Origin of the sequence: Pseudorhizobium marinum (assembly GCF_000705355.1) — a bacterium.
Classification (GTDB): Bacteria; Pseudomonadota; Alphaproteobacteria; order Rhizobiales; family Rhizobiaceae; genus Neorhizobium; species Neorhizobium pelagicum.
The window spans coordinates 1-56,399 of the sequence record NZ_JMQK01000009.1; the positions used below are offsets into that span (position 1 = coordinate 1).

General features: G+C 64.3%; 54 protein-coding genes and 1 tRNA gene (1 of these 55 running past the window's edge). 21 read left to right on the forward strand and 34 right to left on the reverse strand.

All coding sequences use genetic code 11. The features are described from left to right. Positions 1–346: hypothetical protein (locus EO99_RS25680; RefSeq protein ID WP_156034759.1), on the reverse strand; the 346-nt coding region annotated here is incomplete at its 3' end. 133 nt (positions 347–479) lie between these two features. Further along, positions 480–1,565 (reverse strand): DUF475 domain-containing protein, encoded by a 1,086-nt coding sequence (locus tag EO99_RS0112350; RefSeq protein WP_029618950.1) that lies wholly within the window; start codon positions 1,563–1,565, stop codon positions 480–482. Between the two features lie 417 nt (positions 1,566–1,982). Between EO99_RS0112350 and rbfA the strand changes: the two genes are divergently transcribed. The 6 genes from rbfA to EO99_RS0112380 all read left to right on the forward strand — a co-directional run bounded on the left by rbfA (position 1,983) and on the right by EO99_RS0112380 (position 8,431). Further along, positions 1,983–2,393 carry a 30S ribosome-binding factor RbfA gene (rbfA, locus tag EO99_RS0112355; RefSeq protein WP_029618951.1) on the forward strand — a complete coding sequence of 137 codons (411 nt, stop codon included), beginning with the start codon at positions 1,983–1,985 and terminating at the stop codon, positions 2,391–2,393. A gap of 9 nt (positions 2,394–2,402) precedes the next feature. Next, positions 2,403–3,332: a tRNA pseudouridine(55) synthase TruB gene (truB, locus tag EO99_RS0112360; RefSeq protein ID WP_029618952.1), complete on the forward strand. Its 930-nt coding sequence runs from the start codon at positions 2,403–2,405 to the stop codon at positions 3,330–3,332. A 167-nt stretch (positions 3,333–3,499) separates the two neighbouring features. Further along, positions 3,500–3,769, forward strand: a complete 270-nt coding sequence (rpsO, locus tag EO99_RS0112365; RefSeq protein WP_029618953.1) for a 30S ribosomal protein S15 — start codon at positions 3,500–3,502, stop codon at positions 3,767–3,769. A gap of 297 nt (positions 3,770–4,066) precedes the next feature. Then, positions 4,067–6,199, forward strand: coding sequence for a polyribonucleotide nucleotidyltransferase (gene pnp, locus EO99_RS0112370; protein ID WP_029618954.1), 2,133 nt, complete (start codon positions 4,067–4,069; stop codon positions 6,197–6,199). A gap of 78 nt (positions 6,200–6,277) precedes the next feature. After that, positions 6,278–7,285, forward strand: a complete 1,008-nt coding sequence (locus EO99_RS0112375; RefSeq protein ID WP_029618955.1) for a class I SAM-dependent methyltransferase — start codon at positions 6,278–6,280, stop codon at positions 7,283–7,285. A gap of 87 nt (positions 7,286–7,372) precedes the next feature. Then, on the forward strand, positions 7,373–8,431 hold the full coding sequence (locus tag EO99_RS0112380) for an endonuclease/exonuclease/phosphatase family protein (protein WP_029618956.1): 1,059 nt from the start codon (positions 7,373–7,375) through the stop codon (positions 8,429–8,431). A 9-nt stretch (positions 8,432–8,440) separates the two neighbouring features. Here EO99_RS0112380 and fabI read toward each other — a convergent pair whose 3' ends face one another. The 3 genes from fabI to fabA are packed head-to-tail and all read right to left on the reverse strand — an operon-like array spanning position 8,441 to position 11,037. Continuing rightward, on the reverse strand, positions 8,441–9,247 hold the full coding sequence (fabI, locus tag EO99_RS0112385) for an enoyl-ACP reductase FabI (RefSeq protein ID WP_029618957.1): 807 nt from the start codon (positions 9,245–9,247) through the stop codon (positions 8,441–8,443). Between the two features lie 6 nt (positions 9,248–9,253). Then, complete coding sequence (fabB, locus tag EO99_RS0112390; protein WP_029618958.1) at positions 9,254–10,477, reverse strand: beta-ketoacyl-ACP synthase I; 1,224 nt, start codon at positions 10,475–10,477, stop codon at positions 9,254–9,256. A 44-nt stretch (positions 10,478–10,521) separates the two neighbouring features. Next, positions 10,522–11,037: a 3-hydroxyacyl-[acyl-carrier-protein] dehydratase FabA gene (gene fabA, locus EO99_RS0112395; RefSeq protein WP_029618959.1), complete on the reverse strand. Its 516-nt coding sequence runs from the start codon at positions 11,035–11,037 to the stop codon at positions 10,522–10,524. Between the two features lie 281 nt (positions 11,038–11,318). Here fabA and irrA point away from each other — a divergent pair, with 281 nt between their 5' ends. After that, the gene (irrA, locus tag EO99_RS0112400; protein ID WP_029618960.1) at positions 11,319–11,735 is read left to right on the forward strand and encodes an iron response transcriptional regulator IrrA; all 417 of its coding nucleotides are present in this window, start codon (positions 11,319–11,321) and stop codon (positions 11,733–11,735) included. A gap of 8 nt (positions 11,736–11,743) precedes the next feature. Here irrA and EO99_RS0112405 read toward each other — a convergent pair whose 3' ends face one another. Continuing rightward, positions 11,744–12,388: a trimeric intracellular cation channel family protein gene (locus EO99_RS0112405; protein ID WP_029618961.1), complete on the reverse strand. Its 645-nt coding sequence runs from the start codon at positions 12,386–12,388 to the stop codon at positions 11,744–11,746. Positions 12,389–12,505: 117 nt separating this feature from the next. On the opposite strand from EO99_RS0112405, the gene EO99_RS0112410 reads away from it, so the two are divergent. Further along, positions 12,506–12,979, forward strand: coding sequence for a hypothetical protein (locus tag EO99_RS0112410; RefSeq protein ID WP_029618962.1), 474 nt, complete (start codon positions 12,506–12,508; stop codon positions 12,977–12,979). Positions 12,980–12,981: 2 nt separating this feature from the next. Here EO99_RS0112410 and EO99_RS0112415 read toward each other — a convergent pair whose 3' ends face one another. The 5 genes from EO99_RS0112415 to EO99_RS0112435 form a co-directional block, all read right to left on the reverse strand. Next, complete coding sequence (locus tag EO99_RS0112415; RefSeq protein ID WP_029618963.1) at positions 12,982–13,773, reverse strand: YdcF family protein; 792 nt, start codon at positions 13,771–13,773, stop codon at positions 12,982–12,984. Positions 13,774–13,806: 33 nt separating this feature from the next. After that, positions 13,807–14,526, reverse strand: a complete 720-nt coding sequence (locus tag EO99_RS0112420) for a YoaK family protein (protein ID WP_029618964.1) — start codon at positions 14,524–14,526, stop codon at positions 13,807–13,809. A 118-nt stretch (positions 14,527–14,644) separates the two neighbouring features. Further along, complete coding sequence (locus EO99_RS0112425) at positions 14,645–15,856, reverse strand: TIGR03862 family flavoprotein (protein ID WP_029618965.1); 1,212 nt, start codon at positions 15,854–15,856, stop codon at positions 14,645–14,647. A gap of 60 nt (positions 15,857–15,916) precedes the next feature. Next, positions 15,917–16,099, reverse strand: coding sequence for a hypothetical protein (locus EO99_RS0112430; protein WP_029618966.1), 183 nt, complete (start codon positions 16,097–16,099; stop codon positions 15,917–15,919). 58 nt (positions 16,100–16,157) lie between these two features. Further along, the gene (locus EO99_RS0112435) at positions 16,158–17,888 is read right to left on the reverse strand and encodes a catalase (RefSeq protein WP_328286600.1); all 1,731 of its coding nucleotides are present in this window, start codon (positions 17,886–17,888) and stop codon (positions 16,158–16,160) included. A 202-nt stretch (positions 17,889–18,090) separates the two neighbouring features. Here EO99_RS0112435 and EO99_RS0112440 point away from each other — a divergent pair, with 202 nt between their 5' ends. Beyond that, positions 18,091–19,020, forward strand: a complete 930-nt coding sequence (locus EO99_RS0112440) for a glutaminase (RefSeq protein WP_029618968.1) — start codon at positions 18,091–18,093, stop codon at positions 19,018–19,020. 69 nt (positions 19,021–19,089) lie between these two features. On the opposite strand, the gene EO99_RS0112445 is transcribed toward EO99_RS0112440, so the two are convergent. From EO99_RS0112445 to EO99_RS0112460, 4 genes are all read right to left on the reverse strand, one after another. After that, a complete protein-coding gene (locus EO99_RS0112445) occupies positions 19,090–20,607 on the reverse strand; it encodes a tripartite tricarboxylate transporter permease (protein ID WP_029618969.1) in 1,518 nt (505 codons plus the stop codon). A 24-nt stretch (positions 20,608–20,631) separates the two neighbouring features. After that, positions 20,632–21,126 (reverse strand): tripartite tricarboxylate transporter TctB family protein, encoded by a 495-nt coding sequence (locus EO99_RS0112450; RefSeq protein WP_029618970.1) that lies wholly within the window; start codon positions 21,124–21,126, stop codon positions 20,632–20,634. Then, complete coding sequence (locus tag EO99_RS0112455; RefSeq protein ID WP_029618971.1) at positions 21,123–22,067, reverse strand: Bug family tripartite tricarboxylate transporter substrate binding protein; 945 nt, start codon at positions 22,065–22,067, stop codon at positions 21,123–21,125. The genes EO99_RS0112450 and EO99_RS0112455 overlap by 4 nt, the downstream gene beginning before the upstream one ends. A 209-nt stretch (positions 22,068–22,276) precedes the next feature. Next, on the reverse strand, positions 22,277–23,350 hold the full coding sequence (locus EO99_RS0112460; RefSeq protein WP_029618972.1) for an ABC transporter substrate-binding protein: 1,074 nt from the start codon (positions 23,348–23,350) through the stop codon (positions 22,277–22,279). Positions 23,351–23,478: 128 nt separating this feature from the next. On the opposite strand from EO99_RS0112460, the gene EO99_RS0112465 reads away from it, so the two are divergent. The 3 genes from EO99_RS0112465 (at position 23,479) to EO99_RS0112475 (ending at position 26,131) form a co-directional block, all read left to right on the forward strand. After that, entirely contained in the window at positions 23,479–23,988 is a 510-nt protein-coding gene (locus EO99_RS0112465; protein WP_029618973.1) for a DUF1993 domain-containing protein, read from the forward strand. A gap of 65 nt (positions 23,989–24,053) precedes the next feature. Next, positions 24,054–24,731 (forward strand): response regulator, encoded by a 678-nt coding sequence (locus EO99_RS0112470; protein ID WP_029618974.1) that lies wholly within the window; start codon positions 24,054–24,056, stop codon positions 24,729–24,731. After that, positions 24,728–26,131 carry a sensor histidine kinase gene (locus tag EO99_RS0112475; protein WP_029618975.1) on the forward strand — a complete coding sequence of 468 codons (1,404 nt, stop codon included), beginning with the start codon at positions 24,728–24,730 and terminating at the stop codon, positions 26,129–26,131. Before EO99_RS0112470 ends, EO99_RS0112475 begins: the two co-directional genes overlap by 4 nt. Here EO99_RS0112475 and nagA read toward each other — a convergent pair whose 3' ends face one another. From nagA to EO99_RS0112495, 4 genes are read right to left on the reverse strand one after another with little or no spacing between them, the layout of a single operon-like run. Further along, the gene (gene nagA, locus EO99_RS0112480) at positions 26,132–27,289 is read right to left on the reverse strand and encodes an N-acetylglucosamine-6-phosphate deacetylase (RefSeq protein WP_029618976.1); all 1,158 of its coding nucleotides are present in this window, start codon (positions 27,287–27,289) and stop codon (positions 26,132–26,134) included. It abuts the gene before it with no gap. Beyond that, positions 27,286–28,308: an SIS domain-containing protein gene (locus tag EO99_RS0112485; RefSeq protein ID WP_029618977.1), complete on the reverse strand. Its 1,023-nt coding sequence runs from the start codon at positions 28,306–28,308 to the stop codon at positions 27,286–27,288. Before EO99_RS0112485 ends, nagA begins: the two co-directional genes overlap by 4 nt. A gap of 3 nt (positions 28,309–28,311) precedes the next feature. Next, complete coding sequence (locus EO99_RS0112490) at positions 28,312–29,073, reverse strand: GntR family transcriptional regulator (protein ID WP_029618978.1); 762 nt, start codon at positions 29,071–29,073, stop codon at positions 28,312–28,314. Further along, the gene (locus EO99_RS0112495; protein WP_029618979.1) at positions 29,070–29,957 is read right to left on the reverse strand and encodes an N-acetylglucosamine kinase; all 888 of its coding nucleotides are present in this window, start codon (positions 29,955–29,957) and stop codon (positions 29,070–29,072) included. The genes EO99_RS0112490 and EO99_RS0112495 overlap by 4 nt, the downstream gene beginning before the upstream one ends. Before the next feature lie 206 nt (positions 29,958–30,163). On the opposite strand from EO99_RS0112495, the gene EO99_RS0112500 reads away from it, so the two are divergent. From EO99_RS0112500 to EO99_RS0112525, 6 genes are all read left to right on the forward strand, one after another. Further along, a complete protein-coding gene (locus EO99_RS0112500; RefSeq protein WP_029618980.1) occupies positions 30,164–31,078 on the forward strand; it encodes an N-acetylmuramic acid 6-phosphate etherase in 915 nt (304 codons plus the stop codon). Positions 31,079–31,103: 25 nt separating this feature from the next. Next, on the forward strand, positions 31,104–32,360 hold the full coding sequence (locus tag EO99_RS0112505; RefSeq protein WP_029618981.1) for an ABC transporter substrate-binding protein: 1,257 nt from the start codon (positions 31,104–31,106) through the stop codon (positions 32,358–32,360). Positions 32,361–32,529: 169 nt separating this feature from the next. After that, on the forward strand, positions 32,530–33,480 hold the full coding sequence (locus tag EO99_RS0112510) for a carbohydrate ABC transporter permease (RefSeq protein ID WP_037111770.1): 951 nt from the start codon (positions 32,530–32,532) through the stop codon (positions 33,478–33,480). A 12-nt stretch (positions 33,481–33,492) separates the two neighbouring features. Continuing rightward, a complete protein-coding gene (locus EO99_RS0112515) occupies positions 33,493–34,332 on the forward strand; it encodes a carbohydrate ABC transporter permease (RefSeq protein ID WP_029618983.1) in 840 nt (279 codons plus the stop codon). Further along, on the forward strand, positions 34,329–35,393 hold the full coding sequence (locus EO99_RS0112520; RefSeq protein WP_029618984.1) for a Gfo/Idh/MocA family protein: 1,065 nt from the start codon (positions 34,329–34,331) through the stop codon (positions 35,391–35,393). The genes EO99_RS0112515 and EO99_RS0112520 overlap by 4 nt, the downstream gene beginning before the upstream one ends. A 28-nt stretch (positions 35,394–35,421) precedes the next feature. Further along, entirely contained in the window at positions 35,422–36,429 is a 1,008-nt protein-coding gene (locus EO99_RS0112525; protein ID WP_029618985.1) for an ABC transporter ATP-binding protein, read from the forward strand. 9 nt (positions 36,430–36,438) lie between these two features. Here EO99_RS0112525 and EO99_RS0112530 read toward each other — a convergent pair whose 3' ends face one another. The 5 genes from EO99_RS0112530 to EO99_RS0112545 form a co-directional block, all read right to left on the reverse strand. Beyond that, positions 36,439–37,698, reverse strand: a complete 1,260-nt coding sequence (locus EO99_RS0112530) for an alpha/beta hydrolase (protein WP_029618986.1) — start codon at positions 37,696–37,698, stop codon at positions 36,439–36,441. A gap of 81 nt (positions 37,699–37,779) precedes the next feature. Then, the gene (locus tag EO99_RS26635; RefSeq protein ID WP_077067065.1) at positions 37,780–38,175 is read right to left on the reverse strand and encodes a PIN-like domain-containing protein; all 396 of its coding nucleotides are present in this window, start codon (positions 38,173–38,175) and stop codon (positions 37,780–37,782) included. Further along, positions 38,172–38,861: a MerR family transcriptional regulator gene (locus tag EO99_RS0112535; RefSeq protein ID WP_029618987.1), complete on the reverse strand. Its 690-nt coding sequence runs from the start codon at positions 38,859–38,861 to the stop codon at positions 38,172–38,174. Before EO99_RS0112535 ends, EO99_RS26635 begins: the two co-directional genes overlap by 4 nt. Before the next feature lie 166 nt (positions 38,862–39,027). Then, positions 39,028–39,103, reverse strand: a tRNA-Ala gene (locus EO99_RS0112540). 150 nt (positions 39,104–39,253) lie between these two features. Then, on the reverse strand, positions 39,254–39,643 hold the full coding sequence (locus EO99_RS0112545) for a TIGR02300 family protein (protein WP_029618988.1): 390 nt from the start codon (positions 39,641–39,643) through the stop codon (positions 39,254–39,256). Positions 39,644–39,862: 219 nt separating this feature from the next. Here EO99_RS0112545 and aroA point away from each other — a divergent pair, with 219 nt between their 5' ends. From aroA to rpsA, 3 genes are all read left to right on the forward strand, one after another. Then, complete coding sequence (gene aroA / locus EO99_RS0112550) at positions 39,863–41,230, forward strand: 3-phosphoshikimate 1-carboxyvinyltransferase (protein ID WP_029618989.1); 1,368 nt, start codon at positions 39,863–39,865, stop codon at positions 41,228–41,230. Further along, on the forward strand, positions 41,230–41,865 hold the full coding sequence (cmk, locus tag EO99_RS0112555; protein ID WP_029618990.1) for a (d)CMP kinase: 636 nt from the start codon (positions 41,230–41,232) through the stop codon (positions 41,863–41,865). Before aroA ends, cmk begins: the two co-directional genes overlap by 1 nt. A gap of 151 nt (positions 41,866–42,016) precedes the next feature. Continuing rightward, positions 42,017–43,720: a 30S ribosomal protein S1 gene (gene rpsA, locus EO99_RS0112560; RefSeq protein ID WP_029618991.1), complete on the forward strand. Its 1,704-nt coding sequence runs from the start codon at positions 42,017–42,019 to the stop codon at positions 43,718–43,720. A gap of 71 nt (positions 43,721–43,791) precedes the next feature. Here rpsA and EO99_RS26280 read toward each other — a convergent pair whose 3' ends face one another. The 10 genes from EO99_RS26280 to nusA all read right to left on the reverse strand — a co-directional run. Further along, positions 43,792–45,456, reverse strand: a complete 1,665-nt coding sequence (locus tag EO99_RS26280; RefSeq protein WP_156034761.1) for a hypothetical protein — start codon at positions 45,454–45,456, stop codon at positions 43,792–43,794. A 220-nt stretch (positions 45,457–45,676) separates the two neighbouring features. Then, entirely contained in the window at positions 45,677–46,708 is a 1,032-nt protein-coding gene (locus EO99_RS0112570) for a hypothetical protein (RefSeq protein WP_051679825.1), read from the reverse strand. Between the two features lie 99 nt (positions 46,709–46,807). Continuing rightward, on the reverse strand, positions 46,808–47,434 hold the full coding sequence (locus EO99_RS0112575; protein ID WP_029618994.1) for a ribonuclease D: 627 nt from the start codon (positions 47,432–47,434) through the stop codon (positions 46,808–46,810). Between the two features lie 512 nt (positions 47,435–47,946). Continuing rightward, positions 47,947–48,882, reverse strand: a complete 936-nt coding sequence (locus EO99_RS0112585; protein ID WP_029618995.1) for a TonB family protein — start codon at positions 48,880–48,882, stop codon at positions 47,947–47,949. Further along, entirely contained in the window at positions 48,879–49,361 is a 483-nt protein-coding gene (gene exbD / locus EO99_RS0112590; protein ID WP_029618996.1) for a TonB system transport protein ExbD, read from the reverse strand. Before exbD ends, EO99_RS0112585 begins: the two co-directional genes overlap by 4 nt. A gap of 3 nt (positions 49,362–49,364) precedes the next feature. After that, positions 49,365–50,477 carry a tonB-system energizer ExbB gene (gene exbB / locus EO99_RS0112595; RefSeq protein WP_081852044.1) on the reverse strand — a complete coding sequence of 371 codons (1,113 nt, stop codon included), beginning with the start codon at positions 50,475–50,477 and terminating at the stop codon, positions 49,365–49,367. Between the two features lie 247 nt (positions 50,478–50,724). Beyond that, a complete protein-coding gene (gene kduD, locus EO99_RS0112600; protein WP_029618998.1) occupies positions 50,725–51,486 on the reverse strand; it encodes a 2-dehydro-3-deoxy-D-gluconate 5-dehydrogenase KduD in 762 nt (253 codons plus the stop codon). Between the two features lie 84 nt (positions 51,487–51,570). Then, positions 51,571–54,396: a translation initiation factor IF-2 gene (infB, locus tag EO99_RS0112605; RefSeq protein WP_029618999.1), complete on the reverse strand. Its 2,826-nt coding sequence runs from the start codon at positions 54,394–54,396 to the stop codon at positions 51,571–51,573. Positions 54,397–54,496: 100 nt separating this feature from the next. Beyond that, positions 54,497–55,180 carry an RNA-binding protein gene (locus EO99_RS0112610; protein WP_029619000.1) on the reverse strand — a complete coding sequence of 228 codons (684 nt, stop codon included), beginning with the start codon at positions 55,178–55,180 and terminating at the stop codon, positions 54,497–54,499. Beyond that, positions 55,177–56,399, reverse strand: the 3' portion of a protein-coding gene (nusA, locus tag EO99_RS0112615) for a transcription termination factor NusA (protein ID WP_029619001.1). It continues 385 nt past the right edge of the window; only the last 1,223 of its 1,608 coding nucleotides appear in the window; the start codon falls outside the window, past its right edge; it ends in the stop codon at positions 55,177–55,179. The genes EO99_RS0112610 and nusA overlap by 4 nt, the downstream gene beginning before the upstream one ends.

Genomic DNA, 56,399 nt, shown 5'->3' on the forward strand with positions numbered 1-56,399 from the left:
GTGCATGGGAGAGAGCGTTGACATACCAGGCTTGCGAATTGGTCGGCATCGCGCCTGCGATCTCCTGGCTGATCTGCTCGCAACTGCGCGCCAAGGCCGATTGCTGTTCGGCCCCGCCGGCACGGGCAATGGTGAGGAGAGCGAAGCTGCAGTCGCCGAGCACCAGTTTCCGGGAATAGCTGGAAGGCGCATACTGCATTCCGCCCGAAACGATGTGGTCGTAGAACCCGGCCTCGGCGCGTTGCGGCTGAAACAGCACCCGGATTTCCTGGAGCAGAAGCGATACGCTGGCGAGCGCTGCGAGCAGGCAGGCAAACGACATAGACAACAGTTTCAGTCGACGCATCCAGCCTCCGTGACCGGCTTCGCTTCTCAAGACCTGTCTCAGATCAGCAAAGCTTTTGAAGATTGTTTGTCAAGTCTGGACAGTAAGAAGGGGCCCGCGGACCCCTTCTTATTGTCAACTATTCGTATAGCCGTCAGATCTGGCCGCGGGCAAGATCAGTTTCCCTTTGTCGCTCCTGCTTGTTGTAGCGAAGCGAGGACCACAGCGAGATGCCGATCAGGGTGGCGCCCCCAAGACCGGTGATGACTTCCGGAATGTGGTAGAGCGTCTGCACGTACATGATCACCGACAGGATCAGGATGGCGTAGAAGGCGCCATGCTCTAGGTAGCGATAGTGCGTCAGCGTCTCCTTCTCCACCAGCATGATGGTCATCGACCGAACGTACATGGCGCCGATTCCGAGACCGATGGCGATCACGAACAGGTTCTGCGTCAGGGCGAAGGCGCCGATGACGCCGTCGAAGGAGAAGCTTGCGTCCAGCACCTCCAGGTAGATGAAGGCGCCGAGGCCCCCGCGGGCCACTTCCGTCATGGTTTTCTGGGACGCGTCCAGCAGGCCGCCGACAAGCTCTACGGCAAGGAAGGTCAGAAGGCCGTAGATCGCCGACATCACGAACGTGTCTGCGTCTTCGCCCTCAAGCATGCTGGAGAAGAGCAGGACCAGAAGCAGGACAAAGGCGATCTCGATACCCTTGATGGTCGAGTATCGCGACATGTGCTTCTCGATGATGGAGATCCAGTGGATGTCCTTCTCGTGATTGAAGAAATAGGTGAGGCCGACCATCATCAGGAAGGTGCCGCCGAAGGCGGCGATGGGCAGATGCGCATCATTCATGATCCGGGCATATTCTTCCGGCCGGCTTGCTGCGAGCACGATGGCATCGACGGGGCCAATCCCCGCGGCAACGACAACGATCAGCAGCGGGAACACGATCCGCATGCCGAAGACGGCAATCAGGATGCCCCAGGTCAGGAAGCGATGCTGCCAGACGGGGGTCATGTCCTTCAGCTTGTTGGCGTTGACGATCGCGTTGTCGAAGGACAGCGAGATTTCCAGGACGGCCAGCACAGCGCAGATGAAGAAGATCGTCAGCATGCCGCCGATGGTGCCGGTGGACTGCCATCCGAGAGCGGCCCCGAGCAGGAGGCCGACGACGGTCACGATGAACGACCATTTGAAGTAGCCATAGATCGAGGTGTGGGACTGTGGCTGGCTCATGCCCGTGCCTCCCGGGAGAAAGACTGATACGAGATGGATCCAGCAATGCCATTGTCGGCTTTGCTGCAGACCAGAGAATTGAAAATCATGAGTTAAAGTCCGCCGGCTTATTGCAGGCGGTACCGACATCGCGAGAGCGCCGTAAAACTCTCGCCAGAGGGGCCCGGCACCATGTTCTGATCCACGCGATTTGCGGCACGGAGAAGATGCTCTACTTGTCCATTTCCCGACCGTCGTCAAGATGGCAGGAGAAACAGGAGCAGCCAGGCATGTCTTTTGCGCCGCGGAATGACATTTGGATGACAGACCGTCCTTGACCTTTGCCCCGGCACGAGTCATTGACGCCTTTACTTGACACGAGCGTCGTGCCGCCCCTTGGGCATGGCACCGCGAAAATCGCTCCAGAAGAGAATTACAATGACCAAAGCCACCTCCTCGGCGCCATCCCAGCGCATGCTTCGCGTTGGCGAGCAGGTAAGAGCCGCCATCACGCAGGTGCTGCAGCGCGGCGAGGTTCGCGACGACCTGCTGGAAAAGACGGTCATCTCCGTCTCCGAAGTGCGCATGTCCCCGGACCTGAAGATCGCCACCGCCTATGTCACGCCGCTGGGCATGCCGGATCACAAAGCCGTGATCGCAGCCTTGAACAAGAATGCCAAGTTCATCCGCGGTCGGCTTTCCGGCCAGCTGCGCCAGATGAAGTACATGCCGGAGGTTCGCTTCCGCGACGACACCAGCTTCGACAACTACCAGAAGATCGACCAGTTGCTGCGGTCACCCGAGGTCCGACGCGATCTCGACGGGACGGCCTCCGAAGACGAAGAATAAGAAGACAAGATGTCCAAACCGCGCAAACCCAAGGGCCGCCCCGTCTCGGGATGGCTGATCCTCGACAAGCCCGAAGACTTCGGCTCGACGGAAGCCGTCTCCAAGATCAAGTGGCTGTTCAATGCCCAGAAGTGCGGTCATGCCGGGACGCTCGACCCGCTGGCCTCCGGCATGCTGCCGATCGCGCTTGGCGATGCCACCAAGACCGTTCCCTACGTGATGGATGGCCGCAAGGTCTATGAATTCGCCGTCAGCTGGGGCGAGGAACGCTCGACGGATGATCTCGAGGGGGAAGCGACGCTCACCTCCGACAAGCGCCCGACGGAAGCGGAAATCAGCGCGCTCCTGCCCAATTACACCGGCACGATCAATCAGGTGCCGCCGCAGTTTTCGGCGATCAAGATTGCCGGCGAGCGCGCCTATGATCTGGCCCGCGATGGCGAGACGGTCGATATCCCCTCCCGCGAGGTCGAGATCCATCGCATCACCCTGCTGAAGGCGGAGACGGACCGCGCCCTGTTCGAGGTCGAATGCGGCAAGGGCACCTATGTCCGTTCGCTGGCGCGCGACTTCGGCCGCGACCTCGGCTGCTACGGCCATGTGTCCGAGCTACGCCGGACCTTCGTCGCGCCCTTTTCGGAAGAGCGCATGGTGCCGCTCGCCGATCTCGTGGCGCTCGAGGAGATCGAGGACCGCGACGAACGCCTGGCTGCCCTCGACGCCTATCTGATCGACACCGCGGAAGCGCTCTCCAGCCTGCCGCATCTTCCCATCACCGACGATCAGGCCCATCGGCTGCGCATGGGCAATCCGATCATCGTGCGCGGACGCGACGCGCCTCTCGAAGAGGCGGATGCCTATGCGACGGCGCGCGGACGGCTGATTGCGATCGGCGAGATCGGCCAGGGCGAATTCCGCCCCAAACGCGTCTTCGGCTGAACTGCCGCTGGCCCCTTCCATTCCGGGGGTTAATGGAGTATAGGCAGCGCCAGCATGGCATGCCCGGGCCGTAAACCCTTGGCATTTCTCTTTGCTTCCACGGCCATGGCTGGACGACATCCCGGCCCTTGGCGACCCAATGATCCTCATTAAGAAAGGACCTTCCGATGTCGATTACTGCTGAGCGCAAGACCGCGCTGATCAAGGAATACGGAACTGTCGAAGGCGACACCGGTTCGCCGGAAGTCCAGGTTGCGATCCTCACCGAGCGCATCAACAACCTGACCGAACACTTCAAGGGCCACAAGAAGGACAACCACTCCCGCCGTGGCCTGCTCGCGATGGTTTCCAGCCGTCGCTCGCTTCTTGACTACCTGAAGAAGAAGGACGAAGGCCGTTACACCAAGCTGATTGGTAGCCTCGGTATTCGCCGCTAACAATTTCTGGCGGGCGCCTCCTCAAAAGGCGCCCGCTTTTCTTAATCTTCGGGAGACCGAAGGGTGGCCCCAGAGGCCGCGACTGGCGAGAACCGGATGGGCCGGCTTCGCCAAATCAACCGCTGACCTGCCATGGGGCAGGATTGCCGGATGCTTTCGCCAGGCCATGCCTGGCGCCTATGAATGGACGCTCCGAGCCTCCATCTGCAGAAAGCCTCCCGTTGTCTTGCCCGTGTCGCGTCAACACCGCGCGCCGTGCCGTCTCTGTGGCATCGGCAGCGCTTTAGAGGACAAGATATGTTCAATTCGCATTCCGTTGAAATCGAGTGGGCAGGCCGCCCGCTCAAGCTGGAAACCGGCAAGATCGCCCGTCAGGCTGACGGCGCCGTTCTCGCCACCTATGGCGAAACCGTCGTTCTGGCCACCGTTGTGTCGGCCAAGTCCGCCAAGCCGGGCCAGGACTTCTTCCCGCTGACCGTCAACTACCAGGAAAAGACCTATGCCGCCGGCAAGATTCCGGGCGGCTACTTCAAGCGCGAAGGCCGTCCGTCGGAAAAGGAAACGCTGGTTTCCCGCCTGATCGACCGTCCGATCCGCCCGCTCTTCCCCGACGGCTACAAGAATGAGACGCAGGTTGTCGTGACCGTCGTCCAGCATGACCTCGAGAACGATCCGGACGTCCTGGCGATGGTGGCCGCTTCGGCTGCGCTGACCCTGTCGGGCGTTCCCTTCATGGGCCCGATCGGCGGCGCGCGCGTTGGCTACATCAACGGCGAATACGTCCTCAACCCGCATCTCGACGAGATGGATGAATCGACCCTCGACCTGGTCGTTGCCGGCACCGGCGACGCGGTCCTGATGGTTGAATCGGAAGCCAAGGAACTGAACGAAGACGTCATGCTCGGCGCCGTCATGTTCGGCCACCGCGGTTTCCAGCCGGTCATCGACGCGATCATCAAGCTCGCCGAAGTGGCTGCCAAGGAGCCGCGCGAATTCGAGCCGGAAGATCATTCCGCTCTCGAAGCCGAAATGCTGCAGCATTTCGAAGCCGAACTGCGCACTGCCTACAAGAACACGCAGAAGGCCGAGCGCTATGCAGCCGTCGACGCCGTCAAGGCGAAGGTGAAGGCGCATTTCTTCCCGGAAGGCGAAGAGCCGAAGTATCCGAGCGAAGTCATCGGCGCCGTCTTCAAGCACCTGCAGGCGAAGATCGTCCGCTGGAACATTCTTGACACCAAGAGCCGCATCGATGGTCGTGACCTCGAAACGGTTCGCGCCATCGTCTCGGAAGTCGGCATCCTGCCGCGCACCCACGGTTCGGCCCTCTTCACCCGCGGCGAGACGCAGGCGATCGTCGTCGCGACGCTCGGCACCGGCGAAGATGAGCAGTATGTCGACTCGCTCACGGGCATGTATAAGGAACGCTTCCTTCTGCATTACAACTTCCCTCCCTATTCGGTTGGTGAAACCGGCCGCATGGGCTCCCCGGGCCGCCGCGAAATCGGTCACGGCAAGCTCGCATGGCGCGCCATCCGTCCGATGCTGCCGACGCCGGAGCAGTTCCCCTACACGCTGCGTGTCGTCTCCGAGATCACCGAGTCGAACGGCTCGTCCTCGATGGCAACCGTCTGCGGCACCTCGCTTGCACTGATGGACGCCGGCGTTCCGCTGGCCAAGCCGGTTGCCGGCATTGCCATGGGCCTCATCCTGGAAGGCGAGCGCTTTGCGGTTCTCTCCGACATCCTCGGCGACGAAGACCACCTCGGCGACATGGACTTCAAGGTTGCCGGCACCGCTGACGGCATCACCTCGCTGCAGATGGACATCAAGATCGCCGGGATCACCGAAGAGATCATGAAGGTCGCACTCGGCCAGGCACAGGGCGGCCGCAAGTACATCCTCGATGAAATGGCCAACGCCATCACCGAGAGCCGCGGCCAGCTGGGCGAATTCGCTCCGCGGATCGAAGTCATGCAGATCCCGGTCGACAAGATCCGTGAAGTCATCGGTTCCGGCGGCAAGGTCATCCGCGAGATCGTCGAGAAGACCGGTGCCAAGATCAACATCGACGACGAGGGCACGATCAAGATCGCATCGTCCTCCGCCAAGGAGATCGAAGCGGCCCGCAAGTGGATCCACTCGATCGTTGCCGAGCCGGAAGTCGGCGCCATCTACGAAGGCACCGTCGTGAAGACGGCCGACTTCGGCGCCTTCGTCAACTTCTTCGGTGCCCGTGACGGTCTGGTGCACATCTCGCAGCTGGCGGCCGATCGGGTTGCCAAGACCCAGGACGTCGTCAAGGAAGGCGACAAGGTCTGGGTCAAGCTGATGGGCTTCGACGAGCGTGGCAAGGTTCGCCTGTCCATGAAGGTCGTCGACCAGGCCACTGGCCAGGAAATCAAGAAGGCTGAAGGCGAAGCTGCCGAATAAGGCGCCTCGTATCCGATCCTGGAGGCGCGGGAGAATTTCCGCGCCTTTTCTGTATCTATCCATGGAAAGCCAGCCGCGATGAGCCGTGACGCACTGAAGACCCTGTTCCATCCCTTCGCCACCGGCGCCGTACCGGTGCCGGCCGAGGGCGACCGCGTGTTGTTCCTCGGCGCCGAGGGCGGCCATCCGCTGCCCGAGGGCTTCTCCGGAACCATCTCCGCCGTCCAGCCCTTCCGGCCGCTGTTCAGGACCCTTGGCGACGGCGCGGTGCCGCTCGCCGAAGGCGAGGGCTACGACATGGCGCTGGTGCTGTGCGGCAAGCATCGCGGCGAGAACGAGGCACGCGTTGCCGAGGCTCTGCAGCGCGTCACCGAAGGCGGCATGATCGTCATCGCCGGCGGCAAGGAAGACGGCATCCAGACACTGCGCACGACGCTTCTGAAGCTGGAGATCGATCTCGACTACACGCCGAAGTATCACGGCGTCGCGATCTGGTTTGCGCGGCCCAAGCATGTAGAAGCGACGATTACTGCGTTGACGAAGCCGACGGTCCAGATCGAAGGCCGCTTCGAGGCGGCGCCGGGCATGTTCTCGCACGACCGGATCGATCCGGGCTCGGAGCTTCTGGTGAGCCGTCTGCCGACCGACTTCGACGGCAATGCTGCCGATTTCGGCGCCGGCTGGGGTTACCTGTCGGTGGCCCTGGCCAAGGTCTCGCCGCGCGTGAACCGCATCGATCTCTTCGAGGCCGATTACCGGGCGCTGGAGTTTGCCAAGACGAACATGGCCCGCAACTGCCCCGAGCTGCAGGCCCGCTTCTTCTGGCAGGACCTCAGCAGCGAGCCGCCCAAGGAAAAATACGACCTGGTGATCATGAACCCACCGTTTCACGAGGCGCAGGCGGCCGATCCCGAGCTGGGCAAGGCGATGATCCGGGCAGCTGCCGGCGCCTTGCGGAGCGGCGGCCGGTTGATGCTCGTCGCCAACCGCGGCCTGCCCTACGAGCCGGTCATGGCCGAGGTGTTCAAGGAGAGCGGCGAGCTGTGCCGCAACGCCCGCTTCAAGATCCTCCAGGCACGCAAATAGACCCGGTGGAAGCTGTCACACGCGTGTAGAGGTTCTCTGCCAGCATTCTCCCGCAGAAGTGGAAGAGGGTGACTGGAGGATAAACCCATGCGGTTGAAGCAGCTTCGCATTGCAACGTTCAATCTCTACAATCTCAACCAGCCGGGCCTGCCCATCTATACGGGCAAAGGCTGGACCGAAGATCAGTACGACCTGAAGATCGACTGGACGCAGCGGGCGATCCGGCAGCTGCGAGCGGATGTCTTCGGCTTCCAGGAGCTCTGGCACGCGCAGGCGTTGTCGGACGCCGTCGAGGCGTCGGGACTTTCTGATGAGTATGATCTTGTCGTACCGCCGGACGCCGATGGCGGGCGGATTGTCTGCGCGGCGCTCGTCAGAAAGGGGCTGATGTCGGGCTCACCCGACTGGATCGTGCAGTTCCCCGAGGATTTCGTGCTGCAGAGCTCCGGCGATGATGCGCAGACGCCCGCCATCAGCGTCAGCATCGACAGTTTCTCCCGGCCGGTGCTGCATCTGACGATCCGGCCGCGTGACGAACACAGGGATGTCCACGTCTATGTCTGCCATTTCAAGTCGAAGGCGCCGACGCAGGTCGGTCGCGAAGACTGGTTCAAGGACAATCCGGTCTACAGCAAGCACGCCACGGCGTTGGGTTCGGCAATTTCCACCATCCGGCGGACGGCCGAAGCGGCCGCACTGCGCTTCATGCTGACGGAGCAGATGAAGGGGACGAGAACCGGCGTGATCGTGTTGGGAGACGTCAACGATGGGCAGCTCAGCAATACGGCCAATATCCTGACCGGCCAGCCGCGCTTCCTGGTGGGCGATTCGCTCGGCGGCGGCGATGTCGCCCTCTACACGGCGCAGACGCTCCAGGAGTATCGCAGCACGCGCGACATCTACTACACGCACATCTATCAGGATGCGATGGAGTCTCTCGACCACATCTTCGTCAGCGAGGAATTTTACGACAACAGCCGGCGACGGATCTGGATGTTCGACGGACTGACGATCAACAACGACCATCTGCACTACGACGACCACAAGGAAAGCGGCACGAACGATCACGGGATCGTCTGTGCCACCTTCAAGTACAAGCCAATCAAGGCCGAGGCCGAGGCGATCGTCGAAAACGCACCCAACTGACCGCCGTCGTTACTCGACGTCGGCCTTGCGAAGGCGCTCGAGGGTCGGCAGCGACGTGATGTTGTAGCCGGCGTCCACATAGTGGATTTCGCCGGTGACGCCGCGTGACAGGTCGGAGAGCAGGTAGAGCGCCGATCCGCCGATGTCCTCGATCGTCGCCGTGCGACGCAGCGGTGCGTTCTTCTGGTTCCAGGAGTAGATGGCGCGGGCATCGGCAATGCCGGCACCGGCAAGCGTGCGGACCGGGCCTGCGGAGATGGCGTTGACGCGGATGTCCTGTGGTCCGTAATCGGCCGCCAGGTAGCGCACGGAGGATTCCAGTGCGGCCTTGGCAACGCCCATCACGTTGTAGTTCGGGATCACCCGCGTGGAGCCGCCGTAGGTCAGCGTCAGCATCGCCCCGCCATCGCTCATCAGTCCGGCAGCGCGCCTGGCGATCTCGGTGAACGAGAAGCACGAGATGACCATCGTTCGCGAGAAATTCTCCCGCGTGGTGTCGGCGTAGAGACCCTTCAGTTCGTTCTTGTCGGAAAAGCCGATGGCATGGACGATGAAGTCGAGCTTGCCCCAGCGCTCCCCGATGGCCTCGAATGCGGCGTCGACGGTTGCCAGATCTTCCACGTCGCAGGGCAGCAGGAAATCCGACTGAAGCTCTGCGGCGAGCGGCTTGACCCGCTTGCCCAGGGCCTCGCCCTGATAGGTGAACGCCAGTTCGGCTCCCTGCGCGGCGAGTGCCTTGGAGATCCCCCAGGCGATGGAGTGATTGTTGGCGACCCCCATGATCAGGCCGCGCTTCCCCTGCATGATACCCGTCATCAGATCTTATCCGTTCATGCGCTGGAAGACGAGCGTGGCATTGGTGCCACCGAACCCGAAGGAATTGGACAGAACGGTATCGATCTTCGCATCGTCGATGCGCTTGCGCACGATCGGCACGCCTTCGAATTCCGGATCCAGCGTCTCGATGTGCGCGCTTTCGCCGATGAACTTTTCCTGCATCATCAGGAGGCCGTAGATCGATTCCTGTACCCCGGCGGCGCCAAGCGAATGCCCCGTCAGCGACTTCGTCGACTGGATGTGCGGGATCTTGTCGCCGAACACTTCGCGGATGGCGCCGATCTCCTTGCTGTCGCCGACCGGCGTCGAGGTGCCGTGGGTGTTAATGTAGTCGACATCGCCCTTCACCGTGGCAAGGGCCTGCCGCATGCAGCGGATGGCGCCTTCGCCGGAGGGAGCCACCATGTCGTAGCCGTCGGAAGTCGCGCCATAGCCGACGATCTCGGCGTAGATCTTGGCGCCGCGGGCCTTTGCGTGTTCCAGTTCCTCAAGCACCAGCACGCCGGCGCCGCCGGCGATAACGAAACCGTCGCGCGAGACGTCATAGGCGCGCGATGCAGTCGCGGGCGTGTCGTTGTACTTCGAGGACATGGCGCCCATGGCGTCGAACAGGTTCGACATCGTCCAGTCGAGATCCTCGTGGCCGCCGGCAAACATCACGTCCTGCTTGCCCCACTGGATCATCTCGGCGGCATTGCCGATGCAATGCGCGGAGGTCGAGCAGGCCGAGGAAATCGAGTAGTTGACGCCGTGGATCTTGAACCAGGTGGCCAGCGTCGCCGAGGCGGTCGAGGACATGGCCTTGGGCACCGCAAACGGGCCGATGCGCTTCGGGCTGCCGTTCTTGATGGTGATGTCGGCGGCTTCGATCAGGGTGCGGGTCGAGGGGCCGCCCGAGCCCATGATGATGCCGGTGCGCTCGTTCTCGCTGTAGTCCTTCTCCTCCAAGCCCGAATCCGCCAGCGCCTGCTTCATGGCGACGTGGTTCCAGGCTCCGCCTTGGCTCAGGAAGCGCATGGCGCGGCGATCGACGAGATCCGTCGGGTCGAGGTCGGGCTTGCCCCAGACCTGGCAGCGGAATCCGTGCTCGGCGAAATCAGGAGCAAAGGAGATGCCGGACTTTGCCTGGCGAAGAGATTCGGTGACTTCGGAGGCGTCGTTACCAATGGAGGACACGATGCCAAGACCCGTGACTACAACCCGTCTCATCTTATGGACCTTTTCTGCTTGCTAGAACCATGGCGCAGGGACGCTCAGGCGTCTTTGTCTTTTGACAGACCGACGCGCAGGTCGGATGCTTGATAGATGGTTTCGCCGTCCGCCTTCAGCCAGCCGTCCGCAGTGCCGAGCACAAGGCGGCCGCGCATGACGCGCTTGAAGTCGATGCCGTATTCCAGCAGCTTGGTCTCGGGGCGAACCATGCCCTTGAACTTCACCTCGCCGGTGGAGAGCGCCATGCCGCGGCCCGGCTCGCCGAGCCAGCCGAGGAAGAAGCCGGTCAGCTGCCACATGCCGTCGAGGCCCAGGCAGCCGGGCATGATCGGATTGCCCTGGAAGTGGCAGGGGAAATACCAGTCGTCGGGACGAACGTCGTATTCGGCACGGATATAACCCTTGTCGAAGGCGCCACCGGTCTCGGAGATATCGGTGATGCGGTGGACCATCAGCATCGGCGGCAGCGGAAGCTGCGCATTGCCTTGACCGAACAGCTCGCCGCGTCCGCAGGCAAGGATCTCTTCGTAGCTGAAGCTCGACTGTCTTTCTGTCATGTAAATCAGGTCCCCCTCATGCCGATGTGCGACCTTTATTGCAAAATCGGCAGAAATTGAAGCACAACGATCATTTCTCGGCCCAGGTTCTCGCGTGGATGCGAGGGCGGAAGGCCGCAATCTTTCGTTCGCATATAGGAAGCCTGCAGGCCAAACCAGAGGCCCCGCGTCAATTATCCATTTTTTGCTGCCCTTGCAGGCTATTGAAAGCTGCGGCCGCAAAAGTTATATCCGCAAGTCAAGATAGCGTATTGCGGACAGACGTGGGGCATAACGGCAAGATGGCAGACGCCATGATCAGCATTGAGACGAGATTGCGCGACTGCGGCTTGCGGCCGACCCGCCAGCGCGTGGCGCTTGCCGATCTCCTCTTCGCCAAGGGCGACCGCCATCTGACTGTGGAGGAGCTGCACGACGAGGCCATCGATGCCGATGTTCCCGTATCGCTTGCCACCGTCTACAACACGCTGCACCAGTTCACCGAGGCCGGTCTGATCCGCGTTCTCGCCGTGGAGGGCGCGCGCACCTATTTCGACACCAATGTGTCCGACCATCACCACTTCTTCGTCGAGGGCCGCAACGAGGTGCTCGACATCCCGATCAACAACATCGAGATCGGCAATCTGCCGGAAGCGCCGCAGGGCATGGAAATTGCGCATGTGGACGTCGTGATCCGGCTGCGCGAAAAGAAGGCCTGAAGCGGCCTTCACCGTTTCTTCAAGGCATCGTCGGGATCCCGACCGGGCCGCGGCCGGTAGCGCGGGATCGTCCATCCGTAATGGATCGCACCGCCGCGCAGGGCAAGCGCCACCGCAAAGCCTGCTGCCGAACTGACATGCGCCGGAAAGCCGAGCGCATCGGCGGCCGTGAAGGCCCCGGCCCCGGCCAGTGCCGCCGAGATGTAGATCTCTGGCCGCAGCAGGACGGAAGGCTCTTCGGCAAGCAGATCGCGCAGCACCCCGCCGCAGGTGGCGGTCAGCGTTCCCGTGACCATGGCGATTGTCGGCGATCCGGTGGCGGCAAGCCCCAGCGCCGCACCCATCACGCAGTAGGCGGCAAGTCCTATCGCATCGAGCCAGATCAGCAGCCGGTATCGCCATTCGATCAGATGCGCGGTGAAGAACACCACCACGCCGGTCGCGACGCAGGCGACGATGTAATTCGGCTCGACGACCCAGAACACAGGCACCTGGCCGAGCAACAGGTCCCGCAGCGTCCCGCCACCGACACCGGTGATGGCGGCGAGAAACAGGAAACCGATCAGGTCCAGCTGCTTGCGCGACGCGGCAAGGGCGCCGGTTGCCGCAAACACGACGACGCCTGCGTAGTTGAGGACAGTCAGCACTTCCACCTCCGAACGGCTCAGGCCACCAGCGTCGCACAAGTGCGGGGTGCTAGCCTGCAGATAAGAATTTGCCTTCTTACGCGTGCTGTCGACTGAGGCGAAGAGGGTCAAGGAGCTGCCGCCATGAAAAAATACCTGATGATCGCCGCCCAAATCCTGATTCTGGCCCTGCTGCCTGCCGCCGCATCGGCCCAGCAGGAACTGCTGAACGATCCGGAGATCTACGAGAAGGATCATTTCCGCAAACAATGCGCGACCGCCCAGTTCGGCAGTGGCTTCCTCACCCGCCTCGACATCAACAATGACGGCATCGTCGACGCCTTGACCAACCATGGCGAGCTCACCTGCAACGGCGTGCGCGGCAAGGACTGCAACGAAGACGGCTGCCCCTATAATTTCTATCTGCGGGCCAAGGAGGGCGGCTACTTCATGATCGCCACCGCCCGCATCTACGGCTACGACTTCATCAAGCGCTTCGGCAACATGGTCTTCGTGTTGAAGATGCACCCGCGCTTCTGCGAGCGGACCGACGAGAAGCCCTGCGAGACGACGGTGCGCGTGCGCGGCGGCCGTTTCGTCACCATCTCCTCGAAATAGCGTTACTCGGCCGGGAAGACGGCGTCGATCCGGCCGGTGAGATAATAGGCGACGAGGCCGATCCATTCGCGCACCGCCGTCGAGGTGATCTGTGCGTTGGACGTCGGCTGGCTGAAGTCGACACCGAGGCTGAGGATGCCGCTCGTCCGGTAATCGACCGGCCACGGGGTGACCGGGATGCCGGCCTTGCGGAACAGCGCCATCGAACGCGGCATGTGAAAGGCGGAGGTGACGAGAACGCAGTCGGTGAGGCCTTCGCGCGCCAGCACATCCTTCGTCTGGAGCGAGTTCTCATAAGTCGTGCGCGAGGTGTTCTCCTTCACCAGGCGCTCCGGCGAGACCCCGAAGGCGGTGAACAGCCGTTCCGATGCCGCCGCCTCGCCTTCGTAGTCGCCGGTCATAGAGCCATCGCCGCCGGAGACGACGATGCGAGCATCCGGATGCCGGATCGCCAGGCGCAGCGTTTCCAGAAACCGCTCGCCCGCCTGGTTGAGCTCGATGCCGCCGCGGCTCGTCGTCACCTCGTTCTCCAGCGCGCCGCCGAGCACGATGATGCAGGAGATCCGGGCCGGCTCCTCGGCAGGCCTGGCGAACCGCGCTTCGAGCACCTGCAGGGCCACGCCGCCCGCCGTCGTGTAGAGGACGACGAAGAGCAGAGCCGCCGCGAGACCGGACAGAGTCGCGCCGATTCGGCGCCAGCCGGCGAAGGCGACGAGCGCTCCGAGGGCAGAGAGCAGGAAGGCGAGCGAGAGCGGCTGCACCGCCAGCCAGAAGATCTTTGAAAGAAGGAACATGCCGCAACCTGTCGCAACAATCGGCGGCGCCTGTCAACGTCGCCGGGGCGCGCCGGTATCGATCCGCTGCTGGAAATGCAGATGCAGGGGACGCGGCAGGAAGACCGTGGCAATCGCGACGGCGACGATCGACAGCGCCACCACCCAGAGCGCATCCTTGCCGAGCGCATTGGTGAGGAAGGCGCCGGTTACGGCCCCGCAGGCCATGCCGGTCCAGGGCACCGTCTGGATCACCCAGCCGGTCGGATTGCGGTCGCCCATGAACCACCGGCCGATGCCGCGGCCGAAGCGGGACAGGGCGCCGGTGATATAGGTGAGGCCGATCGGCAGACCCTCGATGTGCTCGACGGTGGCGTTGATCATCCCCATGGCCAGAATGATGAGGTAGAACTGCACGCGGGGATAGCCCTCATCCGGCACCAGCGCTGCCAGGGCGATGGTCAGGGCGACACCGGTCAGAACCACGAATGTCCTGCGGCTGGACAGCGTATAGGCCAGGATGATGCCCAGCGCATTGCCGATGACGAAGACCCAGAGCGCGAGAAACAGGATCAGCGCGTGGCCGTAGTCGCCTTCCGCAAAGAAAAGCGCCGCCCGCGTCGTGTTGCCGGTCATGAACGACACGAAGTCGCCGGAGAGCAGCAATCCCACCGCGTCCGTCATGCCGGCCACGAAGGAAATGGCCGCGACCAGGACAAGCCCCGTCACGGTGCGCCTCGTGCGGACGAGGTGTCGTCGTCTGGCAAGGGTCATGCGTCGTCGGTCCCCCGGTGCGGCAAAACAGACTTCGATTTGCCGCCCGAGCTACTCTAGACAGGGATCATGCCGGTTTGAAAGCCATTCCAAGGTATGACGTCTTGTCGCGGCGCAATCAGGCCTCGGAAAGCCAGTCTGTCATGCCCTTGCCCGCAGCCCGTCCGGTCGCAAGGCAGGCGGTGAGCAGATAGCCGCCGGTCGGCGCCTCCCAGTCGATCATCTCGCCGGCGACGAACAGGCCGGGCATGCGCGCCAGCATGAACCGCGCGTCGATCTCCGGCCACGCAATGCCGCCCGCGGACGAGATCGCCTCCGCAATCGGCCGCGGCCGCAGGAGCGGGATCGGCAGGGACTTGATCGCCTTCGCCAGCGTCTCCGGCGTCGCGCGCGGGGATTCCGGCAGCAGTTCCCGCAGCAGTGCCGCCTTCACGCCCTCAAGCCCGCCCCCCTTGCGGAGCCGGTTGGAGAAGCTGGTCTTGCCGCCCTGGCGGGTGAGGTCCAGCACAAGCCGCTCCTCGCTGCGGCCGGGCGTGAGGTCCACCGAAAGCACGGCCTGCCCGTCGTTGTCGATCTGGTCCCGCAGCGCCGCCGAATGGGCATAGACGAGGCTTCCCTCGATCCCATGCCGCGAGATGACGAACTCACCCTGCAAGGTGCCGGCCGGCGAATGGGTGACGACCGATTTCAGCGGCGCGCCCGCAAAGCGCTCGCGAAAGCTGTCGCTCCAGGCGACGTCGAAGCCGCAGTTGGAGGGCTTGAACGGGTTGATCTGGATGCCCTTGTCGTGGAGCCACGGCACCCAGGCGGCGTCGGAGCCGAGCCGCGGCCAGCTGGCGCCGCCCAGCGCCAGCAGCGTCGCATCCGGACGGATGATGATCCGACCCTCCGGCGTCTCGAGGGCAAGGCCGTCAGCCTCGAAGCCCATCCAGCGGTGGCGTTTCAGGAGCCGGACTCCCATGGCCTCGAGCCGGGCAAGCCAGGCGCGCAACAACGGCGAAGCCTTCATGGCGGTCGGAAAGACGCGGCCGGAGGAGCCCACGAAGGTCTCGGTCCCGAGCTCGGAGGCCCATGCGCGGATGTCGTCCGGCGTGAAGGCATCAAGCGCCGTTCCCAGCCGTTCCGACGACGCGAAGAAACGGGTGCGGAAGGCCTCGAAAACTTCGGAATGGGTGATGTTGAGACCGGACTTGCCGGCAAGCAGGAACTTGCGGCCGAGCGTCGGCATCGCCTCGTATACCGTCACGGCGCAGCCGGCGGCGCCAAGCACCTCGGCTGCCATCAGCCCGGCAGGCCCGCCGCCAATGATTGCAACATTCTTCCCGCGCATGCACTTGCCTCTCGTCGCGCGCGTCCTATCACGCGCGGCGGTGCGATGGCAGATGGTTTGTCAACCGGCGCCGCCAACGGGCGTCAGGACCTTTCCCGTGCCGCTGCAATCCGGGCAATCCGTTCCGTCGATCTCGCCCGTCCCGCCGCAGCGGCGACAGATGTTTTCCCCGGCATTGGGGGTGCCGGGCGGGACGGCATCGGTATTCTCGCGGTTCCCCGCCGGAAAGCGTTCCTCAGCCATGGGGTCCTCCTTCTAAAAGAGAAAGGCCGGCCTCCAGGGGAGGCCGGCCCGTGGGATGTCACTCGGCCGCCTGGCTCTGCGCCGCGTTTTCACGGGGCAGCTTGCCCATCAGGACTTCCTCGGCACTCGCCTTGTGGTTCTTGACCGAACTCGTCCACTGGCCCCAGACGGAAGGATCGATCGTGTCGCCATTGCTGCCGAGGCTCTGCAGGCGGCGCCGGTCTTCTTCCGTCAGCACTTGCTTAGGCAACGGACCGAGCTTCGTTACGTCGGCAGCGGAAATGCCGAGCTTCTCGCCGACACGCTTGCCGTAGTCGTCGTGCACCAGGAAGAAGTGCCAGACCATCCGTTCCTGCACGTCCCGCTCGCACTGGCCGAGCAGATCGCCCATGTTGAAGATCAGGTCGTCGCGTTCCCAGTCCATCATCGTGCAGAAGCGGCCGCGCGCCTGGACATAGTCGTTGCGGCGCTCGATGACGCTGCGGGTCAGCTGCCCCTGGATCTCCGGCGGATTGTTCGGCTGCTCGACCGGGCTCTCCTTGAGGCCGTCGTGGATCGACGGCTCGTAGTTCACATGCGGGTTCTGCCCCGGCGCGAGATCGCGCTGGTAGCTCATCTGGCCGCCCGACAGATTGGTCGAGACCTTGGCGCTCTTCGGCTGGTTGACCGGCAGCTGCAGGTAGTTGGTGCCGACGCGGTAGCGCTGCGTGTCGGAATAGGAGAACGTCCGGCCGACCAGCATCTTGTCGTCGGAGAAGTCGAGGCCGTCGACCAGGACGCCCGTGCCCATGGCGATCTGCTCGTTCTCGTTGAAGAAATCCTCCACGTTGCGGTTCAGCGTCATGGTCCCGACGTGGCGCAGCGGGAAGTCCTTCTCCGGCCAGATCTTCGTGTCGTCGAGCGGATCCCACTCGAGCTCCGGATGATCGTGATCCTCCATGATCTGCACGAACATGTCCCACTGCGGATATTCGCCGCGCTCGATGGAGGTGAAGAGGTCCTTGGAGGCCGAGCCGAAGTCCTGGCCCTGCACCTTGGAGGCTTCCTCGGCCGTCAGGCTGGCGAGCCCGGCGCGCGGGTGGAAGTGATACTTCACCAGGAAGGTGTCGCCCTTCTCGTTGACCATCTTGTAGGTGTTGACGCCGAAGCCTTCCATGTGCCGGTAGCTGGCGGGAATGCCGCGTGGCGAAAACAGATGCGTCAGCATGTGCATGGATTCGGGCGTCTGGCTCATGAAGTCGAAGATGCGGTTCGGCTCCTGGCGGAAGGTGACCGGATCCGGCTTCAGCGAGTGGATGACGTCGGGGAACTTGATGGCGTCACGGATGAAGAAGACCGCGAGATTGTTGCCGACGAGATCCCAGTTGCCGTCCTCGGTATAGAACTTCACGGCGAAGCCGCGCGGGTCCCGGGCGGTTTCCGACGAATCACGGCCGCCGATGACGGTCGAGAAGCGGATCGCGAGCGGTGTCTTCTTGCCCGCCTGCTGGAAGACCTTGGCGCGGGTGTAGGTGGATGCCGGCTCGTCGCCGATCTTGCCGGTCACCTCCAGCTCGCCGTAACAGACGAAGCCGCGGGCGTGCACGACGCGCTCGGGAATGCGCTCGCGGTCGAAATGGGTGATCTTCTCCAGGAACTGGTAGTTCTCCAGCGTCGCCGGTCCGCGTGGCCCGACGGTGCGCTGCGACTGGTTGTTGCTGACCGGATGGCCCTGGCGGTTGGTCAGGACGCGGTCATCGGTGCCGGAGGGCATGCCGGTGCCGCCCTGAGACATGTTCTTCTTGTCCATCGTGTTCGCTCCTAGATTTTGGATTGGCCGTGGGACGAGCGCGCCGCGCGCACCCTCTCGTGAGAGAAACCAGTGGGACCGCGAACAGTTCCAGGGACTGCGCCCTTTGACAATTGCGGGGGCGCTTCGTAGTTGTGCTGAGGGAAATGATGGGATGCGGGACCTGGCACGGTCTGCCGCGCCGGTTGCCGAGGGAGCTGGAATGGCGGATCTGCAGGGCATCGTCGACGAGATTTACGAAGTGCTCGTCCCCCGGCTGGGCGAGGGCAGGGTTGCCGACTACATCCCGCAGCTGGCGCACGTCGATCCGAGAAAGCTCGGCCTCGCGGTCGTCGATGTCGACGGGTCCGTGTACAAGGCGGGGGATTGCGACGAGGCCTTCTCCATCCAGAGCGTGTCCAAGGTGTTCACGCTGACGCTGGCGCTCGGAAAACATGGCGAAAACGTCTGGAGACGCGTCGGTCGCGAGCCGTCGGGCTCCTCCTTCAACTCCATCGTCCAGCTGGAGAACGAGGAGGGCAAGCCGCGCAACCCCTTCATCAACGCCGGTGCCATCGCCATCAGCGACCTCGTGCTGGCTGGCCATACGCCCCGCGAAGCGATCGGCGAGATCGTCCGCTTCGTTCAGTATCTCGCCAATGACGAACAGATCGCGATCGATCCGGCCGTCGCCAAATCCGAGCTCGCCACCGGCTACCGCAACATCGCGCTCGCCAATTTCATGCGCAGCTTCGGCAGGCTCGATCATCCGGTGGACCATGTGGTCGGCGTCTATTTCCACCACTGTGCGCTGGCGATGACCTGCACGCAGCTGGCCCATGCCGGTCTCTTCCTCGCTGCGGCCGGTCGCAACCCGCTGACCGGCCACACGGTGGTATCGCGCGAGCGGGCGCGGCGCATCAACGCGCTGATGCTGACCTGCGGCCACTACGACGGCTCGGGGGATTTCGCCTATCGCGTCGGTCTGCCGGGCAAGAGCGGTGTCGGCGGCGGCATCCTGGCGGTGGCGCCCGGCAAGGCCTCCGTGGCCGTCTGGTCCCCGGGTCTCAACCACAATGGCAATTCGCTGCTCGGCTCGCTGGCGCTGGAGATGCTGGCGCATCGCACCGGCTGGTCCGTGTTCGGGCCCTGACATTTCCGACCAATAAAAAAAGGGAGCGCAGCCGAAGCCGCGCCCCCTTTCCGTCCTGGGAGGACTATCTCAGTCTTCGTTCGCTGCCATCTGTGACAGGACCTCGCCACGGCCGCGGGCGCGCAGGATCAGCGGCACGATGAAGGCAAGCGCCGCAACGACGAAGAGCACGACGGCGATCGGCGATGTGAAGAGATAGGTGACGTCACCCTGGCTGATGGCCAGCGCGCGACGAAGCTGCTGTTCGGCGAGCGGCCCGAGGATCAGCCCGACGACGACCGGGGCGATCGGATAGCCGAACACCCGCATGACATAGCCGAGCAGGCCGAAGGCCAGCAGCATGCCAAGCTCGAAGACCGACGGATTGGCGCCGATGGTGCCGAGCGTCGCGAACACCAGAATGCCGGAATAGAGCCAGGGCTTCGGGATCGTCAGGAGCTTCACCCAGAGGCCGATCAGCGGCAGGTTCAGGATCAGCAGCATGCCGTTGGCGATCAGAAGCGAGGCGATCAGGCCCCAGACCAGCTGCGGGTTGGTGGCAAACAGCAAGGGTCCCGGCTGCAGGCCGTACTGCTGGAAGCCGGCCAGCATGATTGCTGCCGTCGCCGTCGTCGGCAGGCCGAGCGTCAGGAGCGGAACGAGTGTACCCGCGGCCGACGCGTTGTTGGCTGCTTCCGGGCCGGCGACGCCTTCGATGGCGCCATGGCCGAATTCTTCCGGGTGTTTGGTCAGCCGTTGCTCCGTCGCATAGGAGAGGAAGGTGCCGATTTCGGCGCCGCCGGCCGGCATGGCGCCGATCGGGAACCCGATGAAGGTGCCGCGCAGCCAGGGCTTCCAGGAACGGGCCCAGTCCTCACGGTTCATCCACACCGACCCCTTGACCGCCTGGACGATCTCCGGACCGCGAAAGCCCTGCGCCGCGATGAACAGCGTTTCGCCGATCGCGAACATGGCAACGGCCATGGTCGTCACCTCGATGCCGTCGAGCAGGTCGGGAATCCCGAAGGAAAGCCGCGCCTGACCGGTCAGCTGGTCGATGCCGACGACGGAAAAGGCAAGGCCGACGAACAGGGCCGTCAGCCCCCGCAGCGTCGAATCCCCGAATGCCGAGGAGACCGTCACGAAGGCCAGCAACATCAGCGCGAAATATTCGCGCGGGCCGAACTGGATGGCGAACTGCACCACATAGGGGGCGAGGAAGGCCAGCAGCAGGGTGGCGATGAGGCCTGCCACGAAGGAGCCGATGGCCGATGTCGCCAGCGCCGGCCCGCCGCGGCCGGCGCGGGCCATCTTGTTGCCCTCCAGTGCGGTCACGATCGAGGCGCTTTCGCCCGGCGTGTTGAGCAGGATCGAGGTCGTCGAGCCGCCGTACATGCCGCCGTAGTAGATGCCGGCGAACATGATCAGCGAGCCGGTCGGGTCGAGGCGATAGGTGACCGGCAGAAGCAGGGCCACCGTCAGCGCCGGGCCGATGCCGGGCAGAACGCCAACGGCTGTACCGAGCGTCACCCCGATCAGCGCATAGACCAGGTTCATCGGCTGCGATGCAGAGACCAGTCCCTGGAGAAGGAATTCAAACGTGCTCATAGCGGACTTTCGTGGCGTCGACGATCATAGGAACAGGCGTTCCAGGGGTCCCGCCGGAAGGGAAAGCTGGAGAAGTCCGGCAAAGATCAGCCAGATGGCGAGACAGAAGGCGATGCCCACGGGCACCGTGAGCCAGAGCTTGCGGCGCCCGAAGCCTGCCGCAACGAGGGCAAAGAGGATGCCGGTGGCAATGGAGAAGCCGGCGGTCTTCAGGAGCAGCATCTGCGCTGCAAGTCCGGCGACGACCCAGACCACAGGCCCGAATTCCTGGCGGTCGCGCTTGGGAAAATCGCCGCGGAAGCCTTCGATCGCCGTCCAGATGGCGAGGCCGATCAGGCCGAAGGCGATCCACTCGGGAACCGTTGCCGGCCCGACCTGCGAATAGCCCGCCGTGCCTTTGACGCGCGCGACGTCGAAGAAGATGACGGCTGCAATCACCGCAAGGACCGCGGCAATGGCAAACGCCGCCCAATCAGGGCGACGCTTTTCGGTGGATGTTTCAGGATGGTCCAAGCTCATTTGACCAGCCCGATGTCCTTCAGGATCGTTTCCGTCGCGCTGATGTCCTTGGCGAGCTGCTCCTCGAAGGCGTCGCCTGCGAGATAGGTATCGGCCCAGCCCTTGGTCTTCAGCGTTTCCTGCCAGGTTGCGGACGTTGCAAGCTTCTCGACGTCGGCAAGAACGGCGGCCTTCTGCTCGTCCGTGAGGCCGGGAGGGGCAGCAACCATGCGCCAGTTCTGCAGCACCACGTCGTAGCCGGATTCCTTCAGCGTCGGCGCGTCGACGCCTTCGATGCGCTCGTCGCTGGAGATCGCCAGCAGGCGAAGCGCGCCAGACTCGACCTGCGACTGGAATTCGCCATAGCTGGAAATGCCGGCCGTGACCTGGCTGCCGAGGATGGCCGCAAGGGCTTCGCCGCCGCCGGAATAGGCGATGTAGTTGATCTTCGTCGGATCGACACCGGCAGCCTTGGCCAGCAGGCCGACAGCGATATGGTCGGTGCCGCCGGCAGAGCCGCCAGCCCACGATACGGCGCCCGGATCAGCCTTCAGCGCTTCGACGAGCTGGTCGATGGACTGGATCTCGGACGATGCCGGAACGACGATCGCCTCGTATTCGCCGGTGAGGCGGGCGATCGGCGTTACGTCCGCCAGGGTGACAGGCGCCTGGTTCGTCAGGATCGCGCCGACCATGACGTAGCCGCCGACGATGAGTGCGTTCGGATTGCCCTTCTGCTGGCTGGCGAACTGGGCGATGCCGATGGTGCCGCCGGCGCCCGGAACGTTGACGACCTGGACATTGCCGGAGATGCCTTCCTCCTGCAGGGCGGCCTGCAGCGAGCGGGCCGTCTGGTCCCAGCCGCCGCCGGGGGCTGCCGGTGCCATGATGGTGTAGTCGGCGGCATAAGCCGGCAGCGCGAGCGCGCCCGCAACAATCGATGCGAGAAAGAACTGTTTCAAGGGTGTATCCTCCGTAGGCGCCGTAGCGGCGCAAAAGTTTTGATTATGCGAAGGGATGTCTCTCCGTCGCCTGATCATGGCGCGGCCTTCCCCCCATCGCATCGACGCACCGCCTCCACGGACGCCGAATAGCCTAAGCCATCACATCTAGCTGACATCTACCTGACATCAGCTGTCCGTTTCGCCCGCGGAGACCGACCGGGCAGGCGTTACTGCAGACGCAGGACCTCGTTCCAGCGCGAAATCAGCCGCGCCCGCTTCACCTGGTCGAGATAGACCATCAGGCCGAGGCTCACCGGAACCGGCTTCAGCTGCCCTCCGAGCATCTCGCGCATCGTGGTCGCGGTATTGTTGCCGGAGACCTCCGGGCTGACCGCCGGGATCTGCAGCTCGCGCGCCATGATCGTCTGGCCTTCCTTCGACATGAAGAACTCCAGGTAGCGGCGCCCCAGTTCCGGCGAAGACGCCGCCTGCGGCACGAGGCCGATGCGCGACATCACCACCGTGTAATCCTTCGGCAGCACGATGCCGACGTCGGGATGGCGCGAGGCCCAGTCGGCGGCATAGGAGCCGAGGATGTTGTAGCCGAGGACGAAACGCCCGTCGGCCACCCGCTCCAGGATTGCCTGGCTGGTGGAGTAGAGCTTGACGCCGGCCGCGCCCATGGTGCGTATCACCGACCAGATGTCGCCGAACTGCTCCTGGTCGCGCGACATGAAGAGAAAGCCCACGCCGGACCGTTCGATGTCGTAGGTGCCGATCTGGCCGTAGATGGAATCTCCCCGGCGGTTGAGGAAATCGACGAATTCCGCCCGGGTCGACGGCGGTGCCTCGTCCACGAAACTCGGCTTGTGATAGACGAAGACGGCCGGTTCGAAGGTCAGCGCATAGGCCGTGTTGCGCCAGTTGGCCCAGACGGGCCAGCGGTCGCTCATCGGCAGCGCGCTGCGCTGCGCATAGCCATCGTTGGCGAGCTTCACCTGAAGGTCCATCGCCGACGAGAAGGCGAAGTCGGCGCTCTTCTTGCCGGCATCGGTCTCCCGCACGATACGATCGTAGATTTCGCCCGTCAGCATTTCCTCGTAATGCACCGCGACATCCCTGTTGGCGGACTGGAAGCCGGCAATCATCGGCTTGGCCAGTGGCTCGTCGAGCGAGGAATAGACGACGAGAACGGGCGCATCACCGCGACCGGACAAGGCCGGATAGACGGTCACTGCCGCCTGCGCCGGACGTGCGTCCAGTAATCCCACGAGGGCGATGATGAAGAGCAGCAGCGGCATGGCGCGACCATGCACCAGGCCGATGTCCGAGACAAGAAGGGGGAGGCAGGGCGCTTGTTTTCGCCGCCGCCCAACTTACCTGTCAGCGGTCCCGCAGCCTCGCTGCCTTTTTCAACAAGGACCTCGCCATGTCGCTTTCGCTCTACGACGTCAGCATTCCCGTCTTCCTCCGCGCCTTCCAGAACCTCTCGGAAATCCTCAAGAAGGGCGAGGCCTTCGCCGATGAGAACGCGATCTCCCATTCCGAGCTGCTCGAGGCCCGCCTGTTTCCCGACATGGCGCCGCTGACGGGGCAGATCCAGCGCGCCAGCGACACGGCAAAATTCGTCGCCGTCCGCCTCGGCGGCATCGACAACGTGCCGATGGAGGACAATGAGACGACCTTTGCGGATCTGCACGCGCGCATCGACAGGACCGTCGCTCTTCTGCGTTCGCTGCCGTCGGATGCCATGGATGGCAAGGAAGAGATCGAGGTGGTGCTGAAGAGCCGCGACAGTTCCAGAACCTTCACGGGTCGCGACTATCTCCTCGGCTTCGCCATTCCGAACTTCTACTTCCATGTCACAACCGCCTATGCCCTGCTGCGGCACAAGGGCGTGCCGATCGGCAAGATGGACTATCTCGGACGCACCTCGTAGAGCGTGCTGCCACGTCGTGACAGAGCCGCCGCTCCCCGGTAGAATGGCACCAGTGGGGAGCAATCGTGCGGATACTTCTAGTCGAGGATAACCAGGCGCTGGCGGAAGGTCTGTCGACGATCCTGCGCGGCAGCGGCTATGCCGTCGATGTCGTGGCCGACGGCGCCTCGGCGGAGGCCGTCGCCGCGGCGGAAGCCTATGACCTGGTGATCCTCGACCTCAACCTTCCTGAGATGGACGGGCTCGACGTGCTGCGCTCCATGCGCGCGCGCCACAACAGGGCAGCCGTGATGATCCTCACCGCCCGCGGCACGCCCGAGGAGCGGGTGAGGGGGCTCGACCTCGGCGCCGACGACTACATGATCAAGCCCTTCGACATTGCCGAGTTCGAGGCGCGCATCCGAGTCCTGCTGCGGCGACAGGCGGGCCTGCGCAGCTCCATCATCCAGCATGGCGGCGTCACCCTCGACCTGGCGTCGCGCACCTTCAGCAGCGATGGCGTACCGCTCGACATCCCGGCCCGTGAAGTGGCCCTGCTGGAACTCCTGTTCCTGCGCGCCGGCAAGGTCGTCTCCAAGGATGCCATCGTCCAGTCGCTGACCGGCTTCGGCGACGATCTTTCGGCAAACGCCATCGAGCAATATGTCAGCCGCCTGCGCCGCCGCCTCAGCCTGCACGGGTTGACGGTCAAGACCGCCCGCGGGATCGGCTATTATCTCGAAACGGTCACGCCCGCGCCATGACCGCACAGGCGACGCCTCTCGCAGTACAGGCCTATTCGCTGCGCCGGCGTCTGCTTGCCTGGCTGCTCCTGTCCACCGCCGTCATCGGCATGCTGGCGCTCACCGATACCTGGCGGGAGGCGGAGAAGACGGCAAACGAGGTTTCCGACCGGGTGCTGATGGGCTCGGCACTGGCGATCGCCGAGCGCGTGATCGTCTCGGAAAACGGCGATCTGGAGGTCGATATTCCCTATGTCGCCCTGGAGATGCTGACCTCGGCCGCCCAGGACCGGGTCTTCTACCGGGTCGATGGGCCGCCCGGCACCTTCATCACCGGCTACCAGAACCTGCCGTCCATTCCCCGCGCGGAAGGACAGGAGGCTGCCTTCCGAAACGCGACCTTCCGCGGCGAACCAATCCGCGTCGCGGCGCTGGCACGCTCGGCCTCGACGGGGATCAATTCGGTGCCCTTCCTCGTGACGGTCGCGGAAACGACGATTGCCCGGCAGCAGCTGATGCAGACGATCCTGATCCGCTCGGCGGTCAGGCTGCTGTTCATGATCCTCGGGGCGGCGGTGATCGTCTGGGTGGCGGTGACCGTGTCGCTGCGGCCGCTCTACCGTTTCAGCGAGGCGATCGCCCAGCGCAGTCCCGACGACCTCCATCCGATCGTCGAGCGGGTTCCAAGCGAGGTGCAGGGGCTCGTCGATACGGTCAACTCCTTCATGGTGCGGCTGGAATCGGCGCTCGAGGCACTGCGCCATTTCACCGGCAATGCCAGCCACCAGCTTCGCACGCCGCTTGCGATCGTCCGCACCCAGCTGGCGATCGCCTCCCGCGCCCCGGATCCGGAGGCCGCGAGAGAGGCCCTGGCAAAGGCGGATGCGGCCGTCGCCGATGGCGAGCGCATCCTCGGGCAACTGCTGCTGATGGCGAGGATCGACGCGGCAACCCGTGCGGCGTCGCTGCAGGACACGGATCTCTCCGCCCTCGCGCAGTCGCTGACGGCAGACCATGTGCCGCTCGCCGCCGAAGCGGGGATCGATCTCGGTTTCGAGGGGCAGGATGCCGTGCATGTCCTGGCCGAACCGCTCCTGATCGGCGAGCTTTTGAAGAACCTGATCACCAACAGCCTGCGTTACGCCGGCCGCGGTGCGGAGGTCACGGTCCGGGTGGCACGACACGCAGATGCGGTCGTCCTCGAAGTCGAGGACAATGGTCCCGGCATCCCGCCGGAGAAGCGCGATGCTGCGCTGAAGCGCTTTGACCGCGGCGACCGCAGTGATGCCGCGGGCTCCGGGCTGGGGCTGCCGATCGTCGAGGAGATCGCACGTCTCCACGGGGCAAGCCTCGTGCTGCTCGACGGACCGGCTGGTCGCGGTCTTGTGGTCAGGCTCCGTTTTGCAGCAGCAGCTGCCTAGCTAGGCCCGATGCGCGACGGCACCGCCGATCCAGGTGCCTTTCATCTGCAGATCGTCGGTCAGCAGCACGAAATCGGCGTCGTAACCCGGCTTCAGGGCACCCTTGCGCTGACCGAGGCGCGCCGCTTCGGCGGGATAGGCCGAGACCATCCGAAGGGCTTCCTCCAGCGGCAGCGCCAGCGTCCGGTGCAGGAAATGGACCGAGGCGAGCATGTCGATATCGGCGCCGGCGAGCGTGCCGTCCGCAAGCGTCAACCGCCCGTCGCGGCGCAGGATCTCGCGCCCGTTGAGCGTGAAGCTTGTGAGGTCGGTACCGATCGGCGACATCGCGTCGGTGACGACAAAGATCCGGCCCGGTCCCTGCTTTGCCCGCAGCGCCAAGCTCATGGCCGCCGGATGGACGTGGATGCCGTCGGCAATCAGCCCGGCGTGCAGATGCCCGTTGTCGAGCGCTGCCCCGACCATCCCCGGTTCCCGATGCCCAAGCGGGCTCATGGCGTTGAAGAGATGGGTCACCGTGCTGGCGCCGGCCTTCGCATAGCGCTCGACGGTGTCGAAGCCGGCGTCGGTATGGCCGAGGCTGAGGACGAAGCCGGCTGCGGCAAGCCGGGAGACCTGCTCCTCCGTGACGTTTTCCGGCGCCACCGTGATCATCATCGCCGGGAAGACGTCCCGGCACGACAGGAGGAGATCGAGGTCCGCCGCGTCCATCGGGCGGATCAGCGCCGGGTCGTGGGCGCCCTTGCGCGCCAGCGAAAGATGCGGGCCTTCCAGATGCAATCCGGCAAATCCAGGCATGTTCTGTGCAACGGCCTGCCGCCCGGCGGCGATGACGGCCGCCGTCGTTTCGGGCGTGTCGGTGATCAGCGTCGGCAAGAGGGCCGTTGTCCCGAAGCGGGCTTGGGCTCTGCAGATGGTGCGCAAGCCCTCGACGGTCGGCTGGTCGTTCAGCATCACGCCGCCGCCGCCGTTGACCTGCAGGTCGACGAAGCCCGGCACGAGGATGCCGCCCCCGGAGGAGACGAGTTCGGCGTCGGCGGGGATCTCCGCCTCCGCAACGATGGATGCCACCCGGCCACCGGATACGACGAGCGCTGCGTCCTCGTGCCAGGTCTCGCCGTCGAAGATGCGCGCGCCGCGGATTGCCGAAAGGGTCATTTCGTCTCCGTCACCTTCTTGAGGGCCGCAGGGGCGTCGGGGTTGAAGCCGCGGGATCGCGACCAGGCCTCCACGAAGCCGTAGAACGGCAGGATGAGGCAGAGAGCGTCGGTGAGGGGATGGCCGGTCGCCACGAAGGGAAGCGCGTTCGCCCTGCGGGCATTGGCGGAGGTGACGAAGGAAAGCGCGCCCTTGTCGGCCAGGCCGTCGGCGATCTCCACGGCCGAGCCTTCCGCCGCGTCTCGCGCCGCAAAGGCAACCACCGGAAAGCGATAGTCCACCAGCGCGACAGGCCCATGCAGGACCTCGGCCGAAGAATAGGCTTCCGCGTGCATGTTGGAGGTTTCCTTGAACTTCAGCGCCGCCTCGCTGGCGATTGCAAGCGCCGGCCCGCGGCCGAGCATGAAGAGGGACTCCGCGTCGCCGAGCTGGCCGGCAAGATCGTTCCATTCCAGCGCCACCGCCTTGCGGCAGACGGTGGGAAGATCACGAAGCGCTGACCGCAGCGCATCGTCATCCACCCATTCCGCCAGGACGGCGAGGCCCGCGACGATCGAGTTGAAATAGGATTTCGTCGCCGCCACCGCGAGTTCAGGGCCTGCTTGGATATCGACCGCATGGCTGGAGGCATCGGCGATCGGCGATTGCAGCGTGTTGGTGAGCGCGATGCTCAGCGCGCCGGCATCGGTGGCTGCCTGCGCCATGGCGACGATGTCCGGGCTCTTGCCGGACTGCGAGATGGCAATCGAGGCGCCCCCTGCAAGCTTCATTGGTGCATGGTAGATCGAGGCAAGCGACGGGCCGAGCGAGGCGATAGGCCGGCCCGTGGTCAGTTCGATGGCATATTTGATGAAGGTTGCGGCATGGTCCGAAGAGCCGCGGGCGATGGTGACGAGGAAGGCCGGATCGCGCTCCCGCAGGGCGCGCCCGGCAGCCGCCAGTTCGGCACCGGACTGATCGAGCAGCCGTGCCACCGCCTCCGGTATCTCGTTGATCTCCTGGCGCATATGGGTCTGCATTGCTTATTCTCCCAGCGTGAGCTCGGCGACGAAATCATAGGCATCGCCGCGGTAAAGGGACCGCGTGAACTCCACCACGCGCCCGGAGGCGAGGTATGAGATGCGTTCGATGGAAAGGCCTGCGGCGCCGACCGGAACGGCCAGCAGCCCGGCGTCCGGGTCCTTCAGGTTGCAGGCGGAAATCCGCTGGATCGCCCGCACCGGGCGGGCATCCTTCTTCTGCAGTTGCGCATAGAGCGAAGAGGTGACCGCATCCGGGTCCGGCAGGAATTCGGCCGAGAGGCTTGCCCGTTCGATCGCCAGCGGCAGATCGTTTGCGATGCGAAGCCGGCCGATCCGCGCCACCATGGTTCCGGCCGTCAGGCCGAGCATCATCGTCTCTTCCGGCGAGGGCTGGAAGAGGCCCCGCTCCAGCCATTCCGACCGCGTCACGAGGCCGCGGCGCGCCATGTCCTCGGTGAACGAGGTGAGCTGCGAGAGCGGCTGCTGCACGCGCGCGACCGGCTTCACGACGAAGGTGCCAGAGCCCTGGCGGCGCATCAAAAGCCCGTCGCGGACAAGATCGTCCACCGCCTTGCGGACCGTGACGCGGCTGACACTGGCGTATTCGGCAAGATCCCGCTCGGCTGGCAGCGCCGCGCCATGGCCAAGTCGCCCGGAGCTGATCGCCTCTTCCAGCGTCTGCCGGAGCTTCAGGTAGAGCGGACCCGCGCTTGCGGACTGCAGGCTGGCGAGCGGCAGGATGGCGGCAAGCGCGTCGCTCATGGGCCGACGGCCTCCCGCTGAAAGGCCTGCACGGCAAGGGCCACGGCGCCGGTCAAGGCGTCTGCCAGCGGTTCGGCAAGGCGGTTGCGGTGACGATCCGCCAGATAGGCCGGGTACACATGCGCCAGCCCGCCCAGCAGGCAGAGCCGGCCATCGCCGCCCGTCAGGTCCCCGATGGCATCCAGCGCATCGTCGACATGCTTTGCCGCCTCGCTCATCAGCCGCAGCGCCGTCGGATCGCCGTCGGCTGCAAACTGAACCACGCGGGGCGCATAGCGGCCGTATTCGCCCGGATGCGCGGCGCGCGCGAAATCAACGACCCTGGTCGGATCGTGGCCGAACTCGTCGAGGATCGAGGCGGTGAGGGCGCTTTTCGGGCGGATCCCGTCATGCGCCAGCAGGCTCTCCTGAAGGGCAGCATGGCCGAGACGTGCACCGCCGCCGAGATCGCCGACCTGGAAACCCCAGCCGCCGAGATAGTGAAGATTGCCATGGTGGCGGGCGATGAAGATCGTGCCGGTACCGACGATCGCGATGGCGCCATCGGCGTCGCCCACCGCCCCCTGCAGGGCGATCAGCCCGTCCGAGACGATCTGCGCCTGCTGGAAGGGCAGTCGCGCCGAGACATAGGAGACCGCATCGCCGACATTGTTGCCGGCAACGCCGAGCAGCGCGGAGCTTTTCGAAAGGAGATCAGGTGCAAGGCCGGCCTCCACCAGCGCCAGCCGCGCCGCCTCCTCGATATGGCGCAGGGCAGTGTCGGGATCGGTCAGGATATTGGAGGCGCCGCTGCGCCCACGGCCGAGGATGCGCCCGTCGCTTGCCGCAACGGCTGCCCGGCAGCTCGTGCCGCCGCCATCGATCCCGATAAAATAGTCCGTCATCATCGACCTCCGGCGGCAGGATACCAAAAAAATACCAATTACCAATACCGAATAGGAGCCGCGGCTGCTTCTTGAAGGCAAGTCGTTGATCGAGATAGTAGAAATTGCTTCGGCCGCATGGGTCTTAGCGAGCTCTTCATAAATGTTAATTTTGCGGCTGGACAATTGGTATTTTTTTGGCATCATTTTGCCAGAGGGAGAAACGGATGAGCAGAACTGCCACCGAAGCCAGGCATGAGGAAGCGGTAGGGCTTGATGCCCGGCCGCCTCGTGAGATTCTGGCGCTTCTCGCATCGGGGCAGCAGGCTGCGGCCGCGGCCGTCGAAGCGGCGATTCCCGACCTTGAAGCAGGCGCAGAACTTGTCGCCCAGGCCATCCGCTCAGGCGGCAAGCTCGTCTATGCCGGTGCTGGCAGTTCCGGACTGATGGCCATGGCCGATGCCCTCGAACTGCCCGGCACCTACGGCATCGCCAAGGAGCAGATCGTCATCCTGCTCGCCGGCGGCGTGTCGAGCCTCACCGAACTGGCCGGCGCGCCCGAGGACGATGTCGAGCAGGCGCGCAAGGATGCGGCCATCGTCGAGCCCGGCGATTGCGTCATCTGCGTCTCCGCCAGCGGCTCGACGCCTTCGGCTTTGGCCATTGCAGAGGAAGCGCGCCGCCGCGGTGCCAAGGTCGTCGCCCTCGCCAACAATCCGGGGGCTAGGCTGTTTGCGCATGCCGACGTGTCGATCCTTCTGCAGACGCCGCCGGAGGTGATTGCCGGCTCGACGCGCATGGGCGCCGGCACGGCCCAGAAGATTGCGTTCAACATGCTGTCGACGCTTGCCGGCGTAAAGCTCGGCCACGTGCACGATGGCCATATGGTCAATCTTCATCCAGACAACGAGAAGCTGCGCGCCCGCGCCGCCCGCATGGTGTCGGAGATTGCCGGCATCGAGGACGCCGCAGCGACGCGACTGCTGGAAACGGCTGCCGGCTCCGTCAAGGTGGCGGTGCTGCTGGCCTCCGGTGCGCCGGATGCCGATGCGGCACGCGCAGCACTTGCCCGTTCCGGCGATGCTCTGAGGCCGGCCATTGCCGAGTTCAACGAACAACATGGGTTCCACAAACGCGCCTGAAAGCGCGAACAAGAGGGAGAACGACATGACCCGCATACTGAAAGGCATGCTCTTTGCCACCACCGTGCTGGCTCCGGCTGGCATGGCCTGGGCGCAGGAGACGACGCTCACGATCGAGAGCTGGCGCAACGACGACCTGCCGATCTGGCAGGAGAAGATCATCCCGGCCTTCGAGGCCAAGCATCCCGACATCAAGGTGACGTTTGCCCCGATGGCGCCGACCGAATACAACTCGGCCGTTAACGCCAAGCTCGAGGCCGGCACCGCCGGGGACCTGATCACCTGCCGGCCGTTCGACCTGACGCTCGCGATGTTCGAGAAGGGCCAGCTGGCGCCGCTGAACGACCTGTCGGGCATGGAGAACTTCTCCGACGTCGCCAAGTCCGCCTGGACCACCGACGATGGTTCGACCACCTTCTGCGTACCGATGGCCTCCGTCATCCACGGCTTCATCTACAACAAGGCCGCCTTCGAGGAAGTCGGCGTCGAGGTGCCGAAGACCGAAGACGAGTTCTTCGCAGTCCTCGAGAAGTTCAAGGAAGACGGCAACTACATTCCGCTGGCCATGGGCACCAAGGACCAGTGGGAAGCCGCGACCATGGGCTACTACAACATCGGTCCGAACTACTGGAAGGGCGAGGAAGGCCGCAAGGCACTGATCGCCGGCACTGAGAAGCTGACGGACGCCCAGTGGGTCGAGCCCTATGCGACGCTTGCCAAGTGGAAGGACTACCTCGGCGACGGCTTCGAGGCGCAGACCTATCCGGACAGCCAGAACCTCTTCACGCTGGGCCGTGCCGCCATCTATCCGGCAGGTTCCTGGGAGATTGCGCCGTTCAAGAGCCAGGCCGATTTCGAAATGGGTGCCTTCCCGCCGCCGGTAAAGGCCGAGGGCGACCAGTGCTACATTTCCGACCACAACGACATCGGTATCGGCCTTAACGCCAAGAGCGAGAATGCCGAAGCAGCCAAAACCTTCCTGACCTGGGTCGCCTCGCCGGAGTTTGCCGATCTCTACGCCAACTCCGCCCCCGGCTTCTTCAGCCTGAACACGACCCCCGTGGTCATGCAGGACGAGCTTGCCCAGGAATTCGTCTCCTGGCGCCAGAACTGCGAAACGACGATCCGCCCGAGCGCGGCCATCGTCGGCCGTGGCGATCCGAACCTCGATCTGGAGATGTGGCGCGTCTCGGCCAATGTCATCAACGGCACGATGACACCGGAACAGGCTGCCGAGGAAACCCAGAAGGGTCTCGACAGCTGGTACAAGCCGGCAAACTGAACCTGCTGTAGAGGCAGCCCCTCATCCGCCCTGCCGGGCACCTTCTCCCCGTTGAACGGGGAGAAGGGACTTGCGGCAATCTCGAGCGTCCCCTCTCCCCGCCTGCGGGGAGAGGGCTAGGGTGAGGGGCAGCTTTTATCCATCAGACCGACTTATCCGGAACCCGCCCATGAGCGACATCGATACAGCCGATCCTTTGATCGCTCCGCCAAAGCGCCCCGTGCGCTGGCATATCGCGGTGTTTCTGGCACCGGCCTTCCTCGTCTACACGGCGGTGATGATCCTGCCTCTCGTCGAGACGCTGCGGCTGTCGCTCTTCAACGTGGTTGACGGCACCATGGCCTTCGTCGGGCTTGCCAACTTCCAGCGGCTGTTCGGCGATCCGCGGCTCGCCGCCGATTTCTGGAACGCGCTCTGGAACAACACGATCTTCTTCCTCATCCACATGGCCGTGCAGAACCCGATCGGGATTGCGCTCGCCGCCATGCTGTCGCTGCCGGGCCTGCGGTTTGCCGCCTTCTACCGCAGCGCCATCTTCGTGCCGACGCTGCTGTCCTTCGTCATCGTCGGCTTCATCTGGAAGCTCATTCTCTCGCCGATCTGGGGCATCGCGCCCGGCCTGATGGATCTCGTCGGCCTGAAATCCCTGTTCGGCCCCTGGCTCGGCAAGCCGGAAAGCGCGCTGATCACCGTCTCGCTGATCTCCGTCTGGCAGTATGTCGGCATTCCGATGATGCTGATCTATGCAGCGCTCCTCAACATCCCGGATGAAGTGCTGGAGGCGGCGGAAATCGACGGCATCACCGGCTGGGGCCAGTTCTGGAAGATCAAGCTGCCGCTGATCCTGCCCTCGATCGGCATCATTTCGGTGCTCACCTTCGTCGGCAATTTCAACGCCTTCGACCTGATCTACACGGTGCAGGGCGCGCTCGGCGGACCCGATGGCGCGACCGACATCCTCGGCACGCTGCTCTACCGCACCTTCTTCGGCTTCCAGAACCAGATGGGCAACCGGCCGATGGGAGCGACGATCGCCACCGTCATGTTCCTGATCATCCTCGCCGGCGTCTCGCTCTATCTCTTCGTCATCCAGCGGCGCATCCGCCGCTACCAGTTCTAAAAGGAGCCGCCGATGTCGAAAGCCCGCTCCTCGCCGATCCGCAGCAGCCTGATCCATCTGGCATTGATCAGCTACACGCTGATCGCGCTCTTTCCGGTGTTCCTGACGCTGGTCAACTCGCTGAAGAGCCGCAATGCGATCTTCCGCGACCCCATGGCGCTGCCGACGCCCAAGACCTTCAGTCTGATCGGCTATGAGACGGTTCTCAGCCAGGGTGATTTCCTCGGCTATTTCCAGAACAGCATGATCGTCACGGTGGTCTCCATCGCGCTCGTGCTGCTCTTCGGCGCCATGGCGGCCTTCGCGCTCTCCGAATACCGCTTCCGCGGCAACATGCTGATGGGGCTCTATCTGGCGCTCGGCATCATGATCCCGATCCGCCTCGGCACGGTCGCCATCCTGCAGGGCATGGTGGCAACAGGGCTTGTCAACACGCTGACCGCGCTGGTCCTCGTCTATACGGCGCAGGGCCTGCCGCTCGCGATCTTCATCCTCTCGGAGTTCATGCGCACCGTCTCCGACGACCTGAAGAGCGCCGGGCGCATCGACGGGCTGTCCGAATACGCGATCTTCTTCCGCCTGGTGCTGCCGCTGGTCCGCCCGGCCATGGCAACGGTTGCCGTCTTCACCATGATCCCGATCTGGAACGACCTCTGGTTCCCGCTGATCCTGGCGCCGGGCGAGGCGACGAAGACGATCACGCTCGGCGCCCAGATGTTCATCGGCCAGTATGTCACCAACTGGAACGCGGTGCTTTCGGCGCTGTCGCTGGCGATCCTGCCGGTACTCGTTCTCTACGTCATCTTCTCGCGGCAGCTGATCCGCGGCATTACCTCCGGAGCAGTGAAGTGAGTTCTTCAGACAAACCCGTCCGCGTCCTCGTCGCCGGCCTCGGCAACATGGGCCGCAGCCATGCGCTCGCCTACCACAATGATCCGGGCTTTCAGATCGTCGGCCTCGTCAATCGGTCCGAGGTGACGCTGCCGGAGGAGCTGCGGGGCTACATGATCCATCCCTCCTTCCCGGAGGCGCTGGCGGCGCTGAAGCCCGATCTCTGCTCGATCTGCACCTATTCCGACAGCCATGCCGATTATGCCGTCATGGCCTTCGAGGCCGGCTGCCATGTCTTTGTCGAGAAGCCGCTGGCCACCACGGTGGCCGATGCCGAGCGCGTGGTGGCCGCTGCGAAGGCGGCCGGGCGCAAGCTGGTGATCGGCTACATCCTGCGCCATCACCCGTCCTGGATGCGACTGATCGAGGAGGCCCGCAAGCTTGGGCCGCCTTACGTCTTCCGCATGAACCTCAACCAGCAGTCCTCGGGCCCAACCTGGGAAACCCACAAGGCGCTGATGCAGACGACTTCGCCGATCGTCGATTGCGGCGTCCACTATGTCGACGTCATGTGCCAGATCACCGACGCCAAGCCGGTGCAGGTGCGCGGCATGGGCCTGCGGCTCTCCGACGAGGTGGCGCCCGACATGTACAACTACGGCCACCTGCAGGTGATGTTCGACGACGGCTCGGTCGGCTGGTACGAGGCCGGCTGGGGCCCGATGATCTCCGAGACCGCCTTCTTCGTGAAGGATGTGATGTCGCCGAAGGGCGCCGTCTCGATTGTCATGGATCCGAACGCCAAGTCCGACGACATCGACACCCACACCAAGACCTCGGTGATCCGCGTCCATTCCGCCGAGACCGGCCCGGAGGGAAAATTCCTGCGCCCGGACGAGGATCTCGCCATGGCCGGCGAGCCGGGGCACCAGGACCTCTGCGACCTGGAGCAGGCCTATGTGCTCAAAGCCATCCGCGAGGATATCGATCTCGACCGCCACATGGATGATGCCGTCCAGTCGCTGCGCATCTGCCTGGCGGCGGATCAGAGCGTGCGCACCGGCGCGCCGGTCATCCTGTAAGCCGGTCACAGTTTGAAGGAAGACGCCCTTGGGTTCGCTGCAACTGACCTCCATCCGCAAGGCCTTCGGCACCCATGAGGTGCTGAAGGGGATCGATCTCGACGTAAAGGACGGCGAGTTCGTGATCTTCGTCGGTCCCTCCGGCTGCGGAAAGTCGACGCTGCTGCGAGTGATCGCGGGGCTGGAGGATGCCACCTCCGGCAGCGTCCGGATCGACGGCGCCGAGGTCGTCAACACGCCGCCCGCCAAGCGCGGCATCGCCATGGTGTTCCAGTCCTACGCGCTCTACCCGCATCTGACGGTGAAGGACAACATGGGCCTTGGCCTGAAGCAGGCGGGCGAGGAAAAGAGTGTCATCGAGGCGCGGGTCGCCAAGGCCTCCGGCATGCTGTCGCTCGATCCCTATCTCGCCCGCCGCCCGGCCGAACTTTCCGGCGGCCAGCGCCAGCGCGTCGCGATCGGCCGCGCCATCGTGCGCGAGCCGAAACTTTTCCTGTTCGACGAGCCGCTGTCCAACCTCGACGCGGCGCTGCGCGTGCAGACGCGGCTGGAGATCGCCGCCCTCCACCGGCGCCTCAAGGCGACGATGATCTACGTCACCCACGACCAGGTCGAGGCGATGACGCTCGCCGACAAGATCGTCGTGCTGAACGCCGGCGCCATCGAGCAGATCGGTTCACCGATGGAGCTCTACAACCGGCCGGCCAATCTCTTCGTCGCGGGCTTCATAGGCTCGCCGCAGATGAATTTGATCGAGGCGGGACGTCTCGGCGAGGCGGGTGCGAAGACGGTCGGCATCCGTCCGGAGCACATCGCGCTGTCGCGCGACGGCGGCACCTGGCAGGGCAGGGTCGAGCATGTCGAGCACCTGGGCGCCGACACCATCGTCTATATCGAGACGGAGAAGACCGGGCTGCTGACGGTGCGGCTCTTCGGCGAGCACCCCTATGCAGCCGATGACATCGTTTTCGCGACGCCGGACATGGCCAGCCTGCACCGCTTCGACGACAACGGCAGGGTGATTGCCGGCCGTTAGGCCGGGGCGTCAGTTCGCGACGGTGGAGACGATGGTGTTTTCCAGCGAGCGGCCGACCCGGTTCAGCTGTTCGCCGTAGGTCCGCCGCGTGTTGGGATCGAAGACCGCGATCGGTGCGCTGACCGTGGCGCTCGCCACGCCGCCGACCGTCTGCGCGGTGCCGAGCGCAATGGCGCCGAGCCGGTCGCCGAGCGCCACGTCCGAGGTGGTGATCTCCTGGCCGGCCAGGAGCCGCGAGCCGATCAGCTGCACCACCTGCGGGCTTTGGGCAAACTTGCCGTGGTTCAGCGGGTCGCCGCTCTTCAGCGCGGTGAGGTCGAGTACCGTGATCCCGGCCTTTTCGAACTCGGTCCGATAGGGCTCCACCGTCGGATCGACCTGGCCCAGCCGGTCGATGCTGCCGGAGATGCGCCGCGACAGCTGCAGCGCCCGGTCGTCGCGCGAGACGAACAGCGTGAAGTTCGGGCCCGGCTTGCCGATGGTGTCGAGCTGCTGGCTGAAGACGTCGACGTCGAGGTCGGGCGAGGCGAGGATGACGTTGCGGATCTTCGGCGCCACGCGCCCGTCGCGGATCGCCATCTGCCGCAGCGCCTCCACCGTCAGCCAGGAGCCCATCGAATGGGCCATGATCACGATGTCCTCGACCTGCGGATTGTCGGCGATCTGGTCCAGCACGTCTTCCAGCCCGTCGCGGGAGTAGTTGGCGCTCTCCTTGTCGTAATTGTAGTCGAAGATCGAGGCCCGCGACGGCCAGGTGAAGAGTACGGGCGCGGCCTCGGTGCCGGAATCATGGACGATCTGCGCGAAGCGGTAGACGGCCTCCTCGTAGCGGTTGTTGAAGCCGTGCACGAAGACGAAGACGCGCTTGCTGGGCGGCAGGTGCTGCGACAGCCACCGGCCCGCTTCGGCCTCGCCCTTCACCGGCGCGACGCGGACGGTGGCGAATTCCTTGGCGGGATCAGCCGGCAGCCGCTTCGGCCACTGCACTTCGCCCACCTCGCGGCTGGCTGCGGGCGGGATGGAAACGGCAATGTCGGTGGCTTCGAGGCCGCGGCCGCGCTCGCCGGAGAACAGGATGCCGGGATCCTTCGACGGCTGCCGCGTGGTGGCCACCAGGATATCCACCTGCGCCCCCGGCGCGGCGGCGGAAGCGGTCGGCACCAGCACGCCCTCGGGACGCCCGGCACAGCCCGACAGGGTTGCCGCCAGAAGGAGAGGGACAAGCGCTGCCAGCAGGCGGCGTGGGTGATGGGCGGCGCCAGTGATCATGCGGGTATTCAGCGGGAATGGGGGCGGATGTCAATGCTGGGGGGATTTAGAAGTTGAGTGCAGGAGGTTGCACCAGCCGCATTACTTCAGTGGGGAAAGCTTGCTTGACTTCATTGGCAATTCAAACATTGAGCCACCAGAGACATTTTTGGAAACGGTTTCTATGGTTGGCCAAAGCGAAATAAGTCGTTCTGCTTGTTTCATTACCGGCGCCTTGTAGAGCCCGGACGACAAGAACATTCCAATTATCTTCGAAGACTGAAAGGCAGCTTTTTCAGCGCGGTTTCGGGTTATGCGCCTGTCACCTGAAATAAGAATCCACCCACCTTGCCGACTGAGTTCTGCTATAAGGTCAACATCCTTGATATTGACTGGGAATCTATCTTTCAGAGCTACGACCTCATGCTCACTCACCGTCAGAGCTTGAATTGCTCTTGCAATTCTCGGTGACAGGTTGTGATCGAAAAGGACCTTCACGCAGCCAGCATTTCCTCAAATGCAACAGCATCTCGGACAACCGACAACGGTACCTCATACAGTAGGGAGACTGCCTTGTCAGACCCCTCTGCCGTTACTGCCTGAGCCAGCGCGATCGTCGGGACATTATATATGGCGGTTGTCGGCTGACCGAATACCAACGAAGGGTCGATGATTATGGAAGATTTCCCTTTGTAAGGGCGCCACCGGGTTACCGCATCGTTCTCCACGTCAAGGTCTTTAAATGTTCGCTCAATGATCGCCTTAATCGTGTACTGCTTTTGCTTAAGATCCAGGAGTGTTTCACCTCCGGATGCGGTAGCACTTTCGAGAAAGATTGTTTTGCCATCGGTCTGAAATCTGCGAGTGGAAAACGGGTGGTCATCGTTCACGCACTCTTTGGCATATGCCAAGCAGTGGCGGATAGTTTTTAGGCCCAAACCGGCCTTAATGAACTCCTGGACGAATCTAAGTTCAATTAGGTCGCGAAAACCAAGCTCGATATGGTCGTCGTAAGCCGGCAACTGTGGAGTCCACAGCGGCTTAACGTGGAAAATTTCGCCTTTGTGGCGGTAGTTATACCCGCCAAGCCAGCGTCTGATGTTACGGACAGGGGTATCCAGCAAACGGGCAGCTTCGCCGGCGGAATAAAAGCCGATCCCTAGTGCTGGGGCGTCTTCTCTCATGGTGAGGTGTGTCCTGTACGTTGCAGGTTCAATCAATATCTACGTAGTGCGACTTACGTCAAACCAAAATGTATTTTGGGTTACGTGGATTGCGTCAATTCCAGACGTCGTTCCCATCTGGAAACCGGAACGCACCTTCGAGTAACAGAAATATGTTTGGAAAATTTGGTGGAGCTAAGCGGGATCGAACCGCTGACCTCTTGCATGCCATGCAAGCGCTCTCCCAGCTGAGCTATAGCCCCATCAGGGTGGTCCGGGAAATCGTTCCGGTCCTGGGAAACTCCAAGCGTTTCGCCCGGAGTGGCGGCTTGATACTTCCGGTTTGGGGAGAGTGCAAGCCATATTTGAAGGCCCGGCGAATTTTATCGTCCGCCGGGCACTGAATTGACGGATCAGACTTCGTCGTCGTCGCCGGTCACGCCGATGATGCCGCTCACATCGTCGTTGTCGTCGTCTTCGTCCGCTTCCAGGAAGGTGTCGTCGTCGTCGTCATCGCCTTCGATCTCGACGTCGTCGTCGCCCATGTCCGGCAGGTCGTCGCCGCTGGAATCGTCGCTGTCGTCGGTGGTCGTCAGCTCGACTTCCGGGTTCTCGGTGTCGACTTCCTGGACCTCCTCCTCCTCGGCCTGTTCCATCTTCTTCTGAGCCGTGTTCTCCTCGAAGAAGGAGAGCGGCCAGGATTTGCCGGAATAGGGAGAGACAACCGGGTTGCGGTTGAGGTCGTAGAACTTCTTGCCGTTATCGGGGTCGGTGCGCTTGGTGCCGAGTTCCGCTTTTGCCACTGTGAAAGCCTCGTGAGTCTTGCCGATCAAGGTCGGCTTGCCGCCGGAGCGGCTGTCAACGGGTAATGAAAACTAGCCGGTCCCCTTAAGGCCTGCGCCCTTTCCTGTCAAAGGTAAACTTGCCCGTTTGCGCCAAGGGCGAAATTAGCTGGATGACCGGCTTGCACCTTTATGATAACCACGCCCGCAAATTCAGGACAAGAGACAGAAGGACAAGCCATGTCGCATGGTGTTGCGTTGAAGCCGGCCCGCTCGCTGAAATCCGCCGATCTGAAGGGCACCGTCCGCATTCCGGGCGACAAGTCGATCTCGCACCGCTCCTTCATGTTCGGGGGGCTGGCCTCCGGCGAAACCCGCATCACCGGTCTTCTGGAAGGCGAGGACGTCATCAACACCGGCAAGGCCATGCAGGCCATGGGCGCGAAGATCGAGAAGATCGGCGCCGAATGGATCATCCAGGGCACCGGCAACGGCGCGCTGCTGGCGCCCGAGGCGCCGCTCGATTTCGGCAATGCCGGCACCGGCTGCCGCCTGACCATGGGCCTCGTCGGCGTCTATGATTTCGACTCCACCTTCATCGGCGATGCCTCGCTCTCCAAGCGCCCGATGGGCCGCGTGCTCGCGCCGCTGCGCGAAATGGGCGTGCAGGTCACGGCCGCCGAAGGCGACCGGCTGCCGGTGACGCTGCGCGGGCCGGCAACGCCGAACCCGATCACCTACCGGGTGCCCATGGCCTCGGCCCAGGTGAAATCCGCCGTGCTGCTCGCCGGCCTCAACACGCCGGGCATCACGACGGTGATCGAGCCGGTGATGACCCGCGACCACACGGAAAAGATGCTGCAGGGTTTTGGCGCCGACCTGACGGTGGAGACGGATGCCGACGGCGTGCGCACCATCCGGCTCCAGGGTCGCGGAAAACTGACGGGGCAGGTGATCGACGTGCCGGGCGATCCGTCGTCGACGGCCTTCCCGCTGGTTGCGGCTCTTCTGGTGCCGGGCTCGGAGGTGACGATCGAGAACGTGCTGATGAACCCGACCCGCACGGGCCTGATCCTGACGCTGCAGGAGATGGGCGCCGATATCGAGGTGCTGAACCCGCGGCTTGCCGGCGGCGAGGACGTGGCCGACCTGCGGGTTCGCCATTCGCAATTGAAAGGCGTCACCGTTCCGGCCGAACGGGCGCCGTCGATGATCGACGAATATCCTGTGCTGGCCGTCGCCGCCGCCTTTGCGGAAGGCACGACGACCATGCTCGGCGTCGAGGAACTGCGCGTCAAGGAATCCGACCGGCTGTCGGCCACCGCCGAGGGGTTGAAGCTGAACGGCGTCGATTGCGACGAGGGCGAGGATACGCTCACCGTCCGCGGCCGCCCCGGCGGCAAGGGCTACGGCAATGCGGCGGGAGAGGCGGTCGCCACCCATCTCGATCACCGCATCGCCATGAGCTTCCTGGTGCTCGGCCTGGTGTCGGAGCATCCGGTGACGGTCGACGACGCCGGCATCATCGCCACCAGCTTCCCCGAATTCATGGACCTGATGGCCGGCCTCGGCGCCAGGATCGAGGCCGTCGAGAGCAGGGCGGCCTGATGGGCTTCGTCATCGCCATCGACGGCCCCGCCGCGGCGGGAAAGGGCACCCTGTCGCGACGGATTGCCGAGACCTACGGTTTCCAGCATCTGGATACCGGCCTCACCTACCGGGCCACGGCCAAGGCGCTGCTCGACGCCGGCCTGCCGCTTGACGACGAGGACGTGGCCGAGAAGATGGCGCGCGCGGTCGATCTTGGCGGGCTCGACCGCTCCGTGCTGTCGCGCCACGAGATCGGCGAGGCCGCCTCCCGGATCGCCGTCATGCCCGCGGTGCGGCGCGCCCTGGTGGAGGCGCAGCAGGCGTTCTCGAAGCGCGAGCCGGGCACCGTGCTCGACGGGCGCGATATCGGCACCGTGGTCTGTCCGTCCTCGCCGGTGAAACTCTATGTCACCGCCTCTCCCGAGGTGCGGGCGAGACGGCGCTTCGACGAGATCGTCGCCGACGGCAAGCCGGCGGATTTCGACGCCATTTTCGCCGACGTCCGCAAGCGCGACGAGCGCGACATGGGCCGTGCCGACAGCCCCCTCAAGCCCGCGGCCGATGCACACTTGCTAGATACCTCGGAAATGAGTATAGAGGCCGCGTTTCAAGGCGCGAAGACCATCATCGACGCTGCCCTGAAGAAAGCTTGATGGCCTTCCGGTTCTGTCCGGGCGTCATCCTATCTCGTAAGCCAGTCCTAGCGCCGGATAGCCTCCAAAGATGAGGCGGGCTTGGCTTCGAGCATCTTTAACACGAACCACCGGCGCATGCGTGTCCGCAAGGGCACTCTCAGGAGATTTCATGTCACTATCTAACCCAACGCGGGATGACTTCGCAGCCCTTCTCGAAGAGTCCTTTGGTCATACGGATCTGGCCGAAGGCTATGTCACGAAGGGCATCGTCACCGCCATCGAGAAGGACATGGCCGTCATCGATGTCGGCCTCAAGGTCGAAGGCCGCGTGCCGCTGAAGGAATTCGGCGCCAAGGGCAAGGACGGCCTGCTCAACGTCGGCGACGAAGTCGAAGTCTATGTCGAGCGCATCGAAAACGCGCTGGGCGAAGCTGTTCTGTCGCGCGAGAAGGCTCGCCGCGAGGAAAGCTGGGTCAAGCTCGAAGTCAAGTTCGAAGCCGGCGAGCGCGTCGAAGGCGTTATCTTCAACCAGGTCAAGGGTGGCTTCACCGTCGATCTGGATGGCGCCGTTGCCTTCCTTCCGCGTTCGCAGGTCGACATCCGTCCGATCCGCGACGTGACCCCGCTGATGCACAACCCGCAGCCCTTCGAAATCCTCAAGATGGACAAGCGCCGCGGCAACATCGTCGTTTCGCGCCGTACGGTTCTCGAAGAGTCCCGTGCCGAGCAGCGTTCTGAAATCGTTCAGAACCTCGAAGAAGGACAGGTTGTCGACGGCGTCGTCAAGAACATCACCGATTACGGTGCGTTCGTCGACCTCGGCGGTATCGATGGTCTGCTGCACGTCACCGACATGGCCTGGCGCCGCGTCAACCACCCGTCGGAAATCCTGTCCATCGGCCAGTCGGTCAAGGTTCAGATCATCCGCATCAACCAGGAAACCCACCGCATCTCGCTCGGCATGAAGCAGCTCGAGTCGGATCCGTGGGATGGCATCTCGGCCAAGTACCCGATCGGCAAGAAGATCTCCGGTACCGTCACGAACATCACCGACTACGGTGCATTCGTCGAGCTGGAGCCGGGCATCGAAGGCCTGATCCACATCTCGGAAATGTCCTGGACCAAGAAGAACGTACACCCCGGCAAGATCCTGTCGACTACGCAGGACGTCGACGTTGTCGTTCTCGAAGTCGATCCGTCCAAGCGCCGTATCTCGCTCGGTCTCAAGCAGACCCTCGAGAACCCGTGGCAGGCATTTGCCTTCAGCCATCCGGCCGGCACTGAAGTCGAAGGCGAAGTCAAGAACAAGACCGAGTTCGGCCTGTTCATCGGCCTCGAAGGCGACGTCGACGGCATGGTCCACCTCTCCGACCTCGACTGGAACCGTCCGGGCGAACAGGTCATCGAGGAATACAACAAGGGCGACATGGTCAAGGCCGTCGTTCTCGATGTGGACGTCGAAAAGGAACGCATCTCGCTCGGCATCAAGCAGCTTGGCAAGGATGCTCTCGGCGACGCTGCAGCTTCGGGCGAACTGCGCAAGAACGCTGTCGTCTCGTGCGAAGTCACGGCCGTCAACGACGGTGGCCTCGAAGTGAAGCTCGTCAACCACGACGACATCACCTCCTTCATCCGCCGCAACGACCTGGCACGCGATCGCGACGATCAGCGTCCGGAGCGTTTCTCGGTTGGTCAGGTTTTTGACGCCCGCGTCACGAACTTCTCCAAGAAGGATCGCAAGGTCATGCTGTCGATCAAGGCTCTCGAGATCGCAGAAGAGAAGGAAGCCGTCGCTCAGTTCGGTTCGTCCGACTCTGGCGCATCGCTCGGCGACATCCTCGGTGCAGCGCTGAAGAACCGCAGCAACGACTAATCGCTGTTGCTGACAATCGAAGGCCGCCGGATGATCCATCCGGCGGCCTTTTTCATGCGCGATTTTAAGATTCAGGTCAGATCGGCCATGCGCCAGTAGAGATCTTCGGCATGGTCGGCGTGGCCGTCATGGTCCCCGCCGGCCGCATCCCCTTCGCCGCTGCCAGACGCCTCGTCGTCCTCGGCCCCCTGATCGTCTCCCTGGGCATCCTGTTGCGAAGGCCGGTTTCCGCCATCTTCATCGATGGCCGAAACCCGTTCCACGTCCCGCTCCTCTTCCTTTGGCGGCGGTTGCACCTGCGGATAGGCGACAAACGCCTGGGCCAGCCCCTCGCGGGCCACCATCGGCGCTGCCGCAACAAAGGCCGCGGCTTCGAACGGCAGTTGGGCAGCAGGGGATAGCTTGCCCGCTTCGCCGGCCGCTGCCGGGGGCGGGGGAAGAAGGTCATCCGCGCCGCCGCCCATGGAGGCCCGCGCCGCTTGCAGCCCATCGAGACCCGCTGCCGTTCGCATTGCATCGGTCCGCAGAACCGCGGGCAAGGCGTTTTCCGTCTCGGCGGCAATAAGGGCAGCTACGAGACTGCCCGGGCCGTCATCCGCCGCCAGGGGAGCCTCGGCCACGACAGGGTCCGCTGCATGGGCGGTCTGGTAGAGAACCTCCTGCACGAACCTGTTGCCGGCCTCATCCGGAAGTCGCTGCGCCATGCGGATCAGGGCGGTGGCGTCGTAGATCACGGCGGCGCCTCCGAGACCGGCCATGGCCGCAGCCCGCGCGCCGACGGTTCCGGATGATGGATCGGCCGCCATGGTTGCATCAGGCTTCGCCGCGCCGCGTGCCTCGGAGTTCGCCGCTTTTGCAAGAGCCTCCACGGCATCGTCTGCCATGGGTTCCAGGGACGACAGGCTGCTCGGCTGTGCGGGAGGCTTGGCGGCATCCTGGGCTTGCGCAAAGCCATCCGATCGGGGCGCCGTCCCTGCCGGTGCACGCCCTGTTGTGGCTTCGTCCGCAGCATGCGCCAGGACCGACGGCTCGCCGGCATCCCCTGCCGCAAGGGCCGCTGCATCCTGCACGTGGGCCTGCAAAGCAATCGACCGGCCTCCGGCTGCCTCTGGAAGAGGACCAGCCGCTGTGGGCGCGAGAGTATTGCCTGTCCTGCCCGTCCCGTGTTGTCCCGCATCCGCCGCGACGGGTGCTCCTGAGGGTGACGCCGTGGCGGGTGCCGTCACCGGATCGGCGGCTGCATTCTGGCGATAGGAGCTGACGACGGCGCGCGCAGCCGGATCACGACCCGTCAATTGCGCCGTCTCGAGGTAGGCATTGAGTCGGGAGGCCTCGGCGCCGAGCGGGTTGTTGAGGATGTCCGTCAACATCCGCAGGGTGATCCCGCGAACGAGCTGGGCGAGGCTCTGTTCGAGCACCGCCCGCTGCGAGGCCGTCAGCGACTTCAGGGCTTCCGCCAGCCGGTGGGCATAATCGACCAGGCTTTCGCCTTCCCGCCGGCTGATCTTCAGATAGCCGCCGACAGCTTCGGCGAAGATGGACAGACCCTGGGCCAGCTGCAATTGACCCGACAGCGAAAGGATGTCGATCCGCCCGCCGCTCAAGAGGTTCGTCGGCAGCGGAAGCGACGGGTTGCTGCCGGCGGTGCCCAGAGCGATCTGCGCCGGAACGGCCGTCCGGGCGGCTGTCTGGTAATCGACGGAAGCGCTCAAAACGGCGCCGAGGGGCGGCAGCATGACCTGCTCCATGTCTTCGCGTTGGCAAGACAGTCCGGCTACAGCGGTTTTGGAGTTTCACAGCGTTTCCCGCTGCGACCGCGACGCCTCATGGCGTCACAAATGCCGAATGATTGATTAGGATTGCCCGATAGAGGTTAACAAACCACTAAGGCGACTTCTAATTCGGAAGCAATGGAGATGAGGTGTTCGGGCAGGGGCCCCGCCGCCAACCCTGGCGTCAGGCGGCCAGCTTCTGCTTGAGCAGCTCGTAGAGCCCGATGTCGTCGACGGAAATGACCAGGATCGGCGTCTGCGCCTCCGTCAGCGCCTCGGCCGCCATCTCTTCCATGGCCTCGGCGTTCATCTCGGTGGTTGCTTCTCCCTCGACGGGTGCGACATCGCCGGATGCTGGAGCATCGTCAGGCTCGACCGCTGCTGTATCCCCGGTGACGGGTTCGGTATCCCTGGCCTGCTCGACGGTTGCGCCGAGAAGCAGGATCACGTCAGTCTCGGCAGTCTCGGCGGCAGACGGTTCGCCGGGCGTCGCACCCTCGACCGCCTTGTCGTTGCTCTCCTTGACCGCGTCCTGCATCTCCTGGACGTCTTCGAGCTTTTCGGAAGCCTCCAGAGCCTGAATGTCGTCCCGGCGTTCCGCGCGGGTCTCGGCGTCCTCGACGCGGGTGGGATCGTAGCCCTGCGGGCCGAGCTTCAGCTCTTCCAGCGTCTTCGGGTCAGCCACGTCTTCGAGACGCTGAATGACGCGAGCCACGTCGAAGCCCGCCTTGCCGCCATTGGCGACCTTGGTCAAGCCTTCCATCAGACGGGCATTGTCGTCGCCGTAGGGGTTCATGATTGCGGCGATCACCGTATCGAGCGTCACGCCGGCGTCCTTGAGCCCGAGGTCTTTCTCGAGCTCCAAGATCTGCGTGCGATCGAGGTTCTTGACGGCCTCCTCGATGGCCTTGCCGAGCGAGTAGTTCGACCGTTCCTCTTCCAGGTCGATGCCAAGCTTCGCGGCCAGCCGTTCGGTCAGCTGCATCTTCAATTCGTTGGGGTCGACGTTGTTGATGCTGAACAGCGCCTCGGCAATCTTGCCCTCGGACCGCTTGGCTTCCGTGCTGGCGCTCATGCGCGCCTCGGCGACCGGATCCTTTTTGGTTCCGGTTGCCTTTTCCTCATCCTGCTTGCGACGCTCCTCGATACTGTCGAGAGTCGATTGCATCAGATTGGTGGCGGCCAGCCCGAAGGCGGCCTGCGTCGGAAGTACCATGGTCTCGTCCACCCCAGGCGTTCGCGTCGAAGCCTAGGGTGAGCCGCTTAATCGGAAGTTAACCCGGGATGGCAGGATACCGCCGCCCTGGACCTGGCGTCAGCTGTGGGCGAAGATGTCGGTCTCTTCCCAGCCGAGAAGGTCGAGCTTGGCCCGGGTCGGCAGGAATTCGAAGCAGGCGGTGGCCATTTCCATGCGGCCGTCCCGCTTCAGGCGCTCGGTCAGGCGCTCGCAAAGCGCATGCAGGTGAAGCACGTCCGAGGCGGCATACTCCAGCTGTGCCGGGGACAGGACCGCAGCCGCCCAGTCCGATTGCTGCTGCGCCTTGGAAACGTCGATGTCGAGCATTTCCTTGAGGTTGTCCTTGAGACCGTGCCGGTCGGTATAGGTGCGCGCCAGACGCGAGGCAATCTTCGTGCAGAAGACCGGCGTGGTGGTGACGCCGAAGGTATGGAAGAGAACGGCGATATCGAACCGGCCGTAGTGGAAGATCTTGCTGCGCGATGTGTCTGCCAGCAGGGCCACGAGGTTGGGCGCCTCCTTCTGACCGGCGGCAATACGGATCACGTCGGCAGTGCCGTCGCCCGGGGAGAGCTGCACGACGCAGAGCCGGTCACGGCGCGGGACAAGCCCCAGCGTCTCGGTGTCGATGGCGATCGCCCCGGTGTAGCGGGCGGCGTCTGCGGTGGAAATATCACCTTCGTGGTAGCGAATGCTGCTCATCATCTGCCTCTTTGTTTGTCGGTGACGGCATGACACAGAGCCCGCTCCGCGGCAAGCACGGCGATGAAAGCGGCAAATGCAGGATGACATAGATGAAGCTTTGCGTTCCACGCATTGCTGCATTGCAACAGGTCGTCTTGGCAATCGGATCGGTGGGGCCTATATCTGTCTCATCGAAGCGACGCACTCCTCCTCCCAGCGTCGTGAGATGAGATCGGCAATCTCCTCCTCCTCCCAATTGCCGATCAAGTTTAAAGCCCGACGCACCTCCTCCCGCGTCGGGCTTTTTCCGTTCTGGAGGCTTCTTTCCCGTCATGTTGAAGCTGTTGACAGCCGTGGGCCTCTTCTGACCCTGGATGCGTGAGATGACGTTGAATACGGATCGCAAGCCCGCTTCGGGCCGCGCTATTTCTGTTCAGCGCTGAGCCGGCCCATCACAGGACATGCATGGGTGGCGCCGTGACGATGAGACTAAAAGGGCGATCTGCCGAGACACACCTGCATGGTCGTCCGGATCATTCACATTTCAGGCCTTGATCCAGATACCTGGGTGCCCCGGCAGGCGGCGCCGGGATCGGTGACGCCCGCTTCACGGCAGAGACGATATAGTTGTCGATCGCCGAATTGCCCGAGGACCGAGACAGCGACACATTGGTGATATTGCCGTTGCCATCGAAGCTGAAGCGGACGGCCGCCAGGCCGGTGTCGTTACCGGGGCAGCGACGGGCGTTGCGGGCAATCTTGGCCTGCACTCTGGATTTCCACCGGGCCGGCGAAACCGAAGGCGTTGAGGTTCCCTGCGATGTCTGCGTCGCCGCGGTTCGATCCGCCTGCCGGGTCTGCAGCTTCGCTTTCTGCGAGGCCTTGGCGGCCTGCGGCTGCGGTTTCGCCCGCTTCGGCGGCTCCTTCTTCGGCTCCGGCGGCGGAGGAGGGCGCGTGATCGGCAGTGGCACCTCGACGTTGTCGAGCGCCGCGATCATCTGCTGCTCGATCGGATCGACCTCTTCCACGGGTTCGGGCGCCGGCTCCGGAATGGTTTCGGTGATCTCCGGCTCAGGCTGTTCGATCGGCTCCGGCTCGACCGGCTCGGGCTCGGGTTCAACGGGCTCCAGCTCCGCAACCTCCTCCGGTGGCGGCGGCTCGACGGGCTCGGGCAGCGGCTCCGGAAGTGGCTCTTCCACCGGCTCGACCTGCCGGCTTGCAATTTCCTCGGAGTCCACCTCTTCCGTCGACACCTGATCTTCTTCGGTATTCTGTGCCACAGGTTCGGCAGCCATTTCGATCATGATGGCGGCCGGAGGTCCCTGGTCGGCCGGCAGGGACGGCTCCTGCTTCAACAGCACCGCGGCAGCGGCGATATGCGCCGTCAGCACGACAAGACCCGCCGTGGACCACAGCGCCAGTTCGGCAAAGCGCCCGGAGCGGCTGGATCGGGGCGTGGTGAAGGTCATGGAGTGCTCCCGGCGGCAGGATCGGTTGTGGCTGCGCCGGCGGCCGGGGCCGCAGCCGCAGGCACGCCTTCGAGCCCCACCAGCGCGATCTTGAGATACCCGGCATCGCGCAGCAGGTTCATGACCTCCATGAACTGCCCGTATTCGATGGCCTTGTCGGCACGCAGGAAGATCCTCGTGTCCTTGTTGCCCTCGGTGGCCCGCTCCAGAGCGGTCGCCAGCTCTGCCCGGTCGATCGTGTCGTTGCCGAGGTTGAGACCGAGGTCTTCGGTGACGGTGAGGTAGAGAGGCTCGTCGGGGCGCTCTGCCGGCTGGGCGGTCGAGGCCGGAAGGTCGACGTTCACGTCCACCGTCGCCAGCGGTGCCGCGACCATGAAGATGATCAGCAGCACCAGCATCACGTCGATGAAGGGCGTGACGTTGATCTCGTGGTTCTCGGAGAGCTCGTCGCCGCTATTTTCGCGAATGCCGCCGGCCATGGATCATTCTCCTGCCACGAGGGAAACGGGCGCCTTGCGGCTGCCCGGGGGCACTTTGCGGAAGTCGAGATCGCGGCTGACCAGCCGCTCGACGCCGGCCGCGGCATCGGCCAGCAGCTGGCGATAGCCGGTGATGGAGCGGGCAAAGACGTTGTAGATGACAACCGCCGGAATGGCCGCCACCAGGCCGATGGCGGTGGCGAGCAGCGCTTCGGCGATGCCCGGGGCGACGACGGCGAGATTGGTCGTCTGCGATTCCGAGATGCCGATGAAGGAGTTCATGATGCCCCAGACGGTCCCGAACAGGCCGACGAAGGGTGCCGTCGAGCCGATGGTCGCCAGCACGCCGGTGCCGCGCGACATGCGACGGCCGGCAGCCGATTCGATGCGGCCGAGGGCGGACGAGACCCGCTCCTTGACGCCGCCGTTGTCAGCGTGATCGAGGGCGGCCTCCGAAAGGCGCACCTCGTCGGCGGCTGATCGCAGCATCAGCGCCGCCGGCCCGCCGCGCTGGGCGATACCGCCGACGGCCTCGGCAAGCGTTGCGGAATTGCGGATGACCTTCAGGGTACGGCCGACACGGGCGCGGGCGCCGGCAAGCTCGAGCGTCTTCGCCAGCCAGACCGTCCAGGTGATGAGGGATGCAAAGGCAAGGCCCAGCATCACGCCCTTGACCACCCAGTCGGCGGCCATGAACATGCCCCAGGGCGACAGGTCATGCGGGATGTCGGACCGCTCGCCGGCCGGCAGCAGCTGCTCCAGCATCGTCGGCTCATCCGTCGCCGGTTCTTCCAGGGGCGCCTGATCGGGCGCGGGCTGCGTCAGTGTCGGCGCCAGAGGCTCGGCAGGGGCTTGCGATGTGCTCGGTCCGGCGGAAGGGTCAGTCGCGCCAGGAAGCTCTGCTGCCGGCGCTGGTGCAGACGGCTGTGCCGATGCCGGCGGAGTTGACGCGCCACCGGTCTCGCCTTGTGCCGCAGGGACGGTCGGGGCCGGCTGCTGCGCGAATGCCATCCCGGGTGCCGTGGTCAGAATGCCGAACAGCATCGCAGCGAGAGGGGCGGCGAGAGAGAGGGAGCGGCAACGTAGGTGAAGGGTGCGGGCGGTGGCGGTCGGCATGGTTGCGGCTCTCCGGATGCGGGAGCTTTGCCACCCATCAAGGGGAAAGCTCCGACGACGGTCGCAGCCGGATTGCTCCCGGCCCCGATCACGAGCCTTCGATAATAAACATGACTGCAGTTGGCAACAATTAAATCCTGAGCCGCGGCATCAGATTTGCATCATCAACCGCAGCCTGAAGATCACTCCGGCGCAACCGGCCGACCGCCGCCACGCGTCGGCGTCATCCCGGTGGAACGCCTGCCGGCTAGCGGGCGAGCCAGCCCCCGTCCACCGGCATGACTATGCCGTGGACATAGTCGGACGCGGGGGAGGCGAGGAAGACGGCGGCGCCGCCGATCTCCTCCGGGCGGCCCCAGTGACCGGCCGGTATCCGCGCCAGGATCGCAGCGTTGCGATCGTCGTCGTTGCGCAGGGCTTCCGTGTTGTTGGTCTCGAAGTAGCCGGGCGCAATGGCGTTGACGTTGATGCCCTTGCCGGCCCATTCGCAGGCGAGCAGGCGCGTTAGCCCCGCCAGGCCGCTCTTCGATGCGGTGTAGGACGGAATGCGGATGCCGCCCTGGAAGGACAGGAGCGAGGCGATGTTGATGATCTTGCCCGATCGTTTCTCGGCGAGGAGATGGCGGGCGAAGGCCTGCGAGAGGAAGAAGACCGTCTTGAGGTTGACGTCCATGACCGCATCCCAGTCGGCTTCGGAAAAGTCGACGGCGTCGGCGCGGCGGATGATGCCGGCATTGTTGACGAGGATATCGGCACGCCCGGACCACGCCAGCGTCTGGTCGATGACGTCCTGGACCGGCGCGATGGTGGAGAGGTCGGCCTTGATGGTGAGTGTCCGGCCACCGCCGGCGGATGCGATCGCCTCTTCCGTCTCGGCCATGGAGGAGCGGCCGACAAGGGCCACATCGGCGCCGGCACCGGCGAGGGCGACCGCAATGGCCTGTCCCAGTCCGGTATTGGCACCGGTCACGATGGCGGTCTTGCCGCCAAGATCGAATGAAACGGTCACGGTTCGCTCCTCCCAGGATGTGTGTGACAAGAAAAAGCCGCCGGAAATCTCTCTCCAGCGGCTCCTGATGCTTGCTCCGAGCGCTTACAGCGTCCGGGTGATGTGCTCGACGCGGAAGCACTCGATGGTGTCGCCGGCGCGAATGTCTTCGTAGTTCTCGAAGGCCATGCCGCACTCCTGGCCCATGGGCACTTCGGAGACTTCGTCCTTGAAGCGCTTGAGCGTCTTGAGCTTGCCTTCGTGGATGACGACGTTGTCGCGCACCAGGCGGACACCGGCTCCACGCTCGACCTTGCCTTCGATGACGCGGCAACCCGCGACCTTGCCGGTCTTGGTGATGTTGAACACCTCGAGGATCTCGGCATTGCCGAGGAAGGTCTCGCGGCGCTCCGGCGACAGCAGGCCGGACATGGCCGCCTTCACGTCGTCCACCAGGTCGTAGATGATGTTGTAGTAGCGGATCTCGATGCCCGAGCGTTCGGCAAAGGTGCGAGCCTGTGCGTTGGCGCGGACATTGAAGCCGATGATCGCGGCGTTGGATGCCTCTGCGAGCGAGATATCCGATTCCGTGATGCCGCCGGCACCCGAATGTACGATGCGGGCGCGGACTTCGTCCGTGCCGAGCTTGTCGAGCGCGCCGATAATCGCTTCGATCGAGCCCTGCACGTCGCCCTTGATGAGGAGCGGGAACTCCTTCAGGCCGGAGGTCTGCAGCTGGCTCATCATCTGTTCGAGCGAACCGCGCGAACCGGACTGGCGGGCCGCCGCCTTGTCGCGGGTGAGGCGCTGGCGATACTCGGAGATTTCGCGGGCACGGCTCTCGCTCTCGACGACCGCAAAGCGATCGCCGGCAGCGGGTGTGCCCGAAAGACCGAGAACCTCGACCGGAGTCGCAGGGCCTGCTTCCTTGACCTGCTCGCCCTTGTCGTCGACGAGCGCGCGTACGCGGCCCCACTGGTCGCCGGCGACCAGGATCTGGCCGGGCTTCAGCGTGCCCTTCTGGACTAGGACGGTGGCCACGGGACCGCGACCGCGGTCGAGCTGGGCTTCGATCACCATGCCTTCGGCCGTCCGGTTCGGATTGGCCTTTAGGTCGAGGATTTCGGACTGCAGCAGGATCGCTTCCAGCAGCTTGTCGAGGTTGGTGCGGTTCTTGGCGGAGACCTCGACGTCGAGGACTTCACCACCCATGGATTCCACGAAGACTTCGTGCTGCAGAAGCTGTTGGCGAACCTTGTCTGGGTTGGCCGTCGGCTTGTCGATCTTGTTGATCGCCACGATGATCGGCACACCGGCCGCCTTGGCGTGGTTGATGGACTCGATCGTCTGCGGCATCACGCTGTCGTCTGCCGCCACCACCAGGATGGCGATGTCGGTAGCCTGCGCACCACGGGCACGCATGGCCGTGAAGGCGGCGTGGCCGGGGGTGTCGATGAAGGTGATCTTCTGGCCGTTATGCTCGACCTGATAGGCACCGATGTGCTGCGTGATGCCACCGGCTTCGCCGGAAACCACGTTCGCATGGCGGATGGCGTCGAGCAGCGAGGTCTTGCCGTGGTCGACGTGACCCATGATGGTCACGACCGGTGGGCGCGAGATCTGTTCGCCGGCTTCGTCGGAAACGTTGAAGATGCCTTCCTCGACGTCGGACTCCGAGACGCGCTTGACCGTATGGCCGAATTCGACGGCAATGAGCTCGGCCAGATCGGCGTCGATCACGTCGCCCGGCTTCATCATCTGGCCTTCCTTCATCAGGAACTTGATAACTTCGACGGCGCGTTCGGACATGCGCTGCGACAGTTCCTGAATGGTGATGGTCTCCGGCAGGATGACTTCGCGCATGACCTTTTCACGCGGTTCCTGCATCTGGCTGCGGCGGAACTTCTCCTGCCGGCGGCGCATCGCCGAGAGCGAGCGGCCGCGAGCCGGGCCGCCTTCCTCGTCGACGCTGACCGTGGTGACCGTCAGCTTGCCGCGGCGGCGCTCGTCTTCCGTCTTCGGGCGGGCCGGAACCTTGGCGGGCGCCGGTGTGGCAACGCGGCCACGAGCCGGTGCACCACGCGGCGGGCCGCGATCGTCGTCTTCTTCGCCGCCCTTGCGGCCACGACCGAGGACCGGCTGCGCTGCAGCGCCAGGCTGGGTGCGGGTGACGGCCGGACGCGCGGTGCCGGCACGCTCTGCTGCCGGAGCGGCAGTCGCGGCGGGCGCTGCTTCCACAGGCGCTTCGACCGGTGCAGGTTCTGCAGCGCGGCGGGCGGCCTCGGCGGCTTCCTCGACCTTGCGGCGTTCTTCTTCGACCTTGCGGCGCGCTTCGTCTTCGAGGCGCTGCTTGGCTTCGATCACTTCACGAGCCTGCGCCTCCACGAGGGCGCGACGACGCGCATCCATTTCGCTGGCCGAGAGATCGTGCAGGACGGCGCCACGTGGGCGCTCCGGCTGGCGCGGCTGCGGTGCCGATGGCGCGGGACGCTGGCTCTGGTTGCCTGGACGCTGCTGACCATAAGAGGATGGACGCTGGCCTTGGGGCGCAGGACGCTGGCCCTGCGGTGCCGGGCGCTGGCCTTGCGGCGCAGGCTGTGGGGCACGCGCGACCGGTGCCTGGGCCGGCTGCGGCGGTCGTGGGGCCTGAGCTACCGGTTCTGGGGCGGCCTGAGGCGCAGCAGCAACCGGCGCGGGTGTCTGAGCGGCTGCCGGTGCTGCGACGGGTGCGGCCGGCGCTGGTGCTGGTGCAGTGAACGCAGGCTTGTCGTCTTCCGGGCGGATCGGACGGCGCTTGCGGGTTTCGACCACGACCGCCTTGGTGCGGCCACGGCCCATATCCTGGCGCACGGTCCCCTGGCTCACTCCTGACGGTTTCAGGGTGAGGGTCTTCTTAACCCCAAGCGTCTTGTCGTCTTTGTTGTCGGTCATTCCGTTCCTGTTCCTTCGAACGAGGACGGATGGCGACATCAGACCTCGTCTATCAATTCATGTCTCTCGGTACGGCGGCCGGCTGGTGCCGGTGGCCGCGTCATAGGTTTGGCCGGCGGGCGCCGCCAACTGCTCCAGACTGACCGACACCGCGGTACTTATCGAGCATGGTTGCGCGCTTCACTACACCGTCACCCGCCTGCCCTGCAAGCGCGCAGGCATGGATAAACGCATTCTGGCCCATCAGGTCGTCCATTTCCGCGCTCGTGAAGAACGAAAAGGACGGTATGTCTTCTTCGGCGTCGGTGCCGAACTTCCAGGCCTTTCTCGCCTGGTCGATCTTGCGGACACCGTCGGCCGCCGCATCCGCCGCATGGAAGACGGCAAGCGCGGCACCCGAGCGAACTGCGGCATCCACCTTTGTCGCGCCGCTGACGAACTGGCCGGCCTTGCGCGCCATGTTCATCATGCCGACGAGGTCGGCCGCAATCAGCCGGTCGACGAGGGCCCCGAGATCCGGGTCCGCCTTCACATCCTGCTTCAGCGCGCGCGCAAAGATCTTGCGCTGAACCGCACGGTCGACGAGCGTCCGGTCGATCTTGACCCAGCATCCCCGTCCGGGAAGCTGCCGCTTCAGGTCCGGCACCACCTGCCCGTCAGGGCCGGCCACGAAGCGGATCAGGCCCTCCGGCGCCTCCGCTTCGCGTGTGACGATGCAGGTACGGTCGTTCACGGGGAAGTCCCCATCATCGTCCGGCTCCTGCGTTTGACCTTCGGGCATCATTCCTCGACGACGGCTTCCGCCTCCTCGACCTCTTCAGGTTGCTCGGCAGCCAGGTCCTCTTCGGTGATCCAGCCGGCCATCAAACGCGCCTGGACGATCATGGTTTCCGCCTCGGTGCGCGATACGTCGAACTTGGAGAACAGACCCTCGAACTTCTTCGTCTCGCCATCCTTGCGCTCGCTCCAGCCGACCAGGTCGTCTGCAGCGCAGCCTGCGAAGTCTTCCACCGACTTGATGCCGTCTTCGCCGAGCGCGACCAGCATCGGAGCGGTCAGGCCGTCGATCTGGCGCAATTCATCCATGACGCCCAGTTCCCTGCGCTTGGCATCCATCTCGGCTTCGATCTTCTCCAGGAACTCGCGGGCGCGGGTCTGGATTTCCTGCGCCGTATCCTCGTCGAAGCCCTCGATCGAGGCGATCTCGTCGAGTTCGACATAGGCCAGTTCCTCGACGGCCGCGAAGCCTTCCGAGGCCAGCACCTGGCCGACCATCTCGTCGACGTCCAGCGCATCCATGAACAGGTTGGTGCGTTCGTTGAATTCCTTCTGGCGGCGCTCGGATTCTTCCGCTTCCGTCAGGATGTCGATATCCCAGCCGGTGAGCTGCGAGGCAAGGCGCACGTTCTGGCCGCGGCGACCGATCGCCAGCGACAGCTGTTCGTCCGGAACGACGACCTCGATGCGCTCGGCATCCTCGTCCAGAACGACCTTGGCGACTTCTGCCGGCTGCAGGGCGTTGACGATGAACGAGGCCGGGTCGTTCGACCACGGAATGATGTCGATCTTCTCGCCCTGCAGTTCGCCGACGACGGCCTGGACGCGGGAGCCGCGCATACCGACGCAGGCGCCGACCGGGTCGATCGACGAGTCGTTGGAGATGACGGCGATCTTGGCGCGCGAACCGGGGTCGCGGGCAACCGAGCGGATCTCGATGATGCCGTCGTAGATTTCCGGCACTTCCATGGTGAACAGCTTCACCATGAACTGCGGATGGGTGCGCGACAGGAAGATCTGCGGGCCGCGCTGTTCGCGGCGCACGTCGTAGACATAGGCACGCACGCGGTCGCCGTAGCGCATGGTCTCGCGCGGGATCATCTCGTCGCGACGGATGATGCCTTCGCCGCGGCCGAGGTCGACGATGACGTTGCCGTATTCGACGCGCTTGACGGTGCCGTTGATGATCTCGCCGACGCGGTCCTTGAACTCGTCGAACTGGCGGT

Coding starts and splice junctions, on each gene's coding strand:
- EO99_RS0112350 (WP_029618950.1), bottom strand. CDS start 1,565: ATGAGCCAGCCACAGTCCCACACCTCGATCTATGGCTACTTCAAATGG.
- rbfA (WP_029618951.1), top strand. CDS start 1,983: ATGACCAAAGCCACCTCCTCGGCGCCATCCCAGCGCATGCTTCGCGTT.
- truB (WP_029618952.1), top strand. CDS start 2,403: ATGTCCAAACCGCGCAAACCCAAGGGCCGCCCCGTCTCGGGATGGCTG.
- rpsO (WP_029618953.1), top strand. CDS start 3,500: ATGTCGATTACTGCTGAGCGCAAGACCGCGCTGATCAAGGAATACGGA.
- pnp (WP_029618954.1), top strand. CDS start 4,067: ATGTTCAATTCGCATTCCGTTGAAATCGAGTGGGCAGGCCGCCCGCTC.
- EO99_RS0112375 (WP_029618955.1), top strand. CDS start 6,278: ATGAGCCGTGACGCACTGAAGACCCTGTTCCATCCCTTCGCCACCGGC.
- EO99_RS0112380 (WP_029618956.1), top strand. CDS start 7,373: ATGCGGTTGAAGCAGCTTCGCATTGCAACGTTCAATCTCTACAATCTC.
- fabI (WP_029618957.1), bottom strand. CDS start 9,247: ATGACGGGTATCATGCAGGGGAAGCGCGGCCTGATCATGGGGGTCGCC.
- fabB (WP_029618958.1), bottom strand. CDS start 10,477: ATGAGACGGGTTGTAGTCACGGGTCTTGGCATCGTGTCCTCCATTGGT.
- fabA (WP_029618959.1), bottom strand. CDS start 11,037: ATGACAGAAAGACAGTCGAGCTTCAGCTACGAAGAGATCCTTGCCTGC.
- irrA (WP_029618960.1), top strand. CDS start 11,319: ATGGCAGACGCCATGATCAGCATTGAGACGAGATTGCGCGACTGCGGC.
- EO99_RS0112410 (WP_029618962.1), top strand. CDS start 12,506: ATGAAAAAATACCTGATGATCGCCGCCCAAATCCTGATTCTGGCCCTG.
- EO99_RS0112415 (WP_029618963.1), bottom strand. CDS start 13,773: ATGTTCCTTCTTTCAAAGATCTTCTGGCTGGCGGTGCAGCCGCTCTCG.
- EO99_RS0112420 (WP_029618964.1), bottom strand. CDS start 14,526: ATGACCCTTGCCAGACGACGACACCTCGTCCGCACGAGGCGCACCGTG.
- EO99_RS0112425 (WP_029618965.1), bottom strand. CDS start 15,856: ATGCGCGGGAAGAATGTTGCAATCATTGGCGGCGGGCCTGCCGGGCTG.
- EO99_RS0112430 (WP_029618966.1), bottom strand. CDS start 16,099: ATGGCTGAGGAACGCTTTCCGGCGGGGAACCGCGAGAATACCGATGCC.
- EO99_RS0112435 (WP_328286600.1), bottom strand. CDS start 17,888: ATGGACAAGAAGAACATGTCTCAGGGCGGCACCGGCATGCCCTCCGGC.
- EO99_RS0112440 (WP_029618968.1), top strand. CDS start 18,091: ATGGCGGATCTGCAGGGCATCGTCGACGAGATTTACGAAGTGCTCGTC.
- EO99_RS0112445 (WP_029618969.1), bottom strand. CDS start 20,607: ATGAGCACGTTTGAATTCCTTCTCCAGGGACTGGTCTCTGCATCGCAG.
- EO99_RS0112450 (WP_029618970.1), bottom strand. CDS start 21,126: ATGAGCTTGGACCATCCTGAAACATCCACCGAAAAGCGTCGCCCTGAT.
- EO99_RS0112460 (WP_029618972.1), bottom strand. CDS start 23,350: ATGCCGCTGCTGCTCTTCATCATCGCCCTCGTGGGATTACTGGACGCA.
- EO99_RS0112465 (WP_029618973.1), top strand. CDS start 23,479: ATGTCGCTTTCGCTCTACGACGTCAGCATTCCCGTCTTCCTCCGCGCC.
- EO99_RS0112475 (WP_029618975.1), top strand. CDS start 24,728: ATGACCGCACAGGCGACGCCTCTCGCAGTACAGGCCTATTCGCTGCGC.
- nagA (WP_029618976.1), bottom strand. CDS start 27,289: ATGACCCTTTCGGCAATCCGCGGCGCGCGCATCTTCGACGGCGAGACC.
- EO99_RS0112485 (WP_029618977.1), bottom strand. CDS start 28,308: ATGCAGACCCATATGCGCCAGGAGATCAACGAGATACCGGAGGCGGTG.
- EO99_RS0112490 (WP_029618978.1), bottom strand. CDS start 29,073: ATGAGCGACGCGCTTGCCGCCATCCTGCCGCTCGCCAGCCTGCAGTCC.
- EO99_RS0112495 (WP_029618979.1), bottom strand. CDS start 29,957: ATGACGGACTATTTTATCGGGATCGATGGCGGCGGCACGAGCTGCCGG.
- EO99_RS0112500 (WP_029618980.1), top strand. CDS start 30,164: ATGAGCAGAACTGCCACCGAAGCCAGGCATGAGGAAGCGGTAGGGCTT.
- EO99_RS0112505 (WP_029618981.1), top strand. CDS start 31,104: ATGACCCGCATACTGAAAGGCATGCTCTTTGCCACCACCGTGCTGGCT.
- EO99_RS0112510 (WP_037111770.1), top strand. CDS start 32,530: ATGAGCGACATCGATACAGCCGATCCTTTGATCGCTCCGCCAAAGCGC.
- EO99_RS0112515 (WP_029618983.1), top strand. CDS start 33,493: ATGTCGAAAGCCCGCTCCTCGCCGATCCGCAGCAGCCTGATCCATCTG.
- EO99_RS0112530 (WP_029618986.1), bottom strand. CDS start 37,698: ATGATCACTGGCGCCGCCCATCACCCACGCCGCCTGCTGGCAGCGCTT.
- EO99_RS0112535 (WP_029618987.1), bottom strand. CDS start 38,861: ATGAGAGAAGACGCCCCAGCACTAGGGATCGGCTTTTATTCCGCCGGC.
- aroA (WP_029618989.1), top strand. CDS start 39,863: ATGTCGCATGGTGTTGCGTTGAAGCCGGCCCGCTCGCTGAAATCCGCC.
- cmk (WP_029618990.1), top strand. CDS start 41,230: ATGGGCTTCGTCATCGCCATCGACGGCCCCGCCGCGGCGGGAAAGGGC.
- rpsA (WP_029618991.1), top strand. CDS start 42,017: ATGTCACTATCTAACCCAACGCGGGATGACTTCGCAGCCCTTCTCGAA.
- EO99_RS26280 (WP_156034761.1), bottom strand. CDS start 45,456: ATGCTGCCGCCCCTCGGCGCCGTTTTGAGCGCTTCCGTCGATTACCAG.
- EO99_RS0112570 (WP_051679825.1), bottom strand. CDS start 46,708: ATGGTACTTCCGACGCAGGCCGCCTTCGGGCTGGCCGCCACCAATCTG.
- EO99_RS0112575 (WP_029618994.1), bottom strand. CDS start 47,434: ATGATGAGCAGCATTCGCTACCACGAAGGTGATATTTCCACCGCAGAC.
- EO99_RS0112585 (WP_029618995.1), bottom strand. CDS start 48,882: ATGACCTTCACCACGCCCCGATCCAGCCGCTCCGGGCGCTTTGCCGAA.
- exbD (WP_029618996.1), bottom strand. CDS start 49,361: ATGGCCGGCGGCATTCGCGAAAATAGCGGCGACGAGCTCTCCGAGAAC.
- exbB (WP_081852044.1), bottom strand. CDS start 50,477: ATGCCGACCGCCACCGCCCGCACCCTTCACCTACGTTGCCGCTCCCTC.
- infB (WP_029618999.1), bottom strand. CDS start 54,396: ATGACCGACAACAAAGACGACAAGACGCTTGGGGTTAAGAAGACCCTC.
- EO99_RS0112610 (WP_029619000.1), bottom strand. CDS start 55,180: ATGATGCCCGAAGGTCAAACGCAGGAGCCGGACGATGATGGGGACTTC.